Consider the following 54,987-nt stretch of genomic DNA (forward strand, 5'->3'; position numbering starts at 1 on the left):
ACCTGAAGGTCGCGAACATGGTCAAGGCCCCCGCGCCGAAACCGGACCCCAGCCACGCGGGCGCGTTCCTGCCGAACGGGGCGAGCGCGAAGGCCGGGCTGAACAAGAGCATTCTGGACGCGGGTTGGGGGGTGTTCCTCGCGATCCTCACGCACAAGGCTGAAAGCGCCGGTCGAGACGTGATCGCGGTGAACCCCCGCAACACCTCCCGCACCTGCCCCGCACCTGAGTGCGGGCACGTGTCGGCGGAGAACCGCAAAACCCAAGCCGACTTCGTCTGTGTCGCATGCGGACACACTGCCAACGCGGACGTGGTCGGGGCGAGCAACATCAAGAGGGCCGGGCTGGTCCTCCGCGACGCCCGCGCGGCGTAGCGAGAAGCCACCCCGTTCACGGGGTGGAGGAGTCACAGTGTGGCCGCCGCCGGTGACGTACGGGCAGATGCGGGCGTTGGCCGCCGAGATCCTGCCCGGCTCCCGGTATCGCCGTCACCTTCTGTTCCGTTACAGCATCACCTGGTGCAAGCCGCGGGACTGAGCTCGGCCGGCTGACGTGCGCGGGCAGTTGACGGCGCCGCGCGGGCGGCGAGTCCGTCGAGCCGATCCAGCTATGCGGTGCCGGGACGGCGCATGCTTCCTCGCGGTGTGAAGGTGAACGTGTCCTTGAACGGTCCCCTACCGCAGCGGACGGCCAGGAGGACGGGCTCGTGGTAGGCCGGTGGCCAGGTCGGCCCGGTTTCCGGATCGGTTCCGTTCCAGAGATGGAAGAAGATCATCGGTTGCGTCACCCGCTTGGTCGTGTAGGCGAGTGTCTTGCCGTAGAGGGCGTTGTCGCCGCCGAAGAGGACGGAGGGCGGACCGAATGTCTCCCGCACTTCGGTGAGCGTACGATCTTGAGCGACCCAGGCGTCCACTTCACGGCGTATGGACGCGTATTCCGCAGTCGTCAGCGTTCGGTCGACGTCCAGCCAGCCGCGATCGCGGACGAATTCCGCGTAGATCGAGGCGACGCCGGACTCGTAGTCACCTGGCACCACGGACTTGAACGCTCCCGTCACACCGGACGCGTTGCAGGCGCCCCTAGCTTTCAGCGCCTGGAGTTCTTCCGCCCATGCCGCGTCATCGCGTTCGGCGTACGTCAGGTGATCGAGCAGCAGTCGTAGGGTCATCTCTCCGCCGAACATGCCAGGACGGCGAAGTGCCTGGTTGAGCCGGTCTCTCAGGTAGGTGCGGATCTCGGCTGAGGAGCGTGGTCCAGGAGGTGTAGGCATGGCGCACCGTTCTCGTTCTCGTCTCGTTCGGCATTCGGGGATTCAGCCGTCGGGACCGATGCGATCGACGGCATCCGGGCCGCGCTTGAGTTCCGGCCGGCCGAGGTGGAGAAGTCAGCTCAGCGTGGCCGCCTTGCGCAGCAGCACTGAGCGTTCGCGCTGGTTGGCGCACAGCCGGGCCGCCAGCTCCAACTCGGCGCGCGCTTCCGGTTGCCGGCCGAGCCGGGCCAGCAGCTCACCGCGTACGGTCGGGATCAGATGCGAACCGGGGAGCCTGTTCGAGGCGATCAGCTCGTCCACGACGGCCAGGGCTTGCGCCGGGCCCGACGCCATGGCGACGGCGACGGCCCTGTTGAGCTCGACCACCGGCGAGGGTGCGACCCGGCCGAGTGCCTCGTAGAGCAGCACGATCCGGTCCCAGTCGGTCGCCTCGACCGAGGGCGCCGACGCGTGGGTGGCGGCGATCGCGGCCTGCAGGCCGTAGGGGCCGAGACCGCGAGTCGATGCCTTGGCCAGCGCGGCCAGCCCACGGCGGATCGCCGAGAAGTCCCACCGCCGCCGGTCCTGCTCCTCGAGCAGGACCGGCGAACCGTCCGGGCCGGTCCGGGCCGGGAAACGCGCGGCCGTCAGCTCGCACAACGCCAGCAGGCCGTGCACCTCCGGCTCGTCCGGCTGCAGCGCGGCCAGCGTGCGGGCCAGCCGGATCGCCTCGTACGCGACGTCGGGGCGCAGCAGCCGGTCACCCGACGTGGCCGTCGACCCCTCGGTGAAGATCACGTAGAGGACGCTGAGCACGCCGCCCAGCCGCTCCCGGCGCTCGGCGGCCGGCGGCAGCTCGAACGGCACCCCGGCCGCCGCGATCGTCTTCTTGCCCCGGGTGATGCGGGCCTGCACGGTCGGCACGGGTACGAGGAACGCGCGGGCGATCTCCTCGCTGGACAGGCCGCCGACCACGCGCAGGGCCAGCGCCACCCGGGCCTCGGGGGAGAGCACCGGGTGGCAGCTGACGAACATCAGCGCCAGCACGTCGTCATCGATCTTGTCGGGATCGATTTCTTCGTCAACCGCCAAGTCAGCCGCCAGCAGGGCGTATCGGTCCTGGAGGGCGGTCCGGCGGCGGATCGCGTCGATCGCCCGCCGCCGGGCCGTGGCCATCAGCCAGCCGGCCGGATTCGCCGGAGAGGCGAGCGGCCACGACACCAGCGCCTCGGCCACCGCCTCCTGGGCCGCGTCCTCGGCCAGTCCGAAATCGCCGGTGAACCGGGTCAGCGCGGCGACGATCCGTGCCGACTCGATCCGCCAGACGGCCTCGACATCGGCCGTACCCATCAGATCTGGCCGTTGCTCTCGCGCCCGGCCCAGTCCTTGATGATCACTCGTCGACCTGCGGGACCTCGTCGCTCCCGGGCACCCGCCGGACCTCGATCTTGGACCCGGGGGCCGCCGGGACCCGCTTGGCCCACTCGACCGCCTCCTGTTTCGAGGCGACGTCGAGCAGGAAGAAGCCTCCGAACAGTTCCTTGGTCTCGCCGTACGGCCCGTCCGTGACCACCGGGGCCTCGCCGCTGAAGTCGACCACGACGCCCTGGCCCGGATCGTCCAGCCCTTCCGCCGCGAGGAGAACGCCGGCCTTGACCATCTCCTCGATGAACTGGTGGGTCGTGGCCATCATCTCGTCGATGTTGGCCATCATGGCCGCGTTCGACTCGTCGGTGCCCCGCATGATCAGCAGGTACTTCGGCATCGCGTTCTCCTCGTCCGGCGAGGCCGCCTCTCGGCCCTCGCACCCACACGTCGAACGAGCGGCCCGCGGATCGACACGGCCCCGGAGAAATCTCTCGCCGCGACGCAGCCGATCCCTCCGGCCCGCGTTTCGCCCGTCAGAGCGACCCCTGATCGATGGCTGACGCGGACGCCCTGCTGATCAGAAAGCTTATCTTCGCATCTTTGGAGGGCGGCGACGCTCACACAGATCTGGGGAAAAGCTCGGATCTCCGCTCACCCTCGACACCTCGGCTCGGTATTTCCGCGCTGGCACAGCCGAACGAGCCGCCGTCGTCGACCGCGTCTTCGACTAGCACTTCACGTTCCCACGGTTTGTCCCAGTCTCCTGACTGGACGGTTCGTGCTCCGGTCTACGGATCGTAGTCATGCCCGCGTCTCGAAACCGAGTGCGCCGCGCAGCAGGGGGCGGGCCGCCAGGGCGACGAGCACTGCGGCGAGCACCCCGACGCCCGCCATGGCCACGGCCCTGCCAACCGCCCAACCGAGCCACTGCACCTGGTAGATGTCCACAATGGTCAGGATCACCACCGCAACTCCCGAGGCGGCCGCCACCACGCATACCGGGAGCGCGGCGATGGCCGCTTGCCGCACGAGCACCCCGCCCAGCGCCCGCTTTGGCACTCCAGAAGCGGCCAGGGCGGCGAACGAGCGGCGAAGGTCGATTAGTTCCTCCGCCTGGTGCACCACCAGGGCGACCGCCGAGGTCACCAGGGCCACCAGGAGCGCGACGTCCACCAGCGCGTGCGCCTGAGAGTAGCCGACGCCGGCTTGCTGGGCCCCGGCCCCTGCACCGAAGAACACCGTCAGGCTCACTACGGACAGGGCCCTGGCCCACGCCCGCGGATCCGCCTCGACCAGCCGCGCGGCCAGCAGCGCCTCCGCCGACCGGGCCCGGCGGCCGGCCCGGCGGGCGTATGCCCTGATCAGCCAGGTCGCGGCCAGGGTCACACCGAACAGCAGCAGGACCAGCCCGGCCGCCATGGCCACGACGGACCCGTAGGCACCGACGAGCGGGAAATGGCCCTTCACCACGGCTCCGAGAGTGAAGAGGCCGACGCCCGCCGCGAAGAGGAGCAGGTCCTGTACGCGCGGCCCCCGCACGCGTGCACGGCGGGCCACTCCCAGCGGCGAGGCGACGACGTGCCGGCCGGCGCGTGCCCCCGACAGGACACCGCCGAGCGTCACCAAAGCCACGACCACTGGCACCTGTGGCAGTGGCCCGGCCAGATGGACGATCACATAGAGCGCGCCGCCGCCCAGCGAGCCGGTCAACGCCAGCATGCCTCCTTCCAGGGCGCCCAGCCGCCGCACGTCATCCGGTGTCGCCCCCGCCAGTCGCAGGGCGGCCAGACGCCGCTCCCTGGTAGCCGAGGCCAGCCGGTTGGCCTGGTGGACCAGGCCGGCGACCGGCACGGCCAGCAAGGCCAGGCCGAGCCCCGTCAGGGAGCCGCCCTCATCCTGGAAGTCCGCCAGGCTGACGGCCGTGCAGACCAGGAACGTCGCCGCCGCCGCGCCCGCGGCGACCAGCCAGGCACGTACCCGCTCGGGCCGCGAGCGTCCCCTGTTCAACATCCGCAGCACGGTGATCATCGGTCCACCCCTGCCAGCACCGCTCCGTCGCGCAGGGCGATCTCCCGATCAGCGTAGGCGGCCACTCGATTGTCGTGGGTGACCAGGACGACGGCGGTCCGGCTGGTGCGAGCCGCGCCGAGCAGCGCGCTCATCACCTGCTCGCCGCCGAGCGTGTCCAGCGCGCCGGTGGGCTCGTCGGCGAAGACCACGCGCGGACCGGTCACCAGCGCCCGCGCGACGGCCACCCGCTGCCGCTGCCCCCCGGACAGCTCACCGGTGCGCTGGTCGGCGCAATCGGACACCTCCAGCCGGGCCAGCCACTCCGCCGCGACGCTCATTGCCTCCTGCCGGCCGTGCCGGTTGAACAGCAGCGGCAACGCGACGTTCTCCGCCGCGGTCAGCTCGGGCACCAACTCGCCGAACTGGAAGACGACCCCGAAGCTCTCGCGCCGAAGCTTGGTCAACTCCGCCTCGGGCAGCAGGTCAATCCGCCTGCCGTCCAGCACGACCTCGCCGGACTCCGGCCGCACGACCCCTGCCAGGCAGTGCAGCAACGTTGACTTGCCCGCGCCGCTCGGCCCCGTGACGGCGACGATCTCACCCTCCGCGATCTCCAGGCAGACACCGGTCAACGCCCTGGTCTGGCCGAATGATTTGCCCAGGCCCCTGGCCTCAAGCATTGCTGTCCTCCTTCAGCCGCGCGAGCGCGGTCTCGATCCAGCGCAGGTCGGCGTCAAGGTGCTGGAGCGCGTAGTCGGCCGCCAGCACCTGGGCGGGCGCGCCGGACGCCTTCTCGGCGGTCAGCTCCCGCATGCGGGCCAGGTGCGCCTCGCGTTGCCGCAGGAGATAGCCGTCGGCGGCCTTCCCCGCGACGGCGACCCGGGCGAACAGCGGGCTGGCGACGTATGGCGCCGACGGCTCGACGGTGTTCAGCCACTGCTCCAGCTCCGCCTGGCCGCTGTCGGTGATCGCGTACAGGGTGCGCTCGGGTCCGCCCTCCTGCTGCGTCTCGGCGACCTCTGCCAGGCCGTCGCGTTCCAGGCGTTGCAGCGTGGCATAGACCTGTCCGTACGCCAGCGGCTTGGCGCCGGCGAGACGGTGATCGTGCTCCTTCTTGAGCTCGTAACCGTGCTTCGGGTGCTCGGCGAGGAAGCCGAGTAGCACATGACCGGTTGACATGATCGCGACTATACATTCAATGAATAGTCGCGGACAACGGCTGGTCCCGCGCCCGCTTCGTCTCCACGCGCCCTTGGGCAACAGTCCCCGGCAGACGGGGCCGCAACGACTCCGGCAACCGCGAGGTTCCCGGAGCGCCCCGTCTCACCGGAACCGGCCCGCTCCCGGGGGGCGAGCGGGTCAGCCGAAGCGGACGAGCCCCTGCTCGAAGGCGAAGACGACGGCCTGGACCCGGCCGCGGAGGTCGAGTTTGGTGAGGATGTGACTGACGTGCGTGCGGACCGTCCCCTCCGACAGGTGCAGGCGGGCCGCGATCTCGGCGTTCGTCAGACCGCCGGCGAGCTCGGCGAGCACCTCGCGTTCGCGCGGACTGAGCAGCGCGGCCCGCCTGTCCGGGGTCTTGTCCACGTCAGGAAGGTGGGGGACGAAGTGCGACAGGAGCCGCCGCGTGGTGGAGGGGGCGATGACCGCGTCGCCACGGTGTACGGTGCGGATCGCCTCGGTGAAGGAGGCCGACGCCGTGTCCTTCAACAGGAACCCGCTGGCACCGGCTTTGATCGCGCCGAAAGCGTACTCGTCCAGGTCGAAGGTGGTGAGGATGAGCACCTTGGGGCCGCCGCGCGCGCAGATGCGCCGGGTCGCCTCGATCCCGTCCATGCGAGGCATTCGCACGTCCATCACCACCACGTCGACCTCGACCTCGTCCAGCAGGTCGAGCGCCTGCTGACCGTCCGCCGCCTCACCGACGACGTCGATGCCGGGCTCTCGGCGCAGCACCAGCCGGAAGCCGGTGCGGACCAACTCCTGATCGTCGGTCAGCAGGACGCGGATCACCTCGTCCACGGATCACGCCCAGGGAATGGTCGCCCTGACCTGGAAGCCGCCGCCGGGCAACGGCGCGGCCCGTGCCGCGCCGCCGAACATCGCGGCGCGCTCGGCGATGCCGATCAGGCCGTACCCGGCCTCGCCGGGGCTGGGCGATGCCGCCGGCCTGCGACGACTCTCACCGGCACCGTCGTCGGTGACCTGGATGTGCAGTCCGTCTTCGGCGTAGCGTAGTAGCACCTCGGCGTTCGCTTCCTTGCCAGCGTGTTTGAGCGTGTTGGTCAGAGCCTCTTGCACGATCCGGTAGGCGGCCAGGCCCAAGCCGGCCGGTGGTTCACGAACTCGTCCTTCGACCCGTAACCGTACCCTTAGCGGCAGCCGTTCGACCAGATCCTCGATCGCCCCGATACTGGGCTGCGGCGTCATGGGCGCCTCACGCAACACCCCCAGAAGCAACCGCAGCTCGCCCAGCGCGACCCGGCCCGACTTCCCGATCTCGCCGAGCGCCTGCCCCACCTCGGCGAGGTCGTCGTCCAGCAACGCGGCCGAGGCGCCGTCCGACTGGACCACCATCGCGCTCACGTTGTGCGCCACGATGTCGTGCAGTTCCCGCGCGATCCGCACCCGCTCCTGGGCCAGCACCAGCCTCGCCCGCGCGTCGGCGACGGTTTCGGCCTCGGAGTGCCGGAGCCTGCCCAGCCCCCAGGCCGCGGCGCACACGACGGCCGATATCACGAACAGGTCCTCGGGAGGTACGGGCCGTGAAAACGGCACCAGGTCCGGACCGCCCCAGATCCGGACAGCGGTCAGCACGGGGGGCAGCAGCATGCCGGCCAGGAAGAAGCCGACCCGTTTGGAGGAGACCCACCGTCCCGCCGTGTAGAACATCAGCATCAGCGCGGTCGGGGTGCTCAGTTCGGCCCACGAGGCGTTCCACTCCGTCCAGACGTCCCACCTTCCGCCGACGAACCACAGCGTCCAGACCAGGGCCAGCACCGACAGCGGGAACCTGCGCCGCCACGCCAGGCCGGCGTAAGCCAGCAGGTCCCCCCAGAACATCATCGGGAGCCGGGTGAAGTCGGCGATGCTCTGGTCGTAGTAGGGCACCTCGATCAGTAGGTACGCGCAGGCCGCGACGGCCAGGAAGGCGTCGGACACCTGCGGGTGACCGCTCCACCACACCAGCAGGCGCCGCACCATGCCCCGACGCTACGGCAGGATCTCCGCGCCGGCATCGTCCGTCCCGCGTAGGTTCGCGCGCCTATCCGCCCCGTGGAGAATCGGCCGTGAGATGGATGCGCGCCGGGCGCGCGTCCGTCTCCGCCCCGCCGCGACCACCTCGCCGGGGCCTCCCCATGGTCTTTTCCCGTTCCGGGCCGGTGTCCGCCCAGCGGCGGCTACGTAGATCCGCCGACGACGAATTCCGCGACGCGGCCGATGCGGACCGATCCGCTCGCGCCGCACTCTTGGGGCGTCAGCAAATCCCCGGAACCGATCCGGTGAAACGCCGGACCCGGATTCCGGGCTCCACCACCGACGAAAGGAATTCACATGGCGTTCCTGAGCAGACGCCTTCTCGGCAGGGGGGCGGTGACCGCCGCGGCGGTCTGCGCGCTGGGCGTCTCCGGCGCAACGCTCGCCTACGCGGAGGGCCAGTTCACCACCAACATGCAGAACGTCGCCGCGGGCTTCGAGTCCCGCACCTGGAAGGATCGCAACAGCGACCACTGGAGGACGGCGGTCGAGCTGTCCGGCTGCTCGGCCAACTCCGTGGCGGTGCCGAGGCTGGGCCTGTACCGGGAGCGCATCGGCCCGGACTCGCACTACGGCACCAAGTCCTACGGCGGCTGCAATTCACGGAAGGTCCGGGGCGACTGGGGAGACGTCCGCTCCGGTAAGTACCACTTCACCGTGAAGAACATGGGCATGGACTTCTACCGGATCTCCGCACGCAAGGTCCAGGTCTACTGGTAAAGAGCGCGCGGTCACGGCCGACCAGGGTTTCGCACGACTCGGGGGCCGGCCGTGACCCCCGCCCGACGCGATCCCATCGAGGAAAAGATGCCGATCTCATTTCAGGGTTGCGAATTCGGCCACCGCCGCGGCTCCTTCGTTCTCACCGGTCTGGATTTCTCCCTCCCCGAGGGCCGCACCGTGCTGCTCGGACCGAACGGGTCCGGCAAGTCGACGCTCCTTGGGCTGGCCGCCTCGCTGTTACGCCCGCGCACGGGCCGGGTCCTCTACCGGGGACTCGATCCCGCCCGCCGCCGGGACAGGGCACGCTACCGGTCGCTGGTGGGCTGGATGCCCCAGGAGATCCGGCCGCTGCCCGGACTGACGGTGCGCGAGCAGGTCGGCTACGCCGGCTGGCTCAAGGGGCTGTCGCGGCGGGAGGCCTGGCGCAGGTCACTGGAGGCACTGGAGGTGGTGGAACTGGGCACGCTGGCGGACGGCCCCTGCGCGGAGCTGTCGGGCGGCCAGCTCCGCAGGGTCGGGCTGGCTCAGACGTTGGTACACGACGCCGAGGTGATCCTGCTGGACGAGCCCACCGCGGGGCTGGACCCGGACCAGCGCGAGCGGTTCCGGGAGATCGTCTCACGGGCAGGTGAGCGCGCTCACCTGGTCGTGGCCACCCACGACATCACGGACCTGACCGGCACGTACGACTCGGCCGTGGTGCTCGACACGGGCGGGGTGGGTTACGCCGGGCCACTCGCGGGCCTGGTGACATCCGCCGGCGGAGCCGTCCGCGGCTCCTTCTCCGACCAGGTCGGGCGCGCCTACCGGCGGCTCGTGACGCGGGAGGTCTGACCCGTGCCGCTGCGCCGCTGGCTGCGCTCCTCCGCGGCCATGACAGCCCTCCCTCTCATGGCCGCCTACATGTTCTTCGTGCTGGGCGACTCGACGAACTTCCTGGAGGACAACTGGCTGTCCGCCACCGTGCTCGCCGCGTCGGCCGGGGTGATGGCGATGGGCCCGGTGTGCGCGGCGGCGGGCGCCTGGGAAGGGGCCAGGCTGTCGCGTGGCCGGGTGGAGGGCGCCGCCCCGGTACGGCCTCCGGCGGTGATCCTCGCCTGGTCGCTTCTCCCGATCCTGGGCACCGCCGTGTCCGGGCTGCTGGGCGCGCTCTCCTTGGTAGCGGTCGCGATGGCGGACGTCCCGGGGCTGCCGGCCCCCTCAGTCCTCGCGGTGGCGCTCCTGGTGATCGTCGCCTGGACCCTCGTCGGGTTCGCCGCCGGCCGGTTCCTGCCTCCGCTCCTCGGCGTGCCGTTGCTGCTGGCGGGCACGTGGTTGTGGCTGGCCTACCCGGCCGCCCTGGAGACCTTCTGGGTACGCCACCTCACGGGGAACAACCTGGGCTTCTGCTGCGAGACCGGCACGACGTTCCACCGGGGAGCCCTGACCGCCCAGGCGATCCTCGCCGTGGCCGTCGCCGGGGCGGCGTTTCTGGCCTGGGCGCGCCACAGGGGCACCCGCCGGGCGTGGGCGGGGATCGCCGGCCTCCCCCTGGCGGCGGCCGTCGTGGCCTTCCCCCTCGTACGAGACATGGGCCCCGAGGCGCAGGTGCCACGCACCGACGGCCTGGTGTGCTCCCGGTGGGACGGGGTCGAGGTGTGCGTGTGGCGGGAACGCGAGAAACGGCTGGGGTTCGCCGCCGGGATCGCCCTGCCCGCGGTGCGGCGGCTGTCGGCGGCGACCGGGCTGCCCGCGCCCGGCCGTGTCACGGAGGGGCCCGCCGACGGCCGGACGTCCTGGCGCTTCGCGGTGCCACCGGGGGCCGGCGGCGACGACGTGCTCTTCGGCCTGGCCACGGGCCTGCTGCCCGCCGCTCCGCCGTCGTGCGGGCCTGACTGGTCCGGTGCCGACGCCTACGCGCCGATGAGCGCCTGGCTGGCCCTGACGGCGGGTGCCGGGCGAGACTCGGTCGCGCGCAGGACCGGTCCGGCCTCCCTTGGTGCCGCCGGGCGCGCACTGGCACTGCCACCGGCCGGGCAGGCCCGGTGGTTCGGGCATAATCTCGCGGCGCTGCGCCGCTGTGACATCCCTCCCCGGGAGGTGACCCCGCTGTGAGGACCTGGCTCCAGGTGCACCACGTCGCCTGGTCGGCGCTCTCTCTCGCGATGACGGCGGGGGTGGTCGCGGTGGCCGGTGACGTCCTCGTACCAGTCCCGAACCTCTCGCAAGGGGATCTGGACGGCGTGCCGCTGGCCCTGATCGCGCCGCTGGCGGCGAGCGCCGTGCTCGTGCGCGGCGTGTACGCCGGCCCCGCGGACCTTGAGGCCGTCGCGGTCCGTCCCACCGGCGCCTACCGCGCCGGCTTGGTCGCCGCCGCCTGCGCGGCGACACTGCTGGCGGGACTTCTCCTCACCGCTACGGTGCCGTACGGGACGGCGGCGGCCCGCAATCTGGCGGGTTTCACGGGGCTGGCGCTGGTGGCCTCCCGGTGGCGGCGCGACGCGGCCACCGGGGTGCCGACCGCCTACATGATCGCCGCGATGCTCCTGGGCGGCGGATCCGGCACCGGATCACCGTGGGACTGGGCGATCACCGACTCCCCCGGCCTCTCCTCCTGGGCCGCCCCCGCGACGGCCCTGGCACTCGGCCTGCTGACCTGCTCGGTGTTCCCCGGGCGAGAGCGCGCGCCGAGTTGAGAGGGATCCCCGCGCGCCGAACCCCTCAGGCCGGCCGGAGGACGCCTCAGGGGTAGGCGCCGGCACTGACGGCGCCGGCGAGCGAGACGAGCGTGAGTCAGGAACGGGTCAGGACGGGGGCCGTTCCCGTCACCGTCAATCGACGTGTTCTTGCTCGGCTGCCGCGGCGTAGGCGGCGTCGAGGCGCTCGAACGGGCCTGGACCGTCGTGCGGCTTCGGCGGGGCGCCGAGGTGGCGGACGCGAAGCTCGTCCATGAGCTCCTCGATGAACGCCGGACCCCCATCGCGCATGAGCCGCTGCCGGCTCCGGAGCTCGTCGCTGCCCGGGCGCCGGTCGAGGCCCCAGTTGCCGAGGGCGTAGATGATCGGAAGAGTCTGGATGCCGGCTTCAGTGAGGCTGTAGCGAGCGCGCTGCCCGCGCACGGCGGTGCCGCGGGTGAGGATCCCTGCCTCGACGAGCCGCACGAGGCGGTCGGCGAGGATGTTCGAGGCGATGCCCTCGATCGACCCGGTGAGCAGCGCCCGAAAGTAGCGGCGGTCGCCGAAGATGACGTCGCGCAGCACGAGCAACGACCAGCGATCTCCGAGCACCTCGACGGCGGCGTTGATCGGACACCCGGACCGTGGTTCCACGATTCCTCCTTGACAGGTATTTCGCTCCCAATATAGTAGTTGCAGAATGCAATCACTTTGGAAGAGGAGCTGATGGGCCGCTTCGTTTACTCGATGCAGGTATCCCTCGACCTGCGGATCGAACAAGTTCCAGGGGACAACGGCGCCGGCGAGTGGCTGCGCATCGACGAGGAACTGCACCGCGAGGCCAACGCGCAGGCGCAGGCGCTCGCGCTCATGGTCCACGGCCGGGTCTACTACGAGGTCATGGAGGAATACTGGCCACGGACGCGCGAGGACGCGTCGCTGCCGGACCACATGCATGAGTACGGCGAGATCTGGACCGCCAAGCCCAAGGTGCTCGTCTCCCGCACGCGCCGCAGCGCCGATCACAACACCCGGATCATCGGTGGAGACGACGCGATCGAGCAGCTCGCCGCCCTGCGGGCCGAGACCGACGGCAGCATCAGTGTGGGCGGCGCGGCGCTTGCGACGCAGCTGCTCCGGGCGGGGCTTCTTGACGAGTTGCTGCTCTTCACCCATCCCGCGATCCTCGGCTTCGGCAGGCCGCTGTTCGACGACTACGACCTGCCGACCGATCTCGACCTGCTGGAGCAGCGATCGTTCGAGCAGGGCGTCACGATGCATCGCTACGCCATCCGGGATGTCAAGGAGGCGAGCTCGTGCTGAGGCAGATCGCGGAGGGTGTGCTGGTCCATCAGAGCGAGTTGCTCCAGAACAACACCATTGTCGTGCAAGGCCGGGCCGGCGCGTTGCTCATCGACCCCGGGATACAAGGCTCCGAGATGGCCTGCCTCGCGAACGACCTTCGCGAGCTGGGCCAGCCCGTTGTGGCAGGCTTCTCGACGCATCCTGATTGGGATCACGTGCTCTGGCACGCCGAGCTCGGCGAAGCGCCCCGTTACGGTACAGCCCGCTGTGCGGCCTATATGCGAGATCTGCGGTCGAACGCGGACTGGAAGGCCCGCGTCGCCGAGGGGTTGCCGCCGGAAATCGCCGAGGAGATACCGCTGGACCTGTTCGGCCTCATTACCGGGTTGCCTGCCGGAACTGCGCGGATTCCTTGGGATGGCCCTCAAGTCCGGATCATTGAGCATCCGGCTCATGCCCCGGGCCATGCGGCGCTGTTGATCGAGGAGCGCGGGGTCCTCGTCGCCGGCGACATGCTGTCCGATGTCCTCATTCCGATGCTCGACGAGTTGAACAGCACCAATGACCCGATCGAGGAGTACCTTGCTGGGCTGCGGCTGCTCGAGGGCGTGGCGGGCGACGCTGACGTCCTCGTCCCCGGTCACGGGTCCGTCGGCGGAGCTGATCAGGTACGCGCACGGATCGAACTTGACCGCGCGTACGTGCATGCCTTGCGTGACGGCCATACTCCCGATGACCCGCGGCTCGGCCCATCGGCCAAGCCCGGCTGGGAATGGGTAAGCGACATACACGCAGGGCAAGCCCAGAGCCTCGCCCGAAGAAGCGAGCGCGACGGGCCGCCCGGCTAGCGATCGGTGTGCGACACAGCCAGTACGCGCTCGCGGAATCGTTCATCTGGTCCCTCTCGGACGTGCTCTCGCCTGCGTTCGCCAGGCGCGCCGGCCAGGCGCGAAACTCAGATCATGCGTCGTAGCGCGGTCTCAACGGCATCGATCAGCGGATCACCTTCGGATCGTGGGTGCCGTGCGAGGCCGAGCTCGACGTCCGGCAGGGCGGGCAGGGCGTCCGCGTCGTGGCAGGCCATGGCCGGTTCAAGGTTCGTGGGCATGAGCGCCGCGACGCCGAGCCCTGCCCGTACCGCGGCGAGCACACCGACCAGGCTGTTGCTTTCGAACGCCACCCGCCAGGGCCGATCGGCACGTTCCAGGGTCTCCAGCACCGACGTACGCCAGGAGCACGTGTTCGAGAACAGCACCACCGGCAGCGGGTCGGCAGCCACGTCCACACCCTGGCCGATCGCCCAGACCAGCGGGCGGCGCACCGTCCAGCGCGGCGGTCCGGGAACGGCCGGCACCTCATTGAGCACGAGTTGGACGCGGCCCGCGTCGTAGGCCTCCCGCATCGCGACGTTGGACATGATGAGCACCTCCAGCGTCGCGCCGGGATGCAGCCGGGCGAGGTCGGCGAGGGCCTGCGGAAGCTGGGACGCAGCGAGGTCTTCGAGCAACCCGACGCCGCAGCGGCCGGTAAGCACGCGCCCGGTTTCGGTGAGCGCCTGTGCGGAGAGCGAGAGAATGCGTTCGGCGTACGGCAGGAGCTCCTCGCCCGCCCGGGTCAGCGAAACACCGGACGCTGATCGGTAAAGCAGCGGACGGCCGATGGCCCTCTCAAGCTTGCGCACCTGCTGGCTGAGCGCGGGCTGGGTGTGTCCAAGCGTGGTCGCGGCGCGGCTGATGCTGCCCGCCCGCACGACGGTGACGAAGGACCGCAGCAACGCGGTCTCAAGATCCCTGGCCATAACGATTCATTATGTCCGCCCCAGCAAATGAACCACTACCTATGTCATGACGGAGGATCTAGCGTCACGCGAGTGACCGGATACCGGCAGATACTCGCCGTACCAGGGATGGCATCGCTGCTGGGCGTTTCCTTTCTCGCCCGTACCGCGATCACGGCTGCCGTGATGGCACTGACGATGCATGTCGTGCTGGGCCTGCATATGAGCTATGCGGCAGCCGGCGGTGTCGCGGCGACTCTGACCGCCGGGCTGGCGCTGGGCGGGCCGCTGCTCGGCCGCATGATCGATCGGCGGGGCCTGCGTACGGTGCTGCTGGTAACGGTCGTCGTGCAGGTCGTGTTCTGGCTGAGCGTGCCGATCCTGCCGTATGGGGCCCTACTGGGTGCCGCCTTCGCGGCGGGTCTGCTGATGGTGCCGGCCCAGCCGGTGACCAGGCAGGCGATCGCCGCGATGACGACGGCGGAACAGCGCCGGGCCGCGTTCGCGCTGGAGTCGGTGCAGGGCGAGCTGGCGTACATGGTGGGCCCGGCGGTCGTGATCCTTTGCGCCGCGGAGGTGTCCCCTGAGGCGGTGGCGTGGGGGCTCGGCGCCGCGATCGTGGCCGGCGGAACCGGGATCGCCTTGCTCAACCCGCCGCTGCGTGCCGAGGACGAGGCGGATGCCGGCGCGGCCGGACGGCCCCCGCGACGGGAGTGGCTGGGCGTCGGCATGATTGCCGTACTGACGATGGCGTTCGGTACTACGACGCTGCTCAGCGGCGTCGACCTCGCCATCGTCGCCACGCTCGGAGAAGCAGGTCAGGTGTCCTGGGCCGCCGCCGTCGTGGCCGTGCTCGGCGTGACCTCTGTCGCCGGCGGGCTGATCTACGGCGCGCTGTCCCGGTCGCTGCCCACGTGGTTGCTGCTCGGCTTGCTCGGGCTCGTGACGATTCCCGCAGGGCTTGCCCGTGACTGGCCCTGGTTGTGCGTGGCCGTTGTCGGCACCGGGTTCCTCGCCGCGCCGACCCTTTCCGCGGTGGCCGCCGAGGTGAGCCGGCTGGCGCCGGCCAGCGTGCGGGGTGAGGCGACAGGTCTGCAATTTTCGGCGCAGAGTGCGGGTTTCGCGCTCGGCTCCCCGATCGTCGGGGTGGCCATCGACGTCTCCGTGCCAGCGGGCGGCTTCGCGGCGGCCGGGCTGGCCGGCGTTGCCGCCGCGCTGATTGGATTCCTGCTGTCCCGCCGCTGTCCGTCGCCTCGGCCGCCCACAGCGCGGCCACGTCCAGATCCGCCTCGTGCTCGGCGACCAGATCCGGCTCCTCAGTGAGGATCCTGTAGCACAACGGGCACTGCCAAGAATTGGGCCGTCCTCCGCTGGTGAGTTCGCCCCGTGATGGCCTACGACAAGAGCCAGAACACGAGGTTCCTTACCTTCCAGCACAGGAACCCGTGACAGGGCATTCTGCTGGGAGTGCTAGCCTGCGTCGGCCTGACCCGGTACGGATGGACGGAAACACTCGACAACGCCTTCGCCGAACACCGCGAGGCCGGCCTGGTATCGGCCCGGATCGCACGGGTGGATCGTGGCCTGTGTGACGCGGTCACCGAATCCGGCCCGGTGCGGGCCGCCCTCACGGCGCTGTACTCTCCCGACCCGCTCCTGGCGCCCTGCACCGGCGACTGGGCCGCACTGCGCCCGGGTCGCGAACCGCGACTGGTGGCCCTGCTACCGCGTCGTAGCGCGATCGTACGCTCGTCGGTGTCGCGCACCTCCCACGCGCAGGTGCTGGCCGCCAACGTCGACACCGTTGTCGTCGCCGTCTCACTGACCGCTCCGCTGGACGCGGCCCGGCTGGAGCGGCTGCTGGCCCTGGCGTGGGACAGCGGCGCCAGGCCACTGATCGTCTTGACCAAGGCGGATCTGGCCGCCGACGCCGCCGCCGTGCACGCCGAAACGAGCACGCTGGCACCGGGCGTGGACATCCTGATCACCAGCGCGGCCACCGGTCAGAACATCGATGTGCTGACCGCGCTGCTGAGCGGCACAACGGTCCTGCTCGGATCCTCCGGCGCGGGCAAGTCCAGACTCGGCAACGCGCTGCTCGGCGACGAGCTGCTGGCCATCGGCGAGGCACGGGCGCAGGACGGCAAGGGCCGCCACACCACCGTCCGCCGCGAGTTGGTTCCCCTTCCCGGTGGCGGTGTCCTCATCGACACGCCCGGCCTGCGCGGGATCAGTCTCTATGACGCCGCCGACGGCCTGGAACAGGTCTTCGCCGAGATCGAACGCCTCGCCCGGGACTGCCGCTTCGGCGACTGCTCCCACAACACCGAACCGGGTTGCGCGGTTCAGGCCGCCATCCAGGCGGGCGAGCTAACCGAGCGCCGTCTGGGCAGCTACCGCAAGCTACAACGCGAGAACGCGTGGGCGGCCTCGCGCACCGATGCCCGGCTACGCGGCGAGCGTACCAACCGGCAGAAGGCCATCACCAGCCATCTGCGCGCCACCTACAAGTTCAGGGACCAGCAGTCATGACCGGCCGCATCCCATCAACGCCGCAGACCCACCCGCCGGCCGAGTGCACTCCCGGGCCGGACCATTCCCCGCAAGCAACAGCCGCCGCCCGCGGCGTCGGCCACGCCATCCGCACCATCCGGGCGTCGATGGCGAATCGACCCTTCCCCAGTGAGAGCTTCGACCTGATCTGGGCTGAAGGATCCGCCTACCACATCGGCGGGATGCGCGAAGCGGTCGCGGCCACCCTGCAAGAGATCACCATGCGCCACGAGCACGGCACTGACTACCAGTACACCGGCTACGTCCTGCGCCCGCAGACAAGCACAGAAACGGACGCGAACACTCCCATGACCACTTCCTGGATCACCCGCCCCGAGACCGCCGCCGACCTCGCCCAGATCCGCGAGGTCAACCTTGCGGCCTTCCCCACCCCTCACGAGGCCGACCTGGTCGAGGCGCTGCGCGCCGACCCGCAGGCGTGGATCCCCGGCCTGTCCTGGGTCACCGAGGCGCCCGACGGCTCCATCGCCGGGTTCGCGCTGCTCACCCGCTGCCACGTCGACGGCTCTGCGGCCCTCACTCTGGCCCCGTGCGCCGTGCGGCCCGAGCACCAGCGGCGCGGCGCCGGTTCGGCCGCCGTCCACGCCGCCCTCGACGCCGCCCGTGAGCAAGGCGAGAACCTCGTGCTCGTGCTCGGCCACGCCGAGTACTACCCCCGCTTCGGCTTCGTCCCGGCCTCCAGCCACTTCATCCGGCCGCCCTTCGACGTCGAGGACAAGTACATGATGGCGCTCGTCTTCGACCCCTCCCGGGCTGTGCCAACCGGCACCATCCGCTACCCGGCGGCGTTCGGAGTCTGACCCAGGCCCTCCGGGACGAGACCACGGCCATCCAGAGGCTCGGCGCTCTCGGCAACTCCTGGCCCACAGCTGCTCTGTCCTTGTGACGCACCTACCCGGCTGGCACCGCCCGCCTGCCGCCCTGGCTACTCCGCCTCCCCGATGGCGGCACGCGAACGCACGGCCCGCTGTTCCTATCCGAGCGCACCCCGTCGCCGGACCTGCTGACCAACTCAGTGGCGGCCCTGCCGGAGCCACAGGAGTTCCGGCCATGGTGGCGCGTCCAGGCCGCCCATGCCAGACTCACTGTTATAGAATTCATTGGAGAGTTATAGAACGATCGGAGCATGGCATGCGAGACGTGTCGCCGTGGCGTGACCCAGTCCCGCTGGACGGGACGATGGGCGAGCCCCGAGCGCGGGGCCGATTCGGCGAGTACGGCGGACGGTACGCGCCGGAATCCCTGGTGGAGGCGTGCCGCGAGGTGGACGAGGCGTTCCGGGAGGCCTGGGCGGATCCGGGGTTCCGCGGCGCCCTGGCGCGGCTGCTCGCCGTGCACGCCGGGCGGCCGACCCCGCTCACACCGGCCCGCCGGTTGTCGGAGGCGCTGGGCGTGCAGCTGTACCTCAAGCGCGAGGATCTCACCCACACCGGATCCCACAAGATCAACAACGTGCTGGGCCAGGCCCTGCTGGCCACCCGGATGGGACGGCGCAGGCTGATCGCCGAGACGGGAGCGGGCCAGCACGGGGTGGCCACCGCGACCGCAGCCGCGCTGCTCGGGCTGGAGGCCACGGTGTTCATGGGCGAGCGCGACATCGAGCGGCAGGCGCTGAACGTCTTCCGGATGCGCATGCTGGGCGCCGAGGTGGTCCCGGTGACCACGGGCAGCCGTACCCTCAAGGACGCGACCAGCGAGGCCATGCGGCACTGGGTGGGCGCGACCGGCGACTCCCACTACTGCATCGGCTCGGTCGTCGGGCCGGATCCGTACCCATGGATGGTCAGGGAGTTCCAGCGGATCATCGGCGACGAGGCCCGCGCGCAGTTCGCCGCCGAGTCGCGGAGCGGCGTCCCGGACCACGTGGTCGCGTGCGTCGGCGGCGGCTCCAACGCGGCCGGCACGTTCGCCGGATTCGCCGACACCCAGGCGCGCCTGTTCGGTGTCGAGGCGGAGGGCGGCGCCGGGGCGGCCCGTGGCCGGCTCGGCGTCCTGCACGGCTGCCGCTCGCTGTTCCTGCAGGACGACGACGGGCAGATCACCCAGCCGCACTCCATCGCCGCCGGGCTCGACTACCCGGGAGTCGGCCCGGAGCACGCCCACCTGCGCGACCTGGGCCGGGCCCGCTACGTCACGGTGACCGACGACGAGGCGGTCGACGCGGCGGTGCGACTGGCGCGTACCGAAGGCATCGTCCCGGCGCTCGAATCGGCGCACGCCCTCGCCTGGGTGATCCGCGCGGCGGGCGGCGGCGACCTGCCCGCAGGATCGACGGTGCTGATGACGTTGTCCGGCCGGGGCGACAAGGACGTCTCAACCCTGAAGGAGCTGCTGTGACGAATCCCACCCTGGCCGCGGGCACGGTCGAACGCCACCTGCGGGCACGCCGGGACACCGGCCGCGGCCTGCTCATGCCGTACGTCACCGGGGGGATCACGCCCGGCTGGACGGACTACCTGCGGGCGTTCGCCGCCGCCGGAGCGGACGCGATCGAGGTCGGCCTGCCCTTCTCCGACCCCACGCTGGACGGTGTCACCATCCAGCAGGCCGGCGACACGGCACTGGCCCGGGGGGCGAGCACCCGCCGGATCCTCGCCGACCTGTCCGGCATGCCGGACCTGGGCGTGCCGCTGGTCGCCAGCACCTACTACAACCTGGTGCTGCACGACGGCCCCGAGGCGTTCTGCGCCGCGCTGCGCCGGGCCGGCGTCGGCGGCCTGATCGTGCCCGACCTGCCGGTGCACGAGGCGGACGAGCTGACGGACGCGTCCGCCGCCGCCGGGATCGAGCTGGTCCTGCTGGCGTCGCCGGCGACGCCGCAGCCGCGGCTGGCGGAGATCTCGTGCCGCAGCCGCGGATTCGTCTACGCGGTGTCGCTGATGGGCACCACCGGTGAGCGGGCCACCCTCGCCGCTTCGGCGGCGGAGCTCACCGAGCGGATCAGGCGCGTCACCGACCGGCCGGTCTTGCTAGGATTTGGCATTTCCACCCCGGACCAGGCACGCGAAGCCCGCCGGCACGCCGACGGCGTGGTGGTCGGCGCCGCGGTCATGCGGCGGGTGCTCGACGGGGCCGGGCCGGACGACCTGCGGGCCTTCCTCGCGACCCTGCGGCAAGCCCTCGACCAGGAGTGTGACCGACCACGATGACCCCCGACGCCGGGCACGAGGCGAGATACCGCGCCATCGCCGCCGACCTCGCCGCGAAGATCCGGTCGGGACACTATGCCCCTGGTGAGGCCCTGCCGCCGCAACGGGAGCTGAGCGCCTCCTACGGGGTGACCCTCATGACGCTGCGCCAGGCGTTGCGGGAGCTCAGCGACGAGAGGCTGATCGTGCAGCAGCCCGGCAGGGGCACGTTCGTCGCGCCGCCCCACCTGGCGTACCAGCTCGACGCGCTCCGCAGCCTGGTCGACGACCTGCGCAAACAGGGCCACAACGTGCGCACCGCGGTGGCCGGGCGGGCGGTGCGCCGGGCCCCCGACCGGATCGCTACGGAGTTGCGGCTGCGTCCCGGTGACACCGCCCTGCGGCTGGAGCGGGTCCGCGAGTTCGCGGGACGTCCCGCCGTACACCAGGTGTCCTGGGTCCGCCGGCCGGTGGCCGACCAGATCCGCGACCGCGACTTCACCGCCGTCTCCCTTTACACGGCCCTCGCCGACGCGGGAGTGACGGTCGCCCGGGCCTCCGAGGTGGTCCGGCCCGGTTTGCTCGACCCCGCCGCCGCCCGCCACCTCCACGAGCCGCAGGGCAGCCCGGTGCTGATCAGCACCCGGATCACCTACGCGCTCGACGCCACGCCCGTGGTGTCCGACCATGCCACCATCCTCGGCAGCATGATGGAGATCCACACCGAACGCGCCGCCACCGGCCTCTCTCTCACCTGGGGCGCCACCAGCTGAGAACCTGAGTGCGGTCCATCCCGCCGTGGCGACCTCGCCGAAGATCGCCGACGGACCCTGGCGCCGGCGCTCCGCGCCCTCTCCAGCAGGTGGGCCGAATCGCACGCCGGCCTGGTCATCTGGGGGTTGTCAAGCGAACCTGCCGGTCAGCCTGGTCGAAGGTCGTCAAGCCACGTAAGGCATTAGGCTGACCATGATCGCCTGCGACAACGAAGGAGCCGCCGATGACGACCGACCCAACGATGACCCGGATAGGCCAGGGGGTGGAGTTGCATCACCACCAAGGTCAGCGTGAGGCCGCTCGCGAGTTGTTCGCGCAGATCTGGGATGACATCGGCGGTGAGCAAGGCGACCCGCTGCATGTTTGCGTCCTTGCCCACTCGATGGCCGATGTGCAGGACGACGTGCACGAGGAGCTGATGTGGGATCTGCGAGCGCTTGCCGCCGTCGGCCTGATCACTGATGAGCGGGTGGCCCAGGCTGGGGTGCCGCTTTCGGTGGCCGGCTTGTATCCGTCGTTGCACCTGAACTTGAGTGAGTGCTATCGCAAGCTGGGTGATCTCGACCGCGCCCGTGAGCAACTCCAGCAGGCGCGGGCCAAGATCGGCGCTCTTGGCGACGACGAGTATGGACAGCTCATCAAGGATGGCCTGGAGCGGGTGGCCGAACAGTTGGGTGAGACCGTCTGACTGCGAGTCCAGGCAAGTAGGTTCGACGCCGTCGGGTGCGTCATGGACACAGGCTGCGCGGGGCTCACGGGTCTGCCTTCAGCGGGCTTTCAGCTCGGCGGCTACGGCCCGTTCGCGCAGCTCGGCGGACTCGGCGCGGGAGGCGTCGAGCTGCGCGCGAACATCCTCCAGCCGCGCCCGCTCCAGCCGCAGATCCCCCTGCAGCCGATCTCGCTCCCCCGCGACGACGTCGGCGCGTGCCCGCTCCTGCGCCATTCCCTCCTCGGCCCGTCGCTCGGCCAGGTCGGCGCGTCGGCCGGCCTCCTCAACGCTCTGCAGGGCCTGCCGCTCGGTGCTGGCCGCCTCCCACAACGCGGCCAGTGCCTGCTCGCGGGCCCGCTCGGCATCCCGCAGCGCGGTGTCACGCTCACCCTCCGCCTCCTCGACCCGCAGCCGCATCGCCCCGGCCTCCCGGCGAGCGTGCTCGGCCGCCTCCCGCGCCAGCCGTACCTGCTCGAACGCCTGCTCCCGCTCAGTGCGCGCGATGGCGACGCGCGTGTGCGCCTCCGCCTGCACGGCGCTCAACCGAGCCTCGACCCCGGCCGGGCTCAGCTCCTCGGCCAGCGCCCGGGCCAACGGCTCGATCGCCGAGGCCAGCCCGCTCTCCATCCGGTCGTACAACTGCTCGGCCCGGGCCAAAGCCCCCTCCAGGCCGGGAGTCGCCCGCCGCAGCTCGCGCTCCCGCTTGGCCGCCGCCTGGCAGTCCCCCTCCGGACAGTACGACTTGGGCCGCCCTCTCCCCTGCCGCTGCTCGATCGGCGCACCACAGTGCTTGCACGGCGTCACCGTGCCTTCTCTTTTGATCGGTCGAGTCCAGTCATCGTTGACCTGTGGTTCGCCAGGTGTATCCGAGGTGGTCACTGGTCTGGCTCTCATGTGAAGTGGCGGCGTCCGTCTCATGGATCACGGCGCAGGCGCTCGCGCCAGGGATGTGTGGTGTGCTCGGTCTCCAGCGCTTCGTCCAGCCAGCGCCGCTGGCCGTCGCTCAGCAGTGGAAGGACCGCCTCGAAATCGGCCTGGTCCTTCGGCCGCGTGCCCTTGGCCTTGTAGAGCAGTTGCACCTCGATCTCGTGCGCCTGCATCGCGTACCCACCGGCCACCCACCACGGCGCGGCCAGCCCGCGCATCAGCGCGACGACCTCGCCGAGCGGCGCGGCTTCCCACGGCCCCCACGGTGTCTCGATCCTCACAACAGCACCGTAACCATTTTCTGATTTTCTAGAAATAGGAAATTAGAAATTAAGATCTGTTGCGTTGGCGGAGATCCGGCCAGCTTGCAGGTGATGGCGCGGATGGACTTCGCTCGACCCGCCAGGTGACGACTCAGAGGCGGCGCCGGCTGCCCGGCTGCTGGATCATGGCAGCGAGGCAAGCGGCCGACGCGGCCCGCCTGTCATCCGGTGGACGCGGCCTCAGACACAGCCTCTCCGCTTCACGGACTTGGACCAGGCCGGGAGTACGTCAGTGATCTGCGTACGGGTGATGGACCAGAGTTCACGCCCTTGCCCCGGCACGAGTTCCTGGCCGCCCAGGAGGACGTAGGAGGTCTTGTCGAAGATGAGGGATTCGCGGGAGATGTCGCCCCCGGGGCCTCGGTTGTCCGCCCGGGTCACGGCGATGCCCGATTTGCCAGTGGCGTCCTTGAGCTGTTCCGTCTCGATGCCCGGCAGGGTCGCGGCGATCTTGAAGATGGCTGCCTGCTGCTTGGGCGGGACCGGGCTGCCGAGGATGTTGAGGACACCGTTCCAGGTCTGGGTCACTGTGTCCTTGTTGGGGACCATTTCGTTACCGCGTTCGGCCAGCTTGTGCCGGAGCTGCTCCTGGTCGGTCGGCCACTCTCGGAGGTCGGCGTAGGCGGGGCGCCCCGCACCACGTTCACGGCACCGGATCAGGAGTTCCTTGTACTCGTGGTCTTGTGGCCTGGATTTCGACGGCTTGTGCCAGAGGAGTCCTGGGCGGGAGCCGTCGACGGACTGCCAGACCTCGCCCGTGATGTGGCGCGGACCGACGTTGGGAACCCCGTTTTCGCTGCGCGTCTCCGCGATCCGCTCGTAGTGGAGGTACTGGTCGTCGCGGGGTTGCGGCCACGGGGTGGCGGTCGCGGCGTCGGCCGCCAGCCTCAGGACCTCGGCGGCGTTCGCGGGCGCGGAAGGGGTGAACGTCTGAACGGCGATCGCTCCTGCGGTCATCGCCGCGACCAGGCCGCCTGCCAGCACCAGACGCCGCAGACCGGCCGGCCGGGTCCAGGGCCGCCGCTTCGTGCGGGCTTCCGCCAGGAGGGCGGAACGGGCGGGGGCGAGGCGGTCCGCCGTGGGGTGCGGCTTGTCGGCGAACAGGTCGCGCAGGTCGGTCAGTTCGGTCCGTTCGTTCATGGGGTCTGCTCCGTCGTGGGGTCGGTGCTGCCGAGGGCGTTGCGGACGATGGCCCGCGCACGGTTGAGGCGGGAACGGACTGTTCCGATCGGGACGGACAGGGCGTTGGCGACCTCCTCGTAGGTGAGGTCGGCCCAGGCCACGAGTAAGAGGACGTCGCGGTCGCGGGCCTTCAGCGAGGCGAGCGCCTGGGCGAGAGGGCGGCGTACGGCATGCGCGCTCGCCCGCTCAAGAGCTTGTTCCGCGGCGTCGTCAGCGTCGGGAAGCACGCCCACTTTCGAGTACGCCTTATAGCGGTGTATCTCGGCGCGCTGATGCCGGCGGATGAAGTTGGTCGCGAAGCCGTACAACCAGGGGAGGGCCTCCGGGCGGGCGGTGTCGTAGTCGCGGCGCTGCCTGAACGCGGCGAGGAACGTCTCGGAGACGGCGGGCCACATAACGGTGGATGTGTCCTGCGTGCCTGTCGAACAGCAAGGCGAAATCCTCGGGATCTCGCCACGACCGTTCGATCAGGTCGGCGTCAGACAGGGTCGTACTGAGCGGCATGTGGTCGGGCCTTTTCAAGGAAGTGGTGTCGCCCGTCTTTCACACGAGTGAGGAAACGAGTTCACGGGACGCTGCCTACCGCCCGGAAGGCTCGGGTGAAGGCCAAGAGAGCGCGCGCGCCAAGATTCACCGCTGCGCGGCCAGGCGCGGGAGGACTCCGTGCTGAAGACTTCCGAGATCATCGGCCGAGACTCGGCGCACCTACCGATCCCGGGCGCGTATGTTCCTGTCCTGGTCGGCCGACCAGGCCGCCACCTATTCCGCCCACGGCGCATGTCCTGCGCCACACGCTCGCCACCACGCTGGTCCGCGGCAAGACCGACCTGGTCCTGGTCGCCGAGATCCTTGGCCACGCCCGCCTGGAGACCACCCGCCGGTACAGCTTGCCGTCCGATAAGGACAAGGAAGACGCTCTCAAACTGATCACGGTTGATCGCTGACCACATGCCTGCCTGCAGAAACGGGCGTCAAGATCGACTCATGGCCGGTTTCACCCGTATCTCGCCGCTCCTTCTCCGTGGCCCGCCTCGCCGTGCTGATCAGCCGGGTGGCCATCAGGCCCTGGAAGAGGTACAGGGCCTCGTCGATGGCCTTCGCCTCCAGGCGCCGCATCACCGCAGTGCGCTTCAGCGTGGGGGTCTCGTTCAGTGCCCGTTTCTCAACCTGCCGGAGTCGGCCACCTCGTCGGCTGAGTGCGCTGATCGGCCGGCTCAGCGGACTCGGTCGTAGACCATGGCGATCTCGCCCAGCTCGCCGGTCTCCTGGTGTGTGAGCGTCCACTTCGAAGCCGGCAGGCCGTCGTCGAACAGTCGCTGCCCACCCCCGGCGATCTCGGGGAAGATCATGAGGTACAGCCGGTCGAGCAGGTCTGCCGAGAGGAGCGCCTTGATGATGCTCGCGCTGCTGTTGACGAGGATGTCGCCCTCACCGGTGGCCTTGAGTTCGGCGACGACGTCCGCGGCGGGGGCGTTCACCACGCGGGTGCGTTCCCACGGCGCTTCGGTCAAGGTGGTCGAGAAGACCACCTTTTCCGTGTCGACCAGCCACTTCGCGTATCCGCGATCACGCGGATCGGCGTTGTCGTCTTCGGCGACCGACGGCCAGTACCCCATGAATCCCTCGGCATTGAGCCGGCCGAGCAGCGCCGTCGTCGCGCCCTCCCAGATGCGGGTCATGTGGTCTCGCGCGACCTCGGTGGTCACATACGGGGCGAACGCACCGAAATCGCTGGGCCCGCCGGGACCGTTGTAACGCCCGTCGAGGGTGAGGCTCAGGTTCGCGGTCACCCTGCGGCCGGTCGAGTTGGTCATTTCGTGCTCCTTGTATCGGTGTCGTGCCCGGTGTCGTCGGTGCTGTCGGTGCTGTCGGAATCCGCGGCGAGGGTCACCGCGAGCTTGTCGAGGCTCTGGCCGAAGCCGATCTCGATGCCTGCGATGAAGTCCGCGGAGTCGATCGTGCTGTCGGTGATCCGGAAGTGGACGTCGAGGTCTGTGCCGGTGTCGGTGGGCCGGAGGCCGAGGTCGAGGTGGGCGGTGAAGGCGAGGCCGCCGTCGGGAAGCAGCGGGGAGAGTTGGTAGGCGAGGCGCTCACCGGGGCGTACGCCGTCGACGACTCCCTGCGCGCGCCCGGCGACCAGGTCGGAGCCGTCGGCGTCCTCGGCATCGCGGTACTCGTGGACGATCCGCCCACCCGGTCGCGCCTCGAAGACGAGCTCGGAGACGCGCAGGTCGTCCGGCGTCCACCAGCGGGCGAGCAGGGAGGTCTCGGTCAGGTGGCGCCAGACCAGCTCGGGAGGTCCCGTCAGCGACCGGAGGAATCTGAACGAGCGGCCGTCGGCCCACCCCGGCTCCTTCGCGGCGAGTCGCTCCGCGTGGAGGCTGAGCCCGTAGCGGTCGTAGGTCTCGCGCGAGCCACCGGCCTGGTCTGCGGTGTCGGCGAGCCGGCTAAGCGCAGCCGCCAGGTCCCGCAGGGGAGCGGGCCGGAGTGCGTAGATGCGGCGCTGGCCGGTGCGCTGGGAGGCGACGACGCCGGCGCGCTCAAGGGCTTGCAGGTGCTTGGCGGGCGGCGTCGGCTCGGCCAGGCCGGGTCCGGTCGAAAGGTCTCCCACCGTCACAGAACGACGACCCTCAGGCCGCGACGATCAGCAGGCCCCCGCAGATCATCTGCAGCTCCTCCTGGAGCTTCCGCCTGTTTTCGCGCCACCTGCGCCGGCCTCTCCCAGCCGTTCGACTGCTCACGCTGCGGGTTCGAAGGCAAGCTCCTGGGCGGGCGACTCTGTGAACGCTGCACCCTCAGCGACCGGCTCACCTCAGTGCTGGACGACGGAACCGGCCGCATCCGCCCGGAGCTGAGGCCTTGTTCGACCTGCTCATGGCCAGCGGCGTCCTGCTCGCCGTCGACAAGTACATCTGCTCCTTCCAGCGCTGGCTTCCTGGTCACCTGGCCAGCGTCGGCAACCCCGAGCACGTCAAGACGATCCGGCTGTTCGTGACCTGGCGCGTCCTTCCTGCCCTTCGGGCCCGCGCTGAACGCAGCAACATCACGCCGGGCGTTCTCCGCAACACGGCTGAGCAGGTCACATACGCGACCACGTTCCTCACCTGGCTTGACAAACGCGACCGCACGCTCGACTCCTGCCGTCAGAGCGACATCGACGCCTGGTATGCCCAGAACGCGGAACATGCCCGCCAACGGCTCCGGGCCTTTCTCACCTGGGCCATGCGGAGCCGTCAGTGCTCACGATCACTGTCGCTGCCCGCGATGAAGATCTCCCGCCGAGCCCCTTGTTCCGCGCCACGTTGCATGAGGACGTAGTGGGGTTGTCGGTCGTTGATGGTGTTGATCAGTGACCGAGGCCTGGGTTGAACGTGTCCGGTTTCGTGTGCGACGCCAGCGTGAGCATGAGCTCCGGTCTGCGTGCTTGGTCCTTGACGACTGATCTGGGTCGGTGACTTTGGCATGCCCCCGCACCGTCTTCATCAATGCACACGATGTGACCAATCGATTACTGGTATGCAGGGAATGTGCGGCTGACTGCTGGAGGGTGGCTTTGAACGACCCTTCCGGCCCCAAGGGAACGAATCTTTTGGTCTTCACAGGCTCGGCGCTACGTCATCAGTGGGGGATGCACTGCCGCGGCGCCTTTGATGAGTGCGCTCGCTCCGTAACGCCTTCTTCGACCCCTGGGCGAGGTGGGAGGACAAGCTGGCCTCGGACGACACCGTCAAGGCGCAGCTCGGCGCCGCCCGCCGCGACGACGACTTCGACACCGCCTGCATCTACGCCGGCCAGGCGGTGGGCTCGTGCGCGAACGGCGCACGGCCGCAGCGTGGTGGCCGAATTCACCGGCGCGGAGAGGCTGCTGCGCCGCTTCGCCCCCGCGAGTGTCTGCGCGGGCCCGCTCCGCTTCATGCTCTCTTGCTGCCAAATTTCCGGAATGTCAGGTGCGCCAGGCGACGATGGGACACATTGATCACCATGCCTGCCTCCTTAGTACCCTTTGAGAGGGTCGCACTGGTGATCTGTATGGTCGCGGCCCTTTCGGGGTGCTCCGCGTCCGGCGGTGGCTCTGTCGCCGCCTCGGCGAAGCCTCTGTCGGCCATGCCGCTGTGCCGTGCCCCTGAGGGGGCCGCGTTCGACCAGTACGGGACGTCCAGGCCGGGAGACGACGCGATCGAAGGAGTCCGCGTGGATCAGCTGCCCGGCGGCCTGACGCGTGGACAGACCGTGCGCACGGGTAGCGCCGATGCGGCGAGCGGCCCGAGACTGACCATGTCGGGTCCTCCCTTGTCGTTGTGGACGCACCGTTACCGGTGGCGGGGTCCTTCCCGCTCGCGTAGCTATCTGGAAGTCGAAGTGAGCTGCGGGGACGCCGCCCGCGACCTCCGCACGATCAGCGCGCTGCGCGCGCCCAGCCCCGCCAGCTCCTCGGCCTACGCCTTCAACTGTTGGTCCGGGATCGCGACCGCGACCGACGAATCACGGCGGTTCGTCAGGGGCAAACCCGCGGTGGCGTGGAGCATGAGCTCGTTCTGCCATGCCGTGATGTGGCTGGAACGGCCGGGCGCGGTGATCAAAGTCGAGGTGAGCGAAGACCTGCGGGCCGAGCTGAGCGGCGTGGTCGACGGCATCCGGCTGATGGGCTGACACCTTCAGCGCGAGCAAGCCGCTGGGGCCAATTCTGACGAACACCCGCCCACCCGATTCCTCGGGTAGGGCCAGAGATGTCGTGGCGGATTCCAGCGATCTTCGCAACACGCGATCATTTAGCTGTTGCGACGAGCTTAGCGAACAGCTCGGCGGGCGCTTGCCAACCGAGGGTCTTGCGCGGGCGGTTGTTGAGTTCGGCAGCGACAAGGGCGAGGTCTGGCTCTGTAGGTGAATCCGGGAGCCGGATGTCGGTCAGTGGCTCTGTGGCGCTCGGTGGGGCTGGAGTCGTGTTAGCGAATTCCAGAGCCACCTGAGGGTTCGCGATGCGAGTATCGAAGCGTTACTCCGTGTGAGGAGACGCTGGTGACACACCCCCAGTCCAAGGTGGAGGTATTCGCGGCGATTCGCCGGGATTCTCGTGCAGGGCTGTCGGATCGGCAGATCGCGATCAAGTATCGAGTCAGCCGGAACACGGTGCTGAGGCTTTGCGTCAGCCGTGGCCGGAGCCGAGGAAGAAGATGGCGCCGCGGGCGAGCCGGCTGGATGAGTTCAAGCCGTTGATCGACGAGATGCTGCGGGCCGATCTGGATGCGCCGCGCAAGCAGCGGCACACAGCCAAGCGGATCTTCGCTCGTCTGGTAGACGAGCACCAGGCCGCCGAGGTCTCGTATCAGATGGTCCGCGCCTACGTCGCTCGCCGACGAGGCGAGATCCGGGTCGAGGCAGGACGGGGTCCGCCGGAGGCGTTCGTCCCGCAGTCGCATCTGCCGGGAGTCGAGGCGGAGGTCGACTTCGGTGACGTGACGGTTCGGATCGCAGGTGAGCAGGTGAAATGCTTCCTGTTCTCGTTCCGGATGTCGTATTCGGGCAAGGCGGTCCATCAGGTGCTCGCCACCGGAGGCCAGGAGGCGTTCTTCGAGGGACACGTCCACGCCTTCAGGGTGCTGGGCGGGATCCCGACGGGCAAGGTCCTACGACAATCTGAAGGCCGCGGTCTCCAAAGTGCTGGGATTCACCCGCGCCCGCACCGAGTCCGACCGCTGGACGGTTTTCCGCTCGCACTACGGGCTGGAGGCCTTCTACTGCCAGCCCGGAATCAAAGGCGCGCATGAGAAAGGCGGGGTCGAGGGCAACATCGGCTGGTTTCGCCGTAACCATCTGGTCCCGGTTCCCGAGGTTGCTTCGCTGAACGAGCTGAACGAGATGATCGAGCGCTGGGACCTGGAGGACGAGGGGCGGCGGATCGGGGCGCAGGCCAGGACGGTCGGCGAGTACTTCGCGATCGAGCAGCCGCTGCTGCGGCCGATTCCGCTGGAGGCGTTCGAGACCGGCCTGCTGTTGTCGGTCCGGGTTGATCGCTACAGCCAGATCACGGTCCGCACGAACCGATATTCGGTTCCGGCTCGGCTCATCGGCCGGCAGCTACGGGTAATGCTGCACGCCTCGGAACTGATCGTCTATGACGGGCAGCAGATCGTCGCACGGCATGAGCGGCTGTTCGCCAAGGCGGGCTGCCGTCTGGAGCTGGATCACTACCTGGAGGTCTTGATCCGCAAACCTGGCGCGCTCCCGGGCGCGACCGCGCTGGAACAGGCCAAAGCCGCAGGCAAGTTCACCCCGGTTCATGACGCGTGGTGGGCTGCGGCCTGCAAGGCCCACGGTGACCGCGACGGAACGCGCACGCTGATCGAGGTCCTGCTGCTGGCCCGCCACCTGTCGACCGAGCACCTGGTCACCGGCCTGGCTGCGGCTCTGCGGGCCGGAGCTCTCACTGCCGATGCGGTCGCGCTGGAGGCGCGCAAAGCGGCTGAGGAAGACCAGGAGCCATCTCCTCCAACCGCCGCCGAAGACGCCAGCACCGACGCGACGGTCACGTTCCTGACCGAACGGCGCCTGGCCCAGCTTCCCCGCGACACCAGACCGCCGCCCTCGGTGGCGGTCTATGACCAGCTGCTCAAACGCGCTCGACCGGCCGGCGAGCGTCCTGTCCAGGGAGGAACCCCATGACCACGCCTCACCACCGGGGCATGACCGAGCAAGCCGCCCAGGCCTCGATCGATCAGGCCTGTCGGATGCTCCGCCTGCCCAGCATTCGCGCCCAGTTTCCCGACCTGGCCGAGGCAGCCGCCCGCGATCAGATGTCCTACCGGGGTTTCCTCGCCGAGCTTCTCATGGCCGAATGCGACGACCGCGCTCGCCGTCGCTCCGAACGTCGTATCAAGGCCGCTCAGTTCCCTCGCGACAAGTCTCTGCGCGCCTTCGACTTCGATGCCAACCCCAAACGTCGACCCCGCCACCATCCACACCCTCGCTACCTGCGAATGGGGTCAAGAAGGGGCAGCCCCTCTGCCTCATCGGTGACTCCGGAACCGGCAAATCGCACCTGCTCATCGCCCTCGGAACAGAGGCCGCCATGAAGGGCTACCGGGTCCGCTACACCCTCGCCACGAAGCTGGTGAACGAGCTCGTCGAGGCCGCCGAGGAGAAGGTGCTGGCCAAGACCGTTGCCCGCTACGGGCGCGTGGACCTGCTCTGCATCGACGAACTCGGATACATGGAACTCGACCGGCACGGCGCCGAACTCCTCTTCCAGGTGCTCACCGAACGCGAGGAGAAGAACGGCGATGGCCACGCTGTTCTTCTCTGGCTGGACCCGCACCTTCACCGACCCACGTCTCTGCGCCGCGATCGTCGACCGCCTTACCTTCGCCGGCAACATCCTCGAGACCGGCACCGACTCCTACCACCTGGCCCAGACCCGAGCCAGAGCCGAACGAGCCGGCTGACCCAGCTGACTCAGCGTCATCCAGAGCCACGGGCCCAGCTGAGATGCGACCAATAACGCCCATAAGTTGAATCCTGAAGGTGCTCATCTGGGCGGAGAGCGAGCTGCTCAGCTCTGACAGGCGGCACAGACCTCGATCAGTCAGCCACCACGGCGGTCGTCGACGGTCATGACTAGGCCAGGCCATCCATCCGCAAAGCGGCGCAGGTCGTCGGCAAGTGGGGGCAGGTGCACGCCGGGCAGAAAGTGCACAGTCGTCCCTGTGGCACCGTCGCTGGCGATGGGCTCCAGGCCGGTGACGGGGACGCCGTGCTCGTACCGCTGGGTCCAGGACCCATTCAGGCGGCGGTTGGTGTGGATGAGCCACTCGCTGAGCGCGGCGACGACGGACATGCCGCGGCGCGGATGCCCGTCGGGAAGAGTCTCCGCGCCGGGGTCGTCGAAAAAACGCAGGTCCTTGGACGCCATGACGGGCTTCTTCACCGGCCGCCTCTGCTCATCGAGACGAGTGTCAGTGCCTCGCCCTTCGTCGGCCACGGACACCGAGCCGTCGGGGTGAAGGGTGACGGTGCAGCGTCCGGCGCCCGTGCTCGCCGCCTCGTCGGCCGGGTAGGCGAGGACTTCAAGAATCAGGTGCCGGACACCGCCGGGGGCGAACTCGGCCGGGTTCCCTCGGATGTCGGCGAGGTGGCCGAGGTCGACGTCGGTCGCCCAGTCATGGGTGGTGTTACGCCAGGAGGATCGGGATGTGCTCACCACAGCACCCTAGTCACGGCTCAGAAGGGTTAGTGAGCCTGCTGGGTGACTAGCAGGTCCAGCCGAGCCGTGCCCTGTCGGCTGGGGCATGGCTCTCCTTCTCACCGACACTCCAGGCCCAGTTGATCATCAAGTGGCTCTCAAGCTGACTGACATCTGGCTCTCGGATCCACCTTCATAGCCATCCCACTGCGGCCCAGCCCTCCGACCCGCCTTCCTCGCAGGCCGCACCGGTCCTGCCGGCCCCCGCTCCTGAACCCTCCAGCGCCCGCTCCGCTCGATCCCGGCGGCGAGAAAGTGACGACGACTCTCCCATGATGGACAAGCTCCAGGGCTACTTCGGCTTGTCGAAGACCCCGTTCGGGCGGGGCCTGGCCCCCGCCATGCTGCACCGCCATGCCGCCCACTCCGAAGCCATCGCCCGCATCGCCTGGTGCGTCGCCGAGCGAGCGTTGGGTGTGGTCACCGGCGAAGTGGGAGTCGGCAAGACCGCCGCCACCCGGGCCGCGATCTTCGGACTCGACCCTGCCCGGCACATTGCCATCTACCTCGGCAACCCCGACGTCGAAGTCCGCGGCATCCACACCGCCATCGTCACCGCCCTCGCACCACGGCCCTCGGCATCGAGAACTTGCGATAGTTGAATGGGTGACTCCACCAGTACCGAGGCCGTGTCCATCACCGTGCGCCTTGCTAGAGGGTCTCGGTTACGGGCCGGCGGGCGCCGAGGCGGGCGGGAACGGCGGTCAGCACCGCCACCACGAGCACAGTGGCGAGCACCAGGGCGAGTAGTTGCCAGGGCGCGGGGAGCGTGGCCCTGCCGCTGTCACCGCCGGTGATCGTGTTGATGGCGGCGAACAGCGCGAATCCTCCTGGGAAGACGCCCAGGACAGCGCCGGCGAGCGCGGGCAGCACCTGCGCGGCTGCCATTGCCGTGCTCACTTCACCAGGGCTTGCGCCGAGGGCGCGGGTCAGGGCCGACGAATGCCGGTTGTCGAGCACCGTCGCCCAGGTGATGACGATGGCGTTGATCGCCGCCAGGGAGAGCAGGAGGACCGTCCAGGCGAGGAGCACGCGGCGCAGCACCTCCACTTGGGCATCGCCGTAGCCGCCGGCGAGTGGTTGGTCGGAGAGGAAGGCGTTGAGCACCAGGAGGACGTAGATCCCGCTGACTGTGATCGCGATACTGATCACACCCAGCACGACCCGGCGCGGGCGGCGGGCGGCAACCCGGAAGGCGAGGAGCAGTGGGATGGGCAGCCGAGCCGAGAGCGCGATCAGCCAGCCGATGCGGCGGGGTGGGCGTGGCGAGTCGGCCAGCGCGGCGATCGTGCTGACGCGGGCAGCTCGTACGGTTGGGACGATTGTCGCGACCACCGCGACTCCCAGCGCCACGGCCATCACCAGACCGATTGTGGACATGGTCATGGGCGGTGGGCCTGCGGCGCCGACGAGGCCGGCGCTTGGCTCGGTGAGCAACGGAGCGGTCAGCGTTCCGACCGTCAACCCGGCCGCGGTGGCTCCGATGGCCACGAGAACGTACTCCGCGAGCAGGACGGCGGCGACGAGGCCTGGAGTTCCGCCGACGGCCTTGAGGAGCCCGACGCGTCTGTGCTGGTCGGCCATCCGGCCGCCGACCAGCACAGAGAGACTGGCCACGGCGAGCAGCCCGAGCAGCCAGGCGCCGATCATCAGCAGGATCTGGGAGTCCTTGGCCAGCTCGGTGGCGTCTTCGAGGATGTTCTCCCAGGACTGCAGGTGTGTGCTGCTGTTCTGGTTGGCGTTGACGAACGTCTGGGCCTGGTCCGGGTCGGCCAGTTTCAGGTTCGTCACGTAGGTCAGGTTGCTCGGATCGAGGCTTCGCACATCTGTCTGGGTGAGCCAGACCAGTCCGGGGTTCTGCAAGAGCCCTTCAGGCGTGTCGGCCGACATTGGCCCATTTATGCATCCCTGGGCGACAAGACAGGATCCACTGGGATAGGGCGCCATGGCGGCGGAGACCGCTACGCCGACGACCTCGAACGGTCGGCCGTTCAGGTTGACCGGATCGCCGACGCGCACCTCGAGCGCGTTGGCGAAGGCGGCCTCGACCACGACGCCGCCGTCGCGTACCCAGCTTCCCTGTGTCAGCTTGGGCTGGTCGACCGACGCGGCCGCGGCCTCGCGCCCGACGGCCTGTATGTCTGAGGTTCGACCCGATGCCTGGAACTTGGCCGCGGTGACTGGGTAGGGCCCGCTGTGGTCGGCGACGCCGGCCAGTTTCTCCAGGTCGGACAGGGGCGTGGGCTGGCCGGCGCTGGCGACCACATCGGGTCCGTTGGTCGCCTCCCGGGTGCTCTGGTAGGGGTCGCCGGCCGCGTCGCGCAGGACGAGCCCGAGCGTCAACGTCGTGGTGGCGGCCATGACGGCGAGCAACAGCAGCACGGTCTCGGTACGGCGGCGCCGGAGGTCACGAAGGGCGAGGCGGCACACAAGCAGGAGATGGCCGATCACCTTCAGTCCTCCAGTCCGATCAAGGCGCCGAGCTTGCCGGTGGTGCCGCCCGTCAATCTGGTCTCGTCCACTAAGGCGCCGTCGCGCATCGAGAACATCCGGTCTGCGGTTGCCGCGATCCGCGGGTCGTGGGTGACGATGGCCAGCGTCTGGCCGGACTCGTGCAGGTCCTCGAAGAGCTGAAGGACGTCCAGAGTGGCGGCGCTGTCGAGATTTCCGGTCGGTTCGTCGGCCAGCACGACCTTCGGCTCGTTGCTCAGCGCACGGGCGACCGCGACCCGCTGCCGCTGGCCGCCGGAGAGCGCGGAGGGCAGGAACCGCGCCCGGCCGGCCAGCCCGACCTGTTCCAGCAGCTCCTCCGCACGCCGTCTGGCGGCACGCGGTGAGCGCCCGGCCAGCAGCGCCGACAGTTCGACGTTCTCCACGGCGGTGAGCTCCTCCATCAGGTGAAATGACTGGAAGACGAAGCTGACGTCAGTCCGTCGCATCCGGGCCAGGGCCTTCTCGCTGATGTCGTCGATGCGGCGGCCGTTCAGCGACACCTCTCCGGCCGAGGGCCGGTCCAGGCCCCCGAGCAGGTGTAACAGCGTGGACTTCCCGCAGCCGCTGGGGCCCATGATCGCCACCGTCTCTCCCGCGCCGATCTCGAGATCGACGCTGTCGACGGCGCGCACCAACCCCTCACCCTTGCCGTACTCCTTTCGCAATCCGCGAGCTCGAAGCACGGGCGTATCTGCAGAACTGCTCACGATCCACTCCTCCGGCAGGTCCAGTTCTTCTCACATGCCTCAAGCCAGCGCAGGTCCGCCTGTAGTCGAAGCACGATTCCCTCCAGCAACAGCGCCGCGTCCGAGCGGTCCGGCTCGGCCATGGCGGCGCGCTGGGCGTCACGCAGCCGGCGCAGCAGCTCGCGGCGCTGGGTGTCGACGATGGTGAGCGGGTCGGCAAGCCCTGCCGACGCCGCTGCGATCAATTTGAGATGGAACTCAGCGAGGTCGGGTTTCGGCCAACTCACCTCGGCGATCCACTCGGCGACTCGCTGTTGGCCGCTGGGGGTGAGCGTGTACACCTTTCGATCTGACCGGTCGGCGTCATCGGCGGACCTCTCGACTGCCAACAGGCCGGCCTTTTCCAGCCTGGTCAGCGTGACATAGACATGGCCGGCGTTCATCGCGTCACCGAGCGGACCGAGCGCGTCGCGCAGCCTCGCGCGCAGTTGGTAGCCGTGCGAAGGCTCCTTCGCCAGCATCGCCAGCAGCACTTCCTGCTGCATTGGTCACCTCCTCTAACCGTTAGCCACTATAGCTAACGGTTAGCCTCGGTGGGCGGCTGCAGCCTTGAACAGTGCAGTGACCGTGATCGGGCGGTTGCGGAACCGACGGACAGCCGTCATCGATGAGAACGATCTCGCTGGGGTGTCCCCCAGGGCACAAATGGGATGCGGGTGGGATGGTCGCTGGTCAGCGTCCCGCGAGTACCGCGTAGGCGTACGCGTTTGATGAGGTTCTGCGCGGCTGCCGTTCTGCGTCAGAGCCCCACATTCCGCATGGCGTTATCTCGCCAGCGGTCCACGGCCCGGATGTACCGCAAGACCACGGGTGAGGCGGGGGCCCAGCGGCCATGTTTGGCGATGACGGCGACGGGGACGCCGGCGGCGTAGGCGACGGTGGCGCCGCCGGCGCGCAGGCTGTGCGCGGTGACGGTGTGCGCGTACGGCACGCGGGCACGCACGGCGAGGTCGCGGACGATGACGTTGACCGCGTCGGCGCCGAGCGAGGGGCCGACGCTGCCATACCGGTTGATGCGGCGCAGCAGCCTTCCGGTGGTGTGTCCGGCCTGGTCGAGGACGTGCAGCCAGTCGCGCCAAGCGGTGACGGGGTCAGTGAGGGGGTGGCTGCCGCGGGGGATGGCGATGGTCTCGCCGGCGGAGTCCTTGTCGGTCTTGGAGGTGCGAATGCTCACCTCGAGCCCGTCGGCGACCTCGCGCACGTCGTCCCTGGTGAGGGCGACGAGTTCGCTACGGCGGCCCATCAGGGCCAGGCCGAGCACGAGCAGCAGCCGGTCGCGCCGCCCGATCGGCGTGTCCAGGTCGCAGGCAGAGACCATGGCGCGCAGCGCGTCGATGGTGATGGGCGGGGCTTCGCGCTGGCCGCGGCCGCCGTCCTCGGCCCGGCGGCGTTTATAAGCGCGCAGCGCGAGCCGGGCCGCCTCGGTGACCGGCTGGCCGGCATGCCCGGACAGGCGGTGCATGGTGCGCACGGCGGCGATGGCCTGCTCGATGCTGGCCGGCGCCTGGCCGGCATCGCACAGCTGTGAGGTGTATTCGGCCAGCGTGTGCCCGGTCGCCGGCAGGGCGACACGGCCGTGTCCGGCGCACCAGGCGGTGAAGGCGGCCCACTGGCGGGCGTAGGCGCGACGGGTGTTGGCCGGCACGCCGTCGGCGATCCGGGTGCGGGTCTGCTCGCTGAGGGCATAGTCGGCGGCGGTGTGCGCGCCGCCGTTGTCTGGAACCGGGAAAATCGGCGGTCGCTCCCCCGCCGTGGGGGCCGGCAGCGCCGGTTCAAGGTCACTCACGCCTGTCTCCCGTCCACTTCCACACCGTCTCGGCACCGCGATCCTGACCCGCGATAAGGAAGGTTATCACGGGTCAGGATTCAGCTGATGACCGTTTGCGAACGCACGGAAAATATGCGTTCGAACGCTTAGAACGCTAAGCTACGGACTGTGGCAGACGATCAGGAAACTGTGGCGGCCAGCATTCCGGCCGAGACCGGTCAAACAGGCGATGACGGGATGGACCGTCAGGAAGCGGAACCGATGTGCGCCGGCCCCGGCTGCGCCAAAGCCCTGCCCGGACGCAGTAGCCGCGCCAAGTACTGCAGCGACGCCTGCCGCGCCGCGGCCTACCGGGCGCGTACCACCGCGCACGCTGCTCCCGTGGCCAACGCGCTGCTGCGCACTCAGGGTCTCCTTGCGCCGCTGCTGGCCGCTGGAGAGCAATGGCAGGCCGCCCAGGAAGCCCTGCGCACCCAGCTCGCCGAGGTGAGTACCGGCGCACTGGCCCAAGTGGAGGCCGCCGAACAGGCCGCCGAGGAAGCGCGCGCCGCCGCCGCGGCGGCTGAGCAACGCGCCACGACCGCGGCCAACACCGCCACCACCCGGATCGCCGCCGCCGAACAGGCCCGTACCCAGGCCGAAACCGCTCGCGACCGTGCCGAGGAGCGCGAGCAGGACGCCTGGCGACAGGTCGGCGAACACCAGACCGCCCGCACCCAAGCCGAGCGGCTCGCCGCCGACCGGCAGCGCCAGGCCGAGCACAACCGGGACGCCGCCCAGCAGCGAACCGCCGAGCTCACCGAGCTGCAGACCGCAACGACTGCCCGCATCGCCGAACTGGAACAGCAGGTCGACGACCGCCAGCGCGAGCTCACCGACCTCCATCGCCAATTGCGGGAACAGGAAGCCCGGACCCGGAAAGCCGAGCAAGAGCGCGACCAGGCCCGTGGCACCGCCGCGGCGCACTCCCAGGAAACCGAACGGCTTCGCCGGTCGTTTGCCGCCGAACAACAGCGGCGCGAGCAGGCTGTCACCGCCGCCGCCGTAGCCGAGCAGGCCCGCACTGCAGCCGACCAGGCCGCGATCACCGCTGCCGCCGAGGCTGAACGGTTGCGCAAAGAGCTCACCGAACTCAATAGCGTGCTGAAGACTGCTCAGCAGCAACGCGAAGAGGCCAACACTGCCGCCGCGGTAGCGCAGGCTCTATTGCGCGAGCAGCAGGGCGCTGAGCCTGGCGGCTCTGCTGACGCGGCCGACGACAGGAGGTCTCCCGATCGCCGGAGTCTCGAACCGGTAAACCATGACGATCCCTCGCCCGAGAGCGACGACGACCCTTGAGTTCAGCGGGGACGTCGGCGTTGGATGGGGTCGGCTTCAGCGGTGACGCGGGCGGAGGTCTCTTCGCCGAGGCGGACCTAGCGGCCGAGGCTGGCCAGGTGCTGGTGGCGGCTCTTGGCCTGCAGTTCGGGCGCGAAGCGGCCGGCTTGTGCCAGATGCTGGAGTGCGCTGTGGCGGAGCTGGTGCAGCGTCCAGCTCTGCCGGTGCGGGCCGAGCTTGGCCGAGGCGGTCTTGAACAGGTACTCGGCGCGCGGGTAGGACAACCGCCCCCGCCCTGTGGCCGGTCAATGTCGGCACTCCAGGGGCCGGGCCGGGTTGGTGGCCAGCAGCTCTTGGCGCTGAGCCCAGGTGGTGAAGGAACACAGGGCGGACAGGTGCCGGTTCCAGGTGGCAGCGGCCGCGCTCTTCCAGCGATCCATCACCGCGGCGTAGTGCTCGGGGGCCAGGGCGGCGACGGGATGGGCCGGGGCTTCCTGCGCGCCAGCGACGATTCAGCGGCAGATGTTGGGGCGCCGTTTCCTCGAGGCAGGGAGTTCACTGAGGCCGGCGGCGGAGCGCTCGTTGCTCGGCGGCGTCGAGCGCGGGTATGAGGGGTGCGAGCGTGGCGCGAAGGAGGTCCGGTAGCGAGCCAGACGGCACGACGAGCCCACTGATGGTGGAGGACGAGGCAGTCGTTTGCAGCCACTGCTCGATCGCCACGCGAACTGCGGCGGCCACGCTCGCCGCGAGCACCCGTGCCGTGTGCGGGTCGCCATCGCCGAGACGTTCGGCGATCGCGTCGGTGAGGGGATGTTCGATCGCGGTAGTGGTTTCGACGAATGCGTCGCGCAGCGCGGGGCGGGTGATGATCAGCAGCAACGCGTCCCGGCCGGATTCGTCCGGGGCGGTGTACTGATCCACGATCGCCTCGATGACGGTGTCGGCGAGGCCGGCACCGGCGGGCCGGTCGGACACCGCCGCCGCGATCCGCGCTTCCCGTTCGCCGGTGACGGCGGCGACGATCGCCTGTTCCCGGCTGGAGAAGTAGTTGTTGTACGTCCTCGGTGAGACGCCGGCGGCCTCGGCGATGTCGTCGACGCGCACGTTGTCCGGTCCGCGCTCAAGAGCCAGCCGCAGGGCCGCCGCGCGCAAGGCCTCTCGGGTGGCCTGCTTCTTCTGCTCGCGCAACCCCGTCCGTCTCGTCGTCACCGTCCCAGCATCCCAGTTTTGATACGTGTACGCAAATTTGCGTGCGCGCATTTTTTTTCTTAGCCTGGGCGTCCTCATCCCACAGGAAGGATCAATGCAATGAGGGCCAAGGGCATCAGCTACGACACCGGTTTCGTCCGCAATGGTGGGTTCTCCCGGGAGCGCTTCGACCCGGACGTGGTCAAGCGTGAGCTGGAGATCATCCGAAACGACCTGCACTGCACCGCGGTCCGCGTCATCGGCGGTGATCCCGGGCGGCTGGAGCTGGCCGCGACGTACGCCGCCGACCTCGGCCTGGAGGTCTGGTTCTCGCCCTACCCCCTCGAACTGACCGCCGAGGAGACGCTGTCGCTGTTCACCGACTGCGCCGAGCGGGCGGAGCGACTCCGGCAGCGGGGCGCCGAGGTCGTGTTCGTCGCCGGCGCCGAGCTGAGCCTGATGAACAAGGGATTCCTGCCAGGAGACACCCAGGAGGACAGGCTCGGACTGCTGCTGAACCAGCGGGATCGCCTGGCCGAGCGGGTCGGCGAGCTCAGCGCACGGGTCAACGACTTCCTCGCCGGCGCCGTCGCCCTCGTTCGCGAGCGATTCGGCGGCCGGATCACCTACGCCGCCATCCCGCTCGAGCGCGTCGACTGGGCGCCCTTCGACATCGTGGGCGTGGACCTCTACCGGTCGGCCGAGGTCGCCGACCAATTCGCCGAGGGCGTCCGTACGCTCGTGGCGCTGGGAAAGCCGGTCGCGATCACCGAGTTCGGCACCGCCGCCTACCGCGGCGCGGGCGACAGGGGCGGCCGCGTTCTGGAGATTCTCGAATTCGATCAGGAGACCGGCGCGCCGGTCCGGTTGAACAGCGAGTGCGTCCGCGACGAGGCCGGCCAGGCCACCTACCTGCGCGAGCTGCTGGAGATCTACGACGCCGCGGGCGTCGACAGCACCTTCGTCTTCCTCTTCGCGCTCGACAACTTCCCGCACCGCCCCGACGGCGACCCCCGTGACGACCTCGACCTGGCCAGCCCCGGCATCGTCAAAGTCCTCGAGAACCGCAGCGGAGACACCTACCCCGACATGCCCTGGGAACCCAAGGCCGCCTTCACCGCCCTCGCCGACTACTACCGCGGCTGACCACGTCGCAAAGACCGCACTCCCCAGCGAGCCGCACCGGCCACCGCCCGCCGGCCGGGCGCTTCAGCGCTTCATCCGCCCTGCCCCTTTTGCGGGCAAACAAAGGAGTACACATGATCACAGATGTCGTCATCGCCGGCGGCGGTCCGAACGGGCTGATGCTGGCCTGCGAACTGAGCCTGGCAGGGGTCCGGCCGGTCGTGCTGGAGCGGCTGCCGGAGCCGAGCGAGGAACCGAAGGCGAACGGATTGCTCGGCCAGGTCGTGAAAATGCTCGACCGCCGAGGGCTGTGTGAACGTCTCAGTGGTAGCCCAGGGCCAGGGCCGCCGCAGCCGAACTCCGCGTACTTCATGTTCGGCGCGATGGGCCTCGACCTGAGCCTGCTGGAGGACAGCCCCATCTATGCCCTGCCGGTGCCGCAGCGACGCATCGTGCAGGTTCTGCAGGAGCGCGCCATCGAACTGGGCGTGGAGATCCGGCGGGGACATGAGGTCGTCGGCCTGTCGCAGGACGACGACGCGGTCACCATCGACGTCGCGAGTCCGGGCGGGGCGTACCACCTGCGGGCTCGGCACCTTATCGGCGCGGATGGAGCCCACAGCACCACGCGCAAGCTCTCCGGCATCGGATTCCCCGGCATCACCTACGACCGGATGACCGTGCGCTCAGCGCATGCGACGGTCCCGGCGGACTGGGTCGAGCCCGCGACCGGTGCCCTGAACGTGCCCGGCTACGGCGCTGTTCCCCCGTTCATGCCCCATCGCACCGAGCACGGAGGGTTCTCCTACGCGCCGATGCCTGGCCACCCGCCGCTGGTCAGCACCACAGAGTGGGACCAGCCCACGACGGACGCTCCGATGAGCCTCGACGAGTTGCGGGCGAGCATCCGCCGCGTGCTCGGCGTCGACGTGCCGCTTGGTCCGCCCGACGGCCAAGGACCGCACGCGCTGCGCCGGCTGACCGGCGGTAACACCCGGGTCGCCGAACGGTTCGCCGACGGCCGGGTGTTCCTGATCGGTGACGCCGCCCACGTGTACGCCGCCACGGGAGGCGGTCCAGGGCTCAACCTCGGCCTGCAGGACGCGGTCAATCTCGGCTGGAAACTCGCCGCCGAGATCCGGGGAAGCGCCCCGTCCGGACTGCTGAACAGTTACGAGAGGGAGCGGCGATCGGCCGCCCAGCGCATGGTGCTGAACGCGCAGGCACAGGCGGCCCTGATCGCCCCCGGCAGCGATGTCACCGGACTGCGCGAGGTGTTCACCGAACTGCTCCGCGACCCGAGCACCGTGCAGCGCCTGGCCGAACTCACCGCGGGCGCCGACGTCCGCTACGACATGGGCGGACGCGAGGCGCACCCGCTGGTTGGCCGGTTCGCCCCGGACATGGAACTGCACACCCCCGACGGGGCCGGTCCGGCTGGCCGAGCTGACCAGAACCGCACGTCCCCTGCTGCTCGACCTGACCGAAGGAGCATCGCTAGCGGAGACACTTGCCGTGCGCCACGACCAGGTCGATATCGTCGCGGCGCGTTCCCAGACCCCCGCGCCCACCGCCCTGCTCCTTCGACCGGACTGCTATGTGGCCTGGGCATCCGCATCACCCCGACCAGATCCCACATCTTCGCCGTCCACCGCCTACGCGGCACTCGCGGCCCGCTGACACCAACTACTCCGTGCGGCTTCCGACAACTCCCGGTGCGCATGGTGTCCACTCCCCTTACTCTCCGGAACGCACGCCGTGGGATGAGGGTAGGCTCACTACGTTCCCAGGGGATTGACAACCCGCGACCGCGTCGCCACCGACGACGCCCGCCGCTTCGACCCCTTCCCGCTGCTGCGCGCCCTCCCGAGCAGGCCGTCAGACGCGCGGCCGGGCCAAGGGCCTGCGCCGCACACATCACTCCAGCAGGGAGAGGCACCGAACACGTGAAGGACACCGAGATCCCGCGGGCGGTGGCCGCGGCCGTCGACACGGCCGCCGAGTACGGTCTGGGCGCCGACGACGCCGCTGTGCTGCACAACTCGAACCGGATCGCCGTCCGGCTGCGGCCCAGCGGCATGCTCGCCCGGGTCGCGCCCCTCGCGCACCGCCTCGACTTCGAGGTCGAGATCGCCCGGCGCCTCGCCGGGACCGGCAGCCCGGTGGCGGGTCTCGATCCGAGGGCCGAACCCCGCGTCCATGTCCGCGATGGCTTCGCCGTCACCCTCTGGACCTACTACGAGCCCACCGCCGCACCCGAGAACCACCCACCCGCCGCCTACGCCGACGCCCTGGCCCGGCTGCACGCCGGCCTGCGCCGCATCAACTTCGCCGCACCGCACTTCACCGACCGCGTCGCCGACGCCCTCCGGGTGGTCGAGGACCCCGCCGTCAGCCCGGACCTCGGCGCCGCGGAACGCGCCCTGCTGACCGACACCCTCCACGGAATCAGCCGCGCGATCCTGGACCGCGGCACGCGGCAACAGCTCCTGCACGGCGAACCGCACCCCGGCAACCTGCTCGCCACCGCGGACGGACCGCTCTTCATCGACCTGGAGACCGCCTGCCGCGGACCCGTCGAGTTCGACCTCGCGCATGCTCCGGAGGACGTCGCCGCGCATTACCCAGGCGCCGACTCCGGGCTGCTCGCCGACTGCCGGATCCTCAGCCTCGCCCTCGCGGTCTCCTGGCGTTGGGACCGCGACGACCAACTCCCCGACGGGCGCAGAAGGGGCCGGGAGTGGCTCGCCCAGATGCAGGCCGACCTCGACCGCCGGGAGCACGCCGCCGGTGGCGGCCACTGAGCGGCGCCCCCGCCGAACTGGCCACACTGCGCTGTCTGGTCGACGACGGCGTCTCGGTCACCGAGGCCGCCCGCACCCTCAAGATCGGCCGCTCCACTGCCTACGAGGCGCTGGCCCAGCCCTGAGCAGCGACTCTGCCGTCCCGCGGCCCGTTTCTGCCGTATTCCGGTGGCACCCCCCCAAGAACCGACTCGGCCAGTTCGGCGGCCGTCGCGGGTGATGCTCCGTGGAGACCTTTTCTGCCCTGAGGACAGCGTTCAGTCCCAGCCAAGGCGTTGTTCCAGCAGCGCCTGCTGAGCCGGATTGGCGGTCAGCTTCAGCGCCCGCTCATCGGCCCGATGAGCCTCTTCGCGGCGGCCCAGGGCGCGCAGCAACTCGGCTCGGGTGGCGTGCAGGAGCAGGTACCGCTCCACTTCCCGGCCGAGGTCGTTCAGCTCGGCCAGGGCCGCCCCAGGACCTTCGACGTGCCGCAGGGCAATGGCGCGGTGCAGTCGCGTCACGGGCGAGGGTGCCAAGTGCAGCAGCATGTCGTACAGCACCAGGATCTGGGCCCAGTCGGTGGCGGCGAAGGTCTCGGCCTCGGCATGGCAGGCCACGATCGCCGCCTGCAGCTGGTACGGCCCCGGCCGCCGGTGGGCGCGGGCCGCGCGTGTGAGCAGGGCGGTGGCCTGCTCGATGGCCTGGCGGTCCCATAGGCCGCGGTCCTGGTCGGCCAGCAGCACCAGACGGCCCTGGGCGTCGAAGCGGGCCGCGCCACGGGCCCGGTGCAGCCGGATCAGCGCCAGCAGCCCGGCCGCCTCAGGCTCCTTCGGCAGCAGGTTCGGCAGCAGCGCGGCCAGCCACTCGGCGTCATCGACCAGGTCGCGCGCCTGGGCCCGCTCCGATGTGCTGGACAGGTAGCCCTCATTGAACAGCAGGTAGATGACCGCCAGCACCTCGCTGACGCGCTGCGGCAACTCCTCCTCGGCTGGAATGCGGTACGGGATCCCGGCCTCGCCGATCTTGCGTTTGGCGCGGGTGATGCGCTGCGCCACCGTGGCCTCGGGCACCAGGAACGCGGCGGCGATCTGCGCGGCCGACAGCCCGCACACCACCCGCAACGTGAGCGCGATCTGCGCGGCCCGCGACAGCGCCGGATGGCAGCAGGTGAAGATCAGCCGCAGCCGGTCATCACGCGGGACGGGAGCCGGCCAGGTGAGCTGGGCGAGCTTGGCCCGGTAGTTCGACTCCCGGCGCAGCACGTCCAGCCCCCGCCGCCGGGCCACAGTGAACAACCAGGCGTCCGGCCGCTCGGGGACCCCCTCGATCGGCCAGCGCCGCAGCGCGACCTCGATCGCGTCCTGCACCAGGTCCTCGGCCGCGGCGAAGTCGCCCAGCAGCGACACCAGGGACGCGGCCAGCCGGCCCGCGTGCTCACGCACCACGCGGGCCAGCACCTCCTGGCTCACCTGCCCGTGCACCGGCGCGTTCACGAGGCCGGGCGGATCTCCACGATCGGGCAGGCCGGCCAGGAACGGGCGATCTTCAGCGCCTCGTCCAGGTCGGCCACCTCCACCTCGCCGAACCCACTGACCACCTCCTTACCCTCCACGAACGGCCCGTCAGTGATGACGGGCTCGCCCTGGCCCAGGCGCATCGTGGTGGCCGTGTGCACCGGCGCCAGATGCGTATGGTGAGTGATCTTGTCGGCGTGGTCGGCGAACCACTGCCCGACGGCCGCGTAGGCGGCCTGCTGCTCCAGCTCACCCATCGCTTCCAGCCGCTGGGCGAACTCCTCGGTCTCGACGAACATCAGCACGTACTTCACGATCGCTGCCTGCCTTTCCGTCTCAGCTCACCGGCAGGGTGGCGTACAGGTCGACGCCGTTGCCGTCCGGGTCGGCCACCGTGGCGTACCGCATGCCCCAGAACGCGTCGAACGGCTCGGCGATCCCCCGGTAGCCCGCCGCGACCAGCTCGGCGTAGGTGGCGTCCACCCTGGCCGGGACGTCGAACTCGAAGCACAGCAGGGTACGCGGCCCGCCGGTCGGCGCGCTCCAGCCGGGCAGGAACGGCGTGCGGAAGCCCTCGGTGTCCAGCATGACGTGCAACCCGTTCGGCAGGTCACAGCCTGCGTGCTCGGGCGAGTGCTCGTCGACCTTGAACGCAAGGCCCAGGCGGGCGTAGAAAGCTACCGAGGCGTCCAGGTCGGAGACCACGATGTCGATGGTGTTCAGGGTGGGATGCATGTTGCGCTCCTTCAGGGCTCGGCCGGTGATTTCCAGCCCGTCCGCGAGATTGCCCTCGGAGGTCTACCTCGCCTCACCGCGAAGTGAACACTGCGAGATGCCCGCTGACGGCCTGGCCCTCACCTCACAGACGATCGGCCGAGGCCTCGACACGACACCAGCGCCGAAAATCTTCCCGCGCCAGAAGCGCAGCCTGATCAGTCCAGGCGGCCCATGACGACGAGCCCTCCAGGCCGCAGCCTGACCGGGTGCACCGCCCCACTGCAACCCCCGTGGGATCGCGAGCCGGCCCCGGGCTGCTCCGGCTGGCACTGCTGGAGATGCCTTCAGTTTGTGCTGCGCAGGTGGTTGCTGGGTTTTGTTTTTTGGGTGATTGGGGAGATTTTGCTCCTACGGACGCCCTTTACAATGTAGATTTATACCTGACGCTCCCTCGAGCCTCAGCGGCGCATGGGCCAGCGGCCACGCGCTCAAGCTTGGTCCAGCCCGTCCAGCCTCGCTGCTGCAGCAGTTCGATCAGCCGACGCGCCGGCGGCACAGTGTCGAACGCCAACGTGTCCATCAGCTTGACGAGCGGTAGCTCGATATCGGTGTCGTCGACATAGTCCTCTCCCCGCTCGTCGGCCATCCGCGTGATGTAGGCGGCCAGCTTGTCTGCCAGCTCCACCAGCCGCGGGTCGTCGTCGGCTCGGTCGAGAGCCTCGCCCAGGGTGAGGTAGAAGTCGACGAGCTGCGGGTCATCGAGCTGCTCCCGCTTGCGTGCCATCCACTCCGGGACCCGCTCGGGCGCGTGCGCCGTCAGGGGGATCCAGCCGTCACGCTCGGCCTGGATGATCCGCTCGTCGACCCCGAGCGCCCGCAGCCGGTCGAGATACCCCACCACCTCCGGCGGCAGCACCAGGTGGTCCCCGGCGGCGAGGCGGGCGATCCGCTCGCGATGCCGCTGCCGCTCGCGGATCTCCGCCCGCAGCCTCCTGTCGATGTCCGCGATCGCCGCGGCGAACTCCTCCTCGCCGGCCCGCAGCAGATCTCGTACCCGCGCCAGCGGAACCCCGGCCTCAGCGAGGGTCCGGATCTTGATCAGCTCGACCACGGCGCCGGCGTCGTATCTGCGGTAGCCCGAATGGTCCCGCTCCGGCTCCGGCAGCAACCCCTTGGCGTGGTAGTGCCGCACCGCGCGGACCGTCACTCCGGCGTACGACGCCAGCTCGCCGATCGTCAGCATCAGAGCAGTCTCCAGGAGCCGCTCAAGAGGTCGCCTCTGTATCGCGGATGATCCGGGCGACTTGCGGGGCGTGGGTGAAGACCAGTTGGTGGTCGGCGTCTAGCCAAGTGGTGGCGATGTGCGGGTGCTCGCGGACGAGCCGCTCGACGCCTGCACGCCAGTTCCGGTTGAACCGAGGCGCGGGTCCTTCGCCGCTGTCGCCGGCCATCGAGGTCGACATGATCACGCTGATGGGCCGGTCGATCGTCCTGAACCGGTCGAGGATTCCGGACCGGATCACATCGATCTCGAGGTTCAAGTCGAGAATCTCCTGGGCGGTGAGCAGCACCTGACGCGCGGTGCCCCGCTTGGCCCCCTGCTGCGCCGCCATGTCCTCCCACATGGCGCGGAACTCCGGCAGGACGGCCTCGGTAATGAACGGTTCGGGTACCGGGTTCGCCCCGTCGATGAGAACAAGCCCGGCGACCATGCCAGGATGCTCCGAGGCATAGTGCACGGCCAGGTCAGCGCCCAGCGAGTAACCCACCAGCACAGGCGCCGCGGGCATGTCGCGGTTTCTCAGCTCCGCCATCACCGCGTTGAGATCGCTGAGGAACGCCTCGAAGGAGTACCGGTCGGCGGCCGTGGTGAGGCCATGGCCCCGCAGGTCGAAGGTCACCATGTCGTGGTCGCGCCGCAGCAGCTCGGTCAGCTCACGCAGGTCGGCCTGGGTCGAGTTCAGGCCAGGGCACAGGACCAGCGGTCGTCCCCGGCCCTCGCGAGACACCGGGATCGCGACGCCGTCGTGGTGGATGGTGAAGTGCCGCATCGTCCTGTCGCCTCTCTCCGCCCGCTCTCCATCATTGTTGTGTTCGTCGTACAGCCCGGCGACCTCGATCGCACTGGTTTCCGTGGTCATGCCACCATGCTGAAAGCTTGACCCTGCGTCAGGGTCAAGCGGCCCGGCAACATGACGGCCACACACCCGCGGTCGCCGACTTCTGGCCACGACTGGGAGACCGTTACCTGCGGGAGCTGGCGGATGTCCGCCAGAAGGACGAAGCCGAGCCGGTGCGGTCGGTCCTGCGCGATCCGGATACCGTGATGGCGCAGTCGGCGGTGGCCCGGCATACCGAGTTGGAGATAGGCGTTCGAGCCCCACGTCACGACGAAGCCGGTCGCGCCCAAGGCCATGCTGTGCTGCCCCCCGGCGGCCACCGCGACCAGGCCGTGCAGGTTGCCCAGCACCCTGGTGGGGTTTGGGGCGCGCAGTCATGGTGCCGTCGCCCAGCTGGCCCTGGTTGTTGCGGCCCCAGGCGAACAGTTCGTTCGTGCCTCCAGACAGGGCCAGAGTGTGGTTCTCACACGCCGACAGCGTGGAGATCTGGGACAGCGAGATCGCCCGGGGTGAGTGGCGCTCGACGGTGGTGCCATCGCCGAGCTGGCCGTAGTCGTTCTCGCCCCACACGCGGACGGTGCCGTCGGACTTGAGCGCCATGCCGAAACTGGCCTCAGGCCGAGGCTGGATGGAATGCCCCCGTGGCGGTGACGTACATGCCCCAGTGACGATCCAGCAAAGATCCATCTGCCTTCAACCGTGTGGGCCCTGATCACGGATGAGGGGCGAGAGGACTTTGACATGCAGGTCAGGAGCCCCCTTCAAGGGTTGTCCGAAGGCCCTTCGCTTGAGGCAGAAGGGTTCGGTTCGGTCGCGTCGGGTGCTGGCCCGGTCGGTAGCACCCCTGGGCGGCGACGCGCGTGGACGCGCCGTACAGACGAGGTCTGTTGATCACGACATAGCATGACCTGATGGGCATTTCCCGGCTCTCCACAGAGGCGCGGCAGCGGCGCAGTTCCGAGATGCGCGCGTTCCTCCGGTCGCGGCGAGCCCGGGTGATGCCCGCTGACGTGGGCATGCCGGCAGGCGAAGGCCGCCGTACGCCCGGGCTGCGGCGGGAGGAGGTGGCGGTGCTCGCCGGTGTAGGAGTGTCCTGGTACACCTGGCTCGAGCAGGGACGCGACATCAACGTCTCCGCCGACGTCCTGGACGCCATCGCCAGGGTGCTGCGCCTGGAGCCCGCGGAGCGCGAGCACCTGTACCTGCTCGCCGGCCTCAACCCGCCGCAGCCGGCGCCGTCCGAAGGACGGATCCCCGATGCCGTGCGGCGACTGCTGGAGGGCTGGCTGCCGCGGCCCGCGTACGTCATCGACCGGCACTGGAACGTCCTCGCGGTCAACCGCGCGGCGGAGATCGTATTCGAGTGCAACGAGTACGACCACAACTGCCTGGTCAGCTTCTTCACCAACGCCCGCTACCGTGCGGCGGTCGTGGACTGGCACGACGCGGCGCGAGCGATGATCGGCCTGTTCCGGGCGGACGCCGCCCGCTACCCGGACGATCCCGAATTCGGCCGCCTGGCCGCGGACATGTACGCCGCGAGCCCTGCCTTCGCCGAGATCTGGGCGGGACTCCCCGTGGGCGGCCCCACTCACGGCACCAAGGCCCTGGAGATCGCCGGCCTGGGGACACTGACCTTCGAGGCCACCACCCTGCCGCTGCCCGAACTGCCCGGCCACCGCCTGTCGCTGCACACCCCCGCACCCGGGACGGGAACGGAGGCGCTGCTGGAGCGTTTGGTGGTGGTGTCAGACCCAGGTTCAGCCAGCACTGCCGCGTAAGCTCGCACCGCTCGAGGATCGTCGGCATGAGGCGATTCACGAACAGAACAGTTTTGATCACCGGCGGCACCAGCGGCATCGGCTTCGCGACCGCGCGCAGACTCCTCGACGAGGGCGCGTACGTCGTCATCACCGGCCGCGACCAGGCCCGCCTCGACACCGCGGCAGAACGCCTGGGCTCCGAGCGGGTCCTGCCCGTCCGCGCGGACGTCAGCGTTGACGCCGACCTCGATCTCCTCGTGCGGCGCGTCGAGACCTGGCGCGGCGCCCTCGACGCGGTCTTCGCCAATGCCGGAATCGCGGACTTCAGGCCAGAGTTCACCCCGAAGGACTTCGACCACACCGTCGGAATCAACTTCAAGGGAGTGTTCTTCACGATCCAAAAGGCGCTGCCGCTGATGGGCGACGGAGGCGCCGTCGTCATCAACGCATCCTGGACCCTGCACCGCGGCCTCCCTGCGGCCTCGATCTACGCCGCCAGCAAGGCTGCCGTGCACAATCTCGCCCGCACGCTCGGCACCGACCTCGCGCCACGTGGCATCCGCGTCAACTCCATCAGCCCCGGCTACATCGAGACCGAGATGTACCGGTCCGTCATCGACCCCGGCGCGGAGACCCGCATCACGGCGGAGGTGCCGCTCGGCTCGCTCGGCCACCCGGACGATGTCGCCGCTGCCGTCGCCTTCCTGGCCTCGGACGACGCGTCGTACATCACTGGTCAGGATCTCGTCATCGACGGCGGCCTCGTGGCAGCGGCGCCCCTCGGGCTGCGCCTTTGACAGCCGTACAACAGCCGTAGGGGTCGGGGTGGGCGGCTGGCGTGTGGGGGCGGCCGGGCAGTAGCGGGGTCGCGGCGAGCACGGCCGCGATGAGCGCGCTGACGAGCCAGAAGACACTGTGGAAGCCGGCGATCACGTCCGTGGAGGTCTGCAGGATGAGGGTGACCAGGGCGATGCCGAGTGCGGCGCCGAGCTGGTTGAGCATGTAGAGGACCGAACTGCCCTGCGCGACCAGCGGGCCGGGCAGGCTCCGGTACAGCGAGCCCATCGTCGGCGCGCTGAAGCAACCCATGCCCAGGCCGATGGTCAGCGCCGCCAGCACCGGCCACGCCTGGCTGCTGGCGGCGTCAATCCGGGTGAAGGCCAGGGCACTGAGCCCGGCCACGAGCGCGCCGCCGGCGGCCAGGCCACGCGCTCCGACGCGGTCCGACAGCCGTCCGGCCAGCGGCATGGCGATGGCGCCGCCCAGGCCCACCGGTGCCATCAGCAGACCGGCGGCGAGCACGCCGTGGCCGTGTGCCTGCTGGTAGTACAGCGGGAGCGCGAACAGGGTCGCGAAGTTGGCCAGCCCGCCCAGGCCCATGATGGTGACGCTGGCGGTGAAGCCTCGGCCGGCGAACAGCCGTACGTCGATCAGCGGCGGGGTGCGGCGGGAGCCGAGCGCGCGCAGGACGTAGCCGGTGATCAGCACGATGCCTCCGGCCAGCGGCAGCAGAGCCTGCCAGGCGGTGAGCGCCCCGTGCTCGGCCGTCTGCGACAGGGCCAGGACCAGCGCGGCGAACCCCGGCGCGAGCAGGGCCAGCCCCAGGACGTCGAGCCGGACCGCCGAGTGCCGTCCGGCTGGTGGCTCCGCGGGCAGCACGCGTACGGCCAGTAGGTACGCGATCAGGCCAACGGGCACGCTGAGCAGGAACATCCACCGCCACGAAAGGCCGCCCAGGACGGCGCCGCCGGCGATCGGTCCCAGGACCGGGCCGAGGGACAGCACCACGCCCATGAGCCCCATGACGCGCCCTGCGCGCGCCGGTCCGGCCGCGCGGGCCAGCAGGATCAGTACGAGCGGGTCGAGCACCCCGGCGCCGAAGCCCTGCAGGGTGCGGAAGGCGATCAGGCTGCCGGCGTTCCAGGCCAGTCCGGCGGCCAGCGATCCGGCGATGAACACCGCCAGACCGGCCAGCCACAGCCGCCGTCCGCCGTACCTGTCGACTGCCCAGGTGGTGAAGGGGATGGTGGCAGTGACGGCGAGCAGGAAGCCGGTGGAGGCCCAGCCGACCGTGCTGAGCGAGGCATCCAGGGCGCTCGCCAGTGTCTTGGTGGCGACCGCGGCCATCGTGCTGTTGAGGATGCCCAGCAAGCCGCCGAGCAGGACTACGCCGATCAACGCCAGGAGTGGCCGATCCAGGCGATCAGCCGGAGAGATTGAACTCATGGGTTCAAAGTAGTTATCTGGTGAATCCAGTGCAACTCACCCGTTCACATGGTTGAACCGACCGGTACAATCGAGACATGGCTACCGCACGCGGACGCATCGACAAACGGCTGGCGATCCTGGATGGCGCCTTCACCGTGTTCGCCCGACGTGGCTACGCCCAGGCCTGCGTTCAGGAGATCGCCGATGAGGCCGGTGTGGCCAAACCCACGGTCTACAACCACCTCACCGACAAGGCGACCCTCTTCCGGCACGCGATGCAGGCCGCCGCCCACAGCGTGTTGGACCAACGACTCGCCGCGCTGAAGCCACTCACCGAGCCTGGCCCCGACCTCCGCACCACAATGGAAGAGGTCGGCCACCATCTGGTGCGCCTGCACGCCGACGACCGCTCGTGCGCACTGCGGCGCCTGCTTTACGCGGAGCTCACGCACTTCCCTGACATCCTCGACATCGTCGTCGAGAGCGGTCCGCATCGTCTCAGCCAGGCGCTCGCCGACCGGCTGGCGCGGCTCATCCTCGCCGGCCGCCTACACGCCACCAACCCCGATCAGGCCGCCGAACACTTCCTGGCCCTGCTCATCGGCCCGCTGGAGGCGCGCTCCCAGATGGGCACCCGCCAGATCGACGACACCGAACTGCAGGAGATCGCCCGCGCCGCCGCCCACACCTTCCTGCAAGCCTTCGGCGCTGAGAACGCAAAGGCGCGGCAGTCTGCCGAGTGATCGCCGCCGGATTCGGATGGCGCGAACAGTGCTGCAACCGCCACAAGCTGCGCGCCCGGCGGGCCACGGATCCGTGACACGGCCTCGAACGCGGCGAACCCCGGGCGCCTCGGATTACAGCTTGCCGCCGAGGAGCGGTCGCGCCTTCGGCGGCGATGCCGGTTGGGATGACTCGCCGATTCCGGCTGAGCGCAGATAGGCCTCCGCTGTCTCGCCGAATGAGCGATGGACCGCTTCGGGCGAGGCCCGCACAGCTCTCCTTATGATCCTTTAACATCTGGGACTCTAAAGTACTAGCAGGCTAGTTAAATGGAGAAGCCGGTGATCGAGTTCCATCTGGACGGCAGGTCGGGTGTTTCGCCGTATCTGCAGCTGGTCCAGCAAGTACGGCATGCGCTGCGGCTCGGTGTGCTGCGCGAGGGCGACCAGCTGCCGACCGTCAAGGAGGTCGTGGCGCACTTGGCGATCAACGCCAACACCGTCCTGAAGGCCTACCGGGAACTCGAGCACGAGGGCCTGGTCGCCGCCCGGCCAGGGGTGGGGACGTTCGTGACGGCGACGCTCACCAACGCCTCACTGGCCGCGCACGGCCCGCTGCGGCTGGAACTGCGGCGCTGGCTGGCCAAGGCCCGCCGGGCCGGCCTTGACGACGAAAGCATCGAGGCCCTCTTCATGACCACCTTTCGGACCACCGCTCAGGAGGACATAGCGTGAACGCTGTCCTACAGGCCCAGGGACTGGGCAGGAAATACGGCAAGCGCTGGGCGCTGCGTGAGTGCACCATCGACATCGCGGCGGGCCACGTCGTGGGGTTGGTGGGTCCCAACGGAGCCGGCAAGACGACGCTGCTGAAGCTGGCCACCGGCCAGCTGGAGCCGACGGCGGGCGGCATCACCGTGCTGGGCGGCCGTCCCGCCAGCGGCCCGGCGCAGTTGGCCAGGGTCGGGTTCGTCGCCCAGGACACCCCCGTCTACGCCGGGCTGAGCGTCGCCGATCACCTGCGGCTGGGAGCCCGGCTCAACCCCCGCTGGGACGCCGCCATGGCGCGGGACCGGATCGCGCAACTCGGTCTCGATCCCGCCCAGCGGGCAGGCAAACTGTCGGGCGGCCAGCGTGCTCAGCTCGCCCTCACCCTGGGCCTGGCCAAGCGGCCGCAGCTGCTGATCCTGGACGAGCCAGTCGCCTCGCTCGACCCGCTGGCCCGCCGCGAGTTTCTGCAGGGGCTGATGGAGGCCACGGTCGAGCATGAGTTCAGCGTGGTGCTCTCCTCCCACCTGGTCTCCGACCTGGAACGGGTGTGCGACTTCCTGATCGTGCTCGTCGACTCCCGCGTCCAGGTGGCCGAGGAGGTCGACCAGCTGCTGGCCACCCATCACCGGCTCACCGGCCCGCGCCGCGATCCCGACCGGCTCCCCGCCGGCCAGCACGTGGTCTCCGCACGCCACACCGACCGGCAGAGCACGTACGTGATCCGCACCGACGCCCCGATCCACGACCCCGCCTGGACGGTCACCCAGCTCAGCCTGGAGGACCTCGTCCTGGCCTACATGGAGAAGCGCACCGCCGAGAACCGGCGAGTCGCCCTGGAGGTGCGGTGATGATCTGGCTGACCTGGCGCCAGTTCCGCGGCTCGGCCGCGACGATGGCCGCCCTGCTCGTCATCCTCGCCACCGCCCTGGCCCTGACCGGTCCCGGCCTGGCCGCCGACTACTCCGCCGGGATCGCCGCCTGCACGCAGGACAACACGTGCGACCGCTTCTACGACCGATTCTTCGACGGGCACGAGACCTCGTTCACGGCCCTGACCCTCGTCGTGCTGCTCCTGCCCGCCCTCGCCGGGCTCTTCTGGGGAGCACCGTTGATCACCCGCGAGCTGGAGGCGGGCACGCACCTGATGGTGTGGAACCAGAGCATCTCCCGCACCCGCTGGCTGGCGGTCAAGCTCGGGCTGATGGGCTTGACCGCCGTGGCCTTCGCCGGCCTGTGCGGCCTCATGGTGACCTGGTGGTCCGGCCCTCTGGACAAATCAGCCGTTGAGAACCTGGCCCTGATGGCTCCCCTGGTGTTCGGCGCGCGCGGCATCGCCCCGATGGGGTACGCGGCCTTCACCTTCGTCCTCGGCGTGACCGTGGGCATGCTGGTGCGCCGCACGCTGCCCGCCATGGCCCTCACCCTGGCCGTATTCGCCGCGATCCAGCTCGCCATGCCGCTGCTGGTCCGGCCCCACCTGATGCCCCCGATCACAGCGACCTTCGAGCTCGGCAAGACGAACGTGGACGGCATCGGGATAAACCGGGACCGAGGC

The 54,987-nt window shown here is 69.7% G+C and carries 60 protein-coding genes and 4 pseudogenes (2 of these 64 cut by a window edge); 31 read left to right on the plus strand and 33 right to left on the minus strand.

Annotated elements, in window-relative coordinates; all coding sequences use genetic code 11:
• Positions 1–374, plus strand: partial view of an RNA-guided endonuclease InsQ/TnpB family protein gene (locus AB0I38_RS03315; protein WP_358461119.1) — the end only. 853 nt of this gene lie to the left of the window's left edge; only the last 374 of its 1,227 coding nucleotides appear in the window; its start codon lies beyond the left edge, outside the window; it ends in the stop codon at positions 372–374.
• A gap of 233 nt (positions 375–607) precedes the next feature.
• Here the strand turns inward: AB0I38_RS03315 and AB0I38_RS03320 are convergent, their stop codons facing one another.
• The 8 genes and pseudogenes from AB0I38_RS03320 to AB0I38_RS03355 all read right to left on the minus strand — a co-directional run bounded on the left by AB0I38_RS03320 (position 608) and on the right by AB0I38_RS03355 (position 7,831).
• Entirely contained in the window at positions 608–1,270 is a 663-nt protein-coding gene (locus tag AB0I38_RS03320; protein WP_358461122.1) for a hypothetical protein, read from the minus strand.
• Between the two features lie 114 nt (positions 1,271–1,384).
• Positions 1,385–2,599 (minus strand): RNA polymerase sigma factor, encoded by a 1,215-nt coding sequence (locus tag AB0I38_RS03325; RefSeq protein WP_358461125.1) that lies wholly within the window; start codon positions 2,597–2,599, stop codon positions 1,385–1,387.
• Positions 2,599–3,014 (minus strand): annotated as a pseudogene (locus tag AB0I38_RS03330) (YciI family protein). Before AB0I38_RS03330 ends, AB0I38_RS03325 begins: the two are co-directional and overlap by 1 nt.
• A gap of 404 nt (positions 3,015–3,418) precedes the next feature.
• Entirely contained in the window at positions 3,419–4,645 is a 1,227-nt protein-coding gene (locus tag AB0I38_RS03335; protein ID WP_358461128.1) for a hypothetical protein, read from the minus strand.
• Positions 4,642–5,307 carry an ABC transporter ATP-binding protein gene (locus tag AB0I38_RS03340; protein ID WP_358461131.1) on the minus strand — a complete coding sequence of 222 codons (666 nt, stop codon included), beginning with the start codon at positions 5,305–5,307 and terminating at the stop codon, positions 4,642–4,644. The genes AB0I38_RS03335 and AB0I38_RS03340 overlap by 4 nt, the downstream gene beginning before the upstream one ends.
• Positions 5,300–5,806 (minus strand): PadR family transcriptional regulator, encoded by a 507-nt coding sequence (locus tag AB0I38_RS03345; RefSeq protein ID WP_358461134.1) that lies wholly within the window; start codon positions 5,804–5,806, stop codon positions 5,300–5,302. Before AB0I38_RS03345 ends, AB0I38_RS03340 begins: the two co-directional genes overlap by 8 nt.
• A 180-nt stretch (positions 5,807–5,986) precedes the next feature.
• Complete coding sequence (locus AB0I38_RS03350; RefSeq protein WP_358462246.1) at positions 5,987–6,640, minus strand: response regulator transcription factor; 654 nt, start codon at positions 6,638–6,640, stop codon at positions 5,987–5,989.
• 12 nt (positions 6,641–6,652) lie between these two features.
• On the minus strand, positions 6,653–7,831 hold the full coding sequence (locus AB0I38_RS03355; protein ID WP_358461137.1) for a sensor histidine kinase: 1,179 nt from the start codon (positions 7,829–7,831) through the stop codon (positions 6,653–6,655).
• A 351-nt stretch (positions 7,832–8,182) separates the two neighbouring features.
• Between AB0I38_RS03355 and AB0I38_RS03360 the strand changes: the two genes are divergently transcribed.
• The 4 genes from AB0I38_RS03360 to AB0I38_RS03375 all read left to right on the plus strand — a co-directional run bounded on the left by AB0I38_RS03360 (position 8,183) and on the right by AB0I38_RS03375 (position 11,283).
• Positions 8,183–8,605, plus strand: coding sequence for a hypothetical protein (locus AB0I38_RS03360; RefSeq protein WP_358461140.1), 423 nt, complete (start codon positions 8,183–8,185; stop codon positions 8,603–8,605).
• Positions 8,606–8,692: 87 nt separating this feature from the next.
• Entirely contained in the window at positions 8,693–9,442 is a 750-nt protein-coding gene (locus AB0I38_RS03365; RefSeq protein ID WP_358461143.1) for an ATP-binding cassette domain-containing protein, read from the plus strand.
• A gap of 3 nt (positions 9,443–9,445) precedes the next feature.
• The gene (locus AB0I38_RS03370) at positions 9,446–10,702 is read left to right on the plus strand and encodes a DUF7224 domain-containing protein (RefSeq protein WP_358461146.1); all 1,257 of its coding nucleotides are present in this window, start codon (positions 9,446–9,448) and stop codon (positions 10,700–10,702) included.
• On the plus strand, positions 10,699–11,283 hold the full coding sequence (locus AB0I38_RS03375) for a hypothetical protein (RefSeq protein ID WP_358461149.1): 585 nt from the start codon (positions 10,699–10,701) through the stop codon (positions 11,281–11,283). Before AB0I38_RS03370 ends, AB0I38_RS03375 begins: the two co-directional genes overlap by 4 nt.
• 135 nt (positions 11,284–11,418) lie before the next feature.
• Here AB0I38_RS03375 and AB0I38_RS03380 read toward each other — a convergent pair whose 3' ends face one another.
• Positions 11,419–11,916: a winged helix-turn-helix transcriptional regulator gene (locus AB0I38_RS03380; RefSeq protein ID WP_358461152.1), complete on the minus strand. Its 498-nt coding sequence runs from the start codon at positions 11,914–11,916 to the stop codon at positions 11,419–11,421.
• Between the two features lie 72 nt (positions 11,917–11,988).
• Here AB0I38_RS03380 and AB0I38_RS03385 point away from each other — a divergent pair, with 72 nt between their 5' ends.
• Both AB0I38_RS03385 and AB0I38_RS03390 read left to right on the plus strand, forming a co-directional pair.
• A complete protein-coding gene (locus tag AB0I38_RS03385) occupies positions 11,989–12,585 on the plus strand; it encodes a dihydrofolate reductase family protein (RefSeq protein ID WP_358461155.1) in 597 nt (198 codons plus the stop codon).
• Entirely contained in the window at positions 12,579–13,415 is an 837-nt protein-coding gene (locus AB0I38_RS03390; protein WP_358461158.1) for an MBL fold metallo-hydrolase, read from the plus strand. The genes AB0I38_RS03385 and AB0I38_RS03390 overlap by 7 nt, the downstream gene beginning before the upstream one ends.
• Positions 13,416–13,522: 107 nt before the next feature.
• Here AB0I38_RS03390 and AB0I38_RS03395 read toward each other — a convergent pair whose 3' ends face one another.
• Positions 13,523–14,365 (minus strand): LysR family transcriptional regulator, encoded by an 843-nt coding sequence (locus AB0I38_RS03395; RefSeq protein WP_358461161.1) that lies wholly within the window; start codon positions 14,363–14,365, stop codon positions 13,523–13,525.
• 108 nt (positions 14,366–14,473) lie between these two features.
• On the opposite strand from AB0I38_RS03395, the gene AB0I38_RS03400 reads away from it, so the two are divergent.
• From AB0I38_RS03400 to AB0I38_RS03430, 7 genes are all read left to right on the plus strand, one after another.
• The gene (locus AB0I38_RS03400; RefSeq protein WP_358461165.1) at positions 14,474–15,667 is read left to right on the plus strand and encodes an MFS transporter; all 1,194 of its coding nucleotides are present in this window, start codon (positions 14,474–14,476) and stop codon (positions 15,665–15,667) included.
• Between the two features lie 144 nt (positions 15,668–15,811).
• Positions 15,812–16,876 (plus strand): ribosome small subunit-dependent GTPase A, encoded by a 1,065-nt coding sequence (gene rsgA, locus AB0I38_RS03405; protein WP_358461170.1) that lies wholly within the window; start codon positions 15,812–15,814, stop codon positions 16,874–16,876.
• A 329-nt stretch (positions 16,877–17,205) separates the two neighbouring features.
• A complete protein-coding gene (locus AB0I38_RS03410; RefSeq protein ID WP_358462249.1) occupies positions 17,206–17,718 on the plus strand; it encodes a GNAT family N-acetyltransferase in 513 nt (170 codons plus the stop codon).
• Positions 17,719–18,049: 331 nt separating this feature from the next.
• Positions 18,050–19,255: a tryptophan synthase subunit beta gene (trpB, locus tag AB0I38_RS03415; protein WP_358461173.1), complete on the plus strand. Its 1,206-nt coding sequence runs from the start codon at positions 18,050–18,052 to the stop codon at positions 19,253–19,255.
• Positions 19,252–20,067, plus strand: a complete 816-nt coding sequence (gene trpA, locus AB0I38_RS03420; protein WP_358461176.1) for a tryptophan synthase subunit alpha — start codon at positions 19,252–19,254, stop codon at positions 20,065–20,067. Before trpB ends, trpA begins: the two co-directional genes overlap by 4 nt.
• A complete protein-coding gene (locus AB0I38_RS03425) occupies positions 20,064–20,819 on the plus strand; it encodes a GntR family transcriptional regulator (protein ID WP_358461179.1) in 756 nt (251 codons plus the stop codon). Before trpA ends, AB0I38_RS03425 begins: the two co-directional genes overlap by 4 nt.
• A gap of 224 nt (positions 20,820–21,043) precedes the next feature.
• Entirely contained in the window at positions 21,044–21,508 is a 465-nt protein-coding gene (locus AB0I38_RS03430; protein ID WP_358461182.1) for a hypothetical protein, read from the plus strand.
• Between the two features lie 78 nt (positions 21,509–21,586).
• Here AB0I38_RS03430 and AB0I38_RS03435 read toward each other — a convergent pair whose 3' ends face one another.
• From AB0I38_RS03435 to AB0I38_RS03450, 4 genes are all read right to left on the minus strand, one after another.
• Entirely contained in the window at positions 21,587–22,333 is a 747-nt protein-coding gene (locus AB0I38_RS03435) for a hypothetical protein (protein WP_358461185.1), read from the minus strand.
• Positions 22,334–22,443: 110 nt separating this feature from the next.
• Entirely contained in the window at positions 22,444–22,737 is a 294-nt protein-coding gene (locus AB0I38_RS03440; RefSeq protein ID WP_358461188.1) for a hypothetical protein, read from the minus strand.
• 222 nt (positions 22,738–22,959) lie between these two features.
• A complete protein-coding gene (locus AB0I38_RS03445; protein WP_358461191.1) occupies positions 22,960–23,919 on the minus strand; it encodes a CU044_5270 family protein in 960 nt (319 codons plus the stop codon).
• Positions 23,916–24,356 (minus strand): RNA polymerase sigma factor, encoded by a 441-nt coding sequence (locus tag AB0I38_RS03450; protein ID WP_358461194.1) that lies wholly within the window; start codon positions 24,354–24,356, stop codon positions 23,916–23,918. Before AB0I38_RS03450 ends, AB0I38_RS03445 begins: the two co-directional genes overlap by 4 nt.
• Positions 24,357–24,560: 204 nt before the next feature.
• Here AB0I38_RS03450 and AB0I38_RS03455 point away from each other — a divergent pair, with 204 nt between their 5' ends.
• A complete protein-coding gene (locus AB0I38_RS03455) occupies positions 24,561–24,905 on the plus strand; it encodes a tyrosine-type recombinase/integrase (protein ID WP_358461197.1) in 345 nt (114 codons plus the stop codon).
• Here AB0I38_RS03455 and AB0I38_RS03460 read toward each other — a convergent pair.
• The 3 genes from AB0I38_RS03460 to AB0I38_RS03470 all read right to left on the minus strand — a co-directional run bounded on the left by AB0I38_RS03460 (position 24,889) and on the right by AB0I38_RS03470 (position 26,578).
• Positions 24,889–25,077, minus strand: a complete 189-nt coding sequence (locus AB0I38_RS03460; RefSeq protein WP_358461200.1) for a hypothetical protein — start codon at positions 25,075–25,077, stop codon at positions 24,889–24,891. The genes AB0I38_RS03455 and AB0I38_RS03460 overlap by 17 nt on opposite strands.
• 98 nt (positions 25,078–25,175) lie before the next feature.
• Complete coding sequence (locus AB0I38_RS03465) at positions 25,176–25,751, minus strand: dihydrofolate reductase family protein (RefSeq protein ID WP_436838711.1); 576 nt, start codon at positions 25,749–25,751, stop codon at positions 25,176–25,178.
• 20 nt (positions 25,752–25,771) lie between these two features.
• Positions 25,772–26,578 (minus strand): SRPBCC domain-containing protein, encoded by an 807-nt coding sequence (locus AB0I38_RS03470; protein ID WP_358461206.1) that lies wholly within the window; start codon positions 26,576–26,578, stop codon positions 25,772–25,774.
• Positions 26,579–26,820: 242 nt separating this feature from the next.
• Here AB0I38_RS03470 and AB0I38_RS03475 point away from each other — a divergent pair, with 242 nt between their 5' ends.
• The 6 genes and pseudogenes from AB0I38_RS03475 to AB0I38_RS03500 all read left to right on the plus strand — a co-directional run bounded on the left by AB0I38_RS03475 (position 26,821) and on the right by AB0I38_RS03500 (position 31,400).
• A complete protein-coding gene (locus AB0I38_RS03475) occupies positions 26,821–27,279 on the plus strand; it encodes a hypothetical protein (RefSeq protein ID WP_358461209.1) in 459 nt (152 codons plus the stop codon).
• Positions 27,280–28,320: 1,041 nt separating this feature from the next.
• Positions 28,321–28,611, plus strand: a complete 291-nt coding sequence (locus AB0I38_RS03480; protein WP_358461212.1) for a hypothetical protein — start codon at positions 28,321–28,323, stop codon at positions 28,609–28,611.
• Positions 28,612–28,977: 366 nt separating this feature from the next.
• Positions 28,978–30,621: pseudogene (gene istA, locus AB0I38_RS03485) on the plus strand (IS21 family transposase).
• Positions 30,622–30,686: 65 nt separating this feature from the next.
• A complete protein-coding gene (locus AB0I38_RS03490; RefSeq protein ID WP_358462251.1) occupies positions 30,687–31,031 on the plus strand; it encodes an ATP-binding protein in 345 nt (114 codons plus the stop codon).
• Positions 31,004–31,174, plus strand: a pseudogene (locus AB0I38_RS03495) (ATP-binding protein); the annotation flags it as partial. The gene AB0I38_RS03490 and the pseudogene AB0I38_RS03495, both read left to right, overlap by 28 nt.
• Before the next feature lie 64 nt (positions 31,175–31,238).
• The gene (locus tag AB0I38_RS03500; protein WP_358461215.1) at positions 31,239–31,400 is read left to right on the plus strand and encodes an ATP-binding protein; all 162 of its coding nucleotides are present in this window, start codon (positions 31,239–31,241) and stop codon (positions 31,398–31,400) included.
• Positions 31,401–31,540: 140 nt separating this feature from the next.
• Here the strand turns inward: AB0I38_RS03500 and AB0I38_RS03505 are convergent, their stop codons facing one another.
• Positions 31,541–32,155, minus strand: a complete 615-nt coding sequence (locus AB0I38_RS03505) for a hypothetical protein (RefSeq protein WP_358461218.1) — start codon at positions 32,153–32,155, stop codon at positions 31,541–31,543.
• A 314-nt stretch (positions 32,156–32,469) separates the two neighbouring features.
• Between AB0I38_RS03505 and AB0I38_RS03510 the strand changes: the two genes are divergently transcribed.
• On the plus strand, positions 32,470–32,799 hold the full coding sequence (locus AB0I38_RS03510) for a hypothetical protein (RefSeq protein ID WP_358461221.1): 330 nt from the start codon (positions 32,470–32,472) through the stop codon (positions 32,797–32,799).
• 49 nt (positions 32,800–32,848) lie between these two features.
• Here the strand turns inward: AB0I38_RS03510 and AB0I38_RS03515 are convergent, their stop codons facing one another.
• The 4 genes from AB0I38_RS03515 to AB0I38_RS03530 all read right to left on the minus strand — a co-directional run bounded on the left by AB0I38_RS03515 (position 32,849) and on the right by AB0I38_RS03530 (position 37,222).
• Entirely contained in the window at positions 32,849–34,648 is a 1,800-nt protein-coding gene (locus AB0I38_RS03515; RefSeq protein ID WP_358461224.1) for an ABC transporter permease, read from the minus strand.
• Positions 34,649–34,650: 2 nt separating this feature from the next.
• Entirely contained in the window at positions 34,651–35,322 is a 672-nt protein-coding gene (locus AB0I38_RS03520; RefSeq protein WP_358461227.1) for an ABC transporter ATP-binding protein, read from the minus strand.
• 71 nt (positions 35,323–35,393) lie between these two features.
• Entirely contained in the window at positions 35,394–35,921 is a 528-nt protein-coding gene (locus AB0I38_RS03525) for a PadR family transcriptional regulator (RefSeq protein ID WP_358461230.1), read from the minus strand.
• 254 nt (positions 35,922–36,175) lie between these two features.
• Positions 36,176–37,222 (minus strand): tyrosine-type recombinase/integrase, encoded by a 1,047-nt coding sequence (locus tag AB0I38_RS03530; protein ID WP_358461233.1) that lies wholly within the window; start codon positions 37,220–37,222, stop codon positions 36,176–36,178.
• 150 nt (positions 37,223–37,372) lie between these two features.
• On the opposite strand from AB0I38_RS03530, the gene AB0I38_RS03535 reads away from it, so the two are divergent.
• Complete coding sequence (locus AB0I38_RS03535; protein WP_358461236.1) at positions 37,373–38,542, plus strand: hypothetical protein; 1,170 nt, start codon at positions 37,373–37,375, stop codon at positions 38,540–38,542.
• A gap of 77 nt (positions 38,543–38,619) precedes the next feature.
• On the opposite strand, the gene AB0I38_RS03540 is transcribed toward AB0I38_RS03535, so the two are convergent.
• The 3 genes from AB0I38_RS03540 to AB0I38_RS03550 form a co-directional block, all read right to left on the minus strand.
• A complete protein-coding gene (locus AB0I38_RS03540; protein WP_358461239.1) occupies positions 38,620–38,805 on the minus strand; it encodes a hypothetical protein in 186 nt (61 codons plus the stop codon).
• A gap of 21 nt (positions 38,806–38,826) precedes the next feature.
• On the minus strand, positions 38,827–38,961 hold the full coding sequence (locus AB0I38_RS03545) for a hypothetical protein (protein WP_358461242.1): 135 nt from the start codon (positions 38,959–38,961) through the stop codon (positions 38,827–38,829).
• A 115-nt stretch (positions 38,962–39,076) separates the two neighbouring features.
• On the minus strand, positions 39,077–39,781 hold the full coding sequence (locus AB0I38_RS03550; protein WP_358461244.1) for a TetR/AcrR family transcriptional regulator: 705 nt from the start codon (positions 39,779–39,781) through the stop codon (positions 39,077–39,079).
• A 48-nt stretch (positions 39,782–39,829) separates the two neighbouring features.
• Between AB0I38_RS03550 and AB0I38_RS03555 the strand changes: the two genes are divergently transcribed.
• Positions 39,830–40,855, plus strand: coding sequence for a hypothetical protein (locus AB0I38_RS03555; RefSeq protein ID WP_358461247.1), 1,026 nt, complete (start codon positions 39,830–39,832; stop codon positions 40,853–40,855).
• A gap of 113 nt (positions 40,856–40,968) precedes the next feature.
• Positions 40,969–43,638, plus strand: a complete 2,670-nt coding sequence (locus AB0I38_RS40355; RefSeq protein WP_436838712.1) for an FAD-dependent oxidoreductase — start codon at positions 40,969–40,971, stop codon at positions 43,636–43,638.
• 257 nt (positions 43,639–43,895) lie between these two features.
• Here the strand turns inward: AB0I38_RS40355 and AB0I38_RS03575 are convergent, their stop codons facing one another.
• The 7 genes and pseudogenes from AB0I38_RS03575 to AB0I38_RS03605 form a co-directional block, all read right to left on the minus strand.
• Positions 43,896–45,110, minus strand: a complete 1,215-nt coding sequence (locus AB0I38_RS03575) for an RNA polymerase sigma factor (RefSeq protein WP_358461250.1) — start codon at positions 45,108–45,110, stop codon at positions 43,896–43,898.
• Positions 45,107–45,445 (minus strand): YciI family protein, encoded by a 339-nt coding sequence (locus AB0I38_RS03580; protein WP_358461253.1) that lies wholly within the window; start codon positions 45,443–45,445, stop codon positions 45,107–45,109. The genes AB0I38_RS03575 and AB0I38_RS03580 overlap by 4 nt, the downstream gene beginning before the upstream one ends.
• Positions 45,446–45,467: 22 nt before the next feature.
• Positions 45,468–45,866, minus strand: a complete 399-nt coding sequence (locus tag AB0I38_RS03585) for a VOC family protein (RefSeq protein WP_358461256.1) — start codon at positions 45,864–45,866, stop codon at positions 45,468–45,470.
• A 403-nt stretch (positions 45,867–46,269) separates the two neighbouring features.
• Positions 46,270–47,091 (minus strand): MerR family transcriptional regulator, encoded by an 822-nt coding sequence (locus AB0I38_RS03590; protein WP_358461259.1) that lies wholly within the window; start codon positions 47,089–47,091, stop codon positions 46,270–46,272.
• 22 nt (positions 47,092–47,113) lie between these two features.
• On the minus strand, positions 47,114–47,989 hold the full coding sequence (locus AB0I38_RS03595) for an alpha/beta fold hydrolase (protein WP_358462260.1): 876 nt from the start codon (positions 47,987–47,989) through the stop codon (positions 47,114–47,116).
• Positions 47,986–48,318, minus strand: coding sequence for an RCC1 domain-containing protein (locus tag AB0I38_RS03600; protein ID WP_358462263.1), 333 nt, complete (start codon positions 48,316–48,318; stop codon positions 47,986–47,988). The genes AB0I38_RS03595 and AB0I38_RS03600 overlap by 4 nt, the downstream gene beginning before the upstream one ends.
• Positions 48,319–48,331: 13 nt before the next feature.
• Positions 48,332–48,655 (minus strand): annotated as a pseudogene (locus AB0I38_RS03605) (hypothetical protein); the annotation flags it as partial.
• Positions 48,656–48,879: 224 nt separating this feature from the next.
• Between AB0I38_RS03605 and AB0I38_RS03610 the strand changes: the two are divergent.
• Positions 48,880–49,749, plus strand: a complete 870-nt coding sequence (locus tag AB0I38_RS03610; protein ID WP_358461262.1) for a helix-turn-helix transcriptional regulator — start codon at positions 48,880–48,882, stop codon at positions 49,747–49,749.
• Positions 49,750–49,775: 26 nt separating this feature from the next.
• On the plus strand, positions 49,776–50,528 hold the full coding sequence (locus AB0I38_RS03615) for an SDR family NAD(P)-dependent oxidoreductase (RefSeq protein ID WP_358461265.1): 753 nt from the start codon (positions 49,776–49,778) through the stop codon (positions 50,526–50,528).
• Here AB0I38_RS03615 and AB0I38_RS03620 read toward each other — a convergent pair.
• The gene (locus AB0I38_RS03620) at positions 50,479–51,957 is read right to left on the minus strand and encodes a DHA2 family efflux MFS transporter permease subunit (RefSeq protein WP_358461268.1); all 1,479 of its coding nucleotides are present in this window, start codon (positions 51,955–51,957) and stop codon (positions 50,479–50,481) included. The two genes, AB0I38_RS03615 and AB0I38_RS03620, sit on opposite strands and share 50 nt — an antisense overlap.
• A 77-nt stretch (positions 51,958–52,034) precedes the next feature.
• Here AB0I38_RS03620 and AB0I38_RS03625 point away from each other — a divergent pair, with 77 nt between their 5' ends.
• The 4 genes from AB0I38_RS03625 to AB0I38_RS03640 form a co-directional block, all read left to right on the plus strand.
• Entirely contained in the window at positions 52,035–52,682 is a 648-nt protein-coding gene (locus AB0I38_RS03625) for a TetR/AcrR family transcriptional regulator (protein WP_358461271.1), read from the plus strand.
• Between the two features lie 321 nt (positions 52,683–53,003).
• Positions 53,004–53,396 carry a GntR family transcriptional regulator gene (locus tag AB0I38_RS03630; protein WP_328817308.1) on the plus strand — a complete coding sequence of 131 codons (393 nt, stop codon included), beginning with the start codon at positions 53,004–53,006 and terminating at the stop codon, positions 53,394–53,396.
• Complete coding sequence (locus tag AB0I38_RS03635) at positions 53,393–54,280, plus strand: ABC transporter ATP-binding protein (RefSeq protein WP_358461276.1); 888 nt, start codon at positions 53,393–53,395, stop codon at positions 54,278–54,280. The genes AB0I38_RS03630 and AB0I38_RS03635 overlap by 4 nt, the downstream gene beginning before the upstream one ends.
• Positions 54,280–54,987: the 5' portion of an ABC transporter permease gene (locus AB0I38_RS03640; RefSeq protein WP_358461279.1), read on the plus strand. It continues 336 nt past the right edge of the window; the window shows 708 of its 1,044 coding nt (coding positions 1–708); the start codon lies at positions 54,280–54,282; its stop codon lies beyond the right edge, outside the window. Before AB0I38_RS03635 ends, AB0I38_RS03640 begins: the two co-directional genes overlap by 1 nt.

This window comes from Nonomuraea cavernae, assembly GCF_040655715.1.
GTDB classification, from domain to species: Bacteria; Actinomycetota; Actinomycetes; order Streptosporangiales; family Streptosporangiaceae; genus Nonomuraea; species Nonomuraea cavernae_A.

Bases quoted from the DNA above. Each gene is read 5' to 3' on its own strand.
- AB0I38_RS03320 (WP_358461122.1), bottom strand. From the start codon at position 1,270: ATGCCTACACCTCCTGGACCACGCTCCTCAGCCGAGATCCGCACCTAC.
- AB0I38_RS03325 (WP_358461125.1), bottom strand. From the start codon at position 2,599: ATGGGTACGGCCGATGTCGAGGCCGTCTGGCGGATCGAGTCGGCACGG.
- AB0I38_RS03335 (WP_358461128.1), bottom strand. From the start codon at position 4,645: ATGATCACCGTGCTGCGGATGTTGAACAGGGGACGCTCGCGGCCCGAG.
- AB0I38_RS03340 (WP_358461131.1), bottom strand. From the start codon at position 5,307: ATGCTTGAGGCCAGGGGCCTGGGCAAATCATTCGGCCAGACCAGGGCG.
- AB0I38_RS03345 (WP_358461134.1), bottom strand. From the start codon at position 5,806: ATGTCAACCGGTCATGTGCTACTCGGCTTCCTCGCCGAGCACCCGAAG.
- AB0I38_RS03355 (WP_358461137.1), bottom strand. From the start codon at position 7,831: ATGGTGCGGCGCCTGCTGGTGTGGTGGAGCGGTCACCCGCAGGTGTCC.
- AB0I38_RS03360 (WP_358461140.1), top strand. From the start codon at position 8,183: ATGGCGTTCCTGAGCAGACGCCTTCTCGGCAGGGGGGCGGTGACCGCC.
- AB0I38_RS03365 (WP_358461143.1), top strand. From the start codon at position 8,693: ATGCCGATCTCATTTCAGGGTTGCGAATTCGGCCACCGCCGCGGCTCC.
- AB0I38_RS03385 (WP_358461155.1), top strand. From the start codon at position 11,989: ATGGGCCGCTTCGTTTACTCGATGCAGGTATCCCTCGACCTGCGGATC.
- AB0I38_RS03395 (WP_358461161.1), bottom strand. From the start codon at position 14,365: ATGGCCAGGGATCTTGAGACCGCGTTGCTGCGGTCCTTCGTCACCGTC.
- AB0I38_RS03400 (WP_358461165.1), top strand. From the start codon at position 14,474: ATGGCATCGCTGCTGGGCGTTTCCTTTCTCGCCCGTACCGCGATCACG.
- AB0I38_RS03410 (WP_358462249.1), top strand. From the start codon at position 17,206: ATGACCACTTCCTGGATCACCCGCCCCGAGACCGCCGCCGACCTCGCC.
- trpB (WP_358461173.1), top strand. From the start codon at position 18,050: ATGCGAGACGTGTCGCCGTGGCGTGACCCAGTCCCGCTGGACGGGACG.
- AB0I38_RS03425 (WP_358461179.1), top strand. From the start codon at position 20,064: ATGACCCCCGACGCCGGGCACGAGGCGAGATACCGCGCCATCGCCGCC.
- AB0I38_RS03430 (WP_358461182.1), top strand. From the start codon at position 21,044: ATGACGACCGACCCAACGATGACCCGGATAGGCCAGGGGGTGGAGTTG.
- AB0I38_RS03445 (WP_358461191.1), bottom strand. From the start codon at position 23,919: ATGAACGAACGGACCGAACTGACCGACCTGCGCGACCTGTTCGCCGAC.
- AB0I38_RS03450 (WP_358461194.1), bottom strand. From the start codon at position 24,356: ATGTGGCCCGCCGTCTCCGAGACGTTCCTCGCCGCGTTCAGGCAGCGC.
- AB0I38_RS03460 (WP_358461200.1), bottom strand. From the start codon at position 25,077: ATGCGGCGCCTGGAGGCGAAGGCCATCGACGAGGCCCTGTACCTCTTC.
- AB0I38_RS03490 (WP_358462251.1), top strand. From the start codon at position 30,687: ATGCTCCGCCTGCCCAGCATTCGCGCCCAGTTTCCCGACCTGGCCGAG.
- AB0I38_RS03500 (WP_358461215.1), top strand. From the start codon at position 31,239: ATGGCCACGCTGTTCTTCTCTGGCTGGACCCGCACCTTCACCGACCCA.
- AB0I38_RS03510 (WP_358461221.1), top strand. From the start codon at position 32,470: ATGATGGACAAGCTCCAGGGCTACTTCGGCTTGTCGAAGACCCCGTTC.
- AB0I38_RS03525 (WP_358461230.1), bottom strand. From the start codon at position 35,921: ATGCAGCAGGAAGTGCTGCTGGCGATGCTGGCGAAGGAGCCTTCGCAC.
- AB0I38_RS03545 (WP_358461242.1), bottom strand. From the start codon at position 38,961: ATGGATCGCTGGAAGAGCGCGGCCGCTGCCACCTGGAACCGGCACCTG.
- AB0I38_RS03550 (WP_358461244.1), bottom strand. From the start codon at position 39,781: ATGCGCGCACGCAAATTTGCGTACACGTATCAAAACTGGGATGCTGGG.
- AB0I38_RS03555 (WP_358461247.1), top strand. From the start codon at position 39,830: ATGAGGGCCAAGGGCATCAGCTACGACACCGGTTTCGTCCGCAATGGT.
- AB0I38_RS40355 (WP_436838712.1), top strand. From the start codon at position 40,969: ATGATCACAGATGTCGTCATCGCCGGCGGCGGTCCGAACGGGCTGATG.
- AB0I38_RS03585 (WP_358461256.1), bottom strand. From the start codon at position 45,866: ATGCATCCCACCCTGAACACCATCGACATCGTGGTCTCCGACCTGGAC.
- AB0I38_RS03590 (WP_358461259.1), bottom strand. From the start codon at position 47,091: ATGCTGACGATCGGCGAGCTGGCGTCGTACGCCGGAGTGACGGTCCGC.
- AB0I38_RS03595 (WP_358462260.1), bottom strand. From the start codon at position 47,989: ATGACCACGGAAACCAGTGCGATCGAGGTCGCCGGGCTGTACGACGAA.
- AB0I38_RS03610 (WP_358461262.1), top strand. From the start codon at position 48,880: ATGGGCATTTCCCGGCTCTCCACAGAGGCGCGGCAGCGGCGCAGTTCC.
- AB0I38_RS03615 (WP_358461265.1), top strand. From the start codon at position 49,776: ATGAGGCGATTCACGAACAGAACAGTTTTGATCACCGGCGGCACCAGC.
- AB0I38_RS03620 (WP_358461268.1), bottom strand. From the start codon at position 51,957: ATGAGTTCAATCTCTCCGGCTGATCGCCTGGATCGGCCACTCCTGGCG.
- AB0I38_RS03625 (WP_358461271.1), top strand. From the start codon at position 52,035: ATGGCTACCGCACGCGGACGCATCGACAAACGGCTGGCGATCCTGGAT.